At 39.5% G+C, this 57,671-nt stretch carries 48 protein-coding genes, 1 tRNA gene and 1 pseudogene (1 of these 50 running past the window's edge); 28 read left to right on the top strand and 22 right to left on the bottom strand.

From position 1 onward, the window contains the following. On the top strand, window positions 1-546 hold the 3' portion of the coding sequence (locus BT797_RS22485) for a TetR family transcriptional regulator C-terminal domain-containing protein (RefSeq protein ID WP_045109520.1). The gene continues 75 nt to the left of window position 1, outside the view; the window shows 546 of its 621 coding nt (coding positions 76-621); the start codon falls outside the window, past its left edge; it ends in the stop codon at window positions 544-546. Window positions 547-583: 37 nt separating this feature from the next. Here the strand turns inward: BT797_RS22485 and BT797_RS22480 are convergent, their stop codons facing one another. From BT797_RS22480 to BT797_RS22465, 4 genes are all read right to left on the bottom strand, one after another. Continuing rightward, window positions 584-1,435: a dimethylarginine dimethylaminohydrolase family protein gene (locus BT797_RS22480; RefSeq protein ID WP_045109521.1), complete on the bottom strand. Its 852-nt coding sequence runs from the start codon at window positions 1,433-1,435 to the stop codon at window positions 584-586. 58 nt (window positions 1,436-1,493) lie between these two features. Next, window positions 1,494-2,438 carry a citrulline utilization hydrolase CtlX gene (gene ctlX / locus BT797_RS22475; RefSeq protein WP_045109522.1) on the bottom strand — a complete coding sequence of 315 codons (945 nt, stop codon included), beginning with the start codon at window positions 2,436-2,438 and terminating at the stop codon, window positions 1,494-1,496. Between the two features lie 395 nt (window positions 2,439-2,833). Further along, on the bottom strand, window positions 2,834-3,970 hold the full coding sequence (dapE, locus tag BT797_RS22470) for a succinyl-diaminopimelate desuccinylase (RefSeq protein WP_045109523.1): 1,137 nt from the start codon (window positions 3,968-3,970) through the stop codon (window positions 2,834-2,836). A 75-nt stretch (window positions 3,971-4,045) separates the two neighbouring features. Continuing rightward, window positions 4,046-4,396 (bottom strand): ArsC family reductase, encoded by a 351-nt coding sequence (locus BT797_RS22465; RefSeq protein ID WP_075473668.1) that lies wholly within the window; start codon window positions 4,394-4,396, stop codon window positions 4,046-4,048. Between the two features lie 384 nt (window positions 4,397-4,780). On the opposite strand from BT797_RS22465, the gene BT797_RS24475 reads away from it, so the two are divergent. From BT797_RS24475 to BT797_RS22440, 6 genes are all read left to right on the top strand, one after another. Continuing rightward, window positions 4,781-5,500, top strand: coding sequence for a sigma-54-dependent transcriptional regulator (locus tag BT797_RS24475; protein ID WP_244534302.1), 720 nt, complete (start codon window positions 4,781-4,783; stop codon window positions 5,498-5,500). Continuing rightward, window positions 5,439-6,131, top strand: coding sequence for a sigma 54-interacting transcriptional regulator (locus BT797_RS24470; protein ID WP_244534301.1), 693 nt, complete (start codon window positions 5,439-5,441; stop codon window positions 6,129-6,131). Before BT797_RS24475 ends, BT797_RS24470 begins: the two co-directional genes overlap by 62 nt. A 420-nt stretch (window positions 6,132-6,551) precedes the next feature. Beyond that, a complete protein-coding gene (locus tag BT797_RS22455) occupies window positions 6,552-7,574 on the top strand; it encodes a TAXI family TRAP transporter solute-binding subunit (protein ID WP_075473607.1) in 1,023 nt (340 codons plus the stop codon). A 64-nt stretch (window positions 7,575-7,638) separates the two neighbouring features. Continuing rightward, a complete protein-coding gene (locus tag BT797_RS22450; RefSeq protein ID WP_075473606.1) occupies window positions 7,639-9,765 on the top strand; it encodes a TRAP transporter permease in 2,127 nt (708 codons plus the stop codon). Window positions 9,766-9,782: 17 nt separating this feature from the next. Next, the gene (lhgO, locus tag BT797_RS22445) at window positions 9,783-11,078 is read left to right on the top strand and encodes an L-2-hydroxyglutarate oxidase (protein WP_370429927.1); all 1,296 of its coding nucleotides are present in this window, start codon (window positions 9,783-9,785) and stop codon (window positions 11,076-11,078) included. Window positions 11,079-11,211: 133 nt separating this feature from the next. Then, window positions 11,212-12,249, top strand: coding sequence for a phospholipase A (locus BT797_RS22440; RefSeq protein ID WP_075473667.1), 1,038 nt, complete (start codon window positions 11,212-11,214; stop codon window positions 12,247-12,249). 34 nt (window positions 12,250-12,283) lie between these two features. Here the strand turns inward: BT797_RS22440 and BT797_RS22435 are convergent, their stop codons facing one another. After that, entirely contained in the window at window positions 12,284-14,314 is a 2,031-nt protein-coding gene (locus BT797_RS22435) for a sensor histidine kinase (RefSeq protein WP_045109546.1), read from the bottom strand. A 224-nt stretch (window positions 14,315-14,538) separates the two neighbouring features. On the opposite strand from BT797_RS22435, the gene BT797_RS22430 reads away from it, so the two are divergent. Next, window positions 14,539-15,396 (top strand): TIGR01459 family HAD-type hydrolase, encoded by an 858-nt coding sequence (locus tag BT797_RS22430; protein ID WP_045109547.1) that lies wholly within the window; start codon window positions 14,539-14,541, stop codon window positions 15,394-15,396. 111 nt (window positions 15,397-15,507) lie between these two features. On the opposite strand, the gene BT797_RS24465 is transcribed toward BT797_RS22430, so the two are convergent. The 6 genes from BT797_RS24465 to BT797_RS22405 all read right to left on the bottom strand — a co-directional run bounded on the left by BT797_RS24465 (window position 15,508) and on the right by BT797_RS22405 (window position 22,745). Beyond that, window positions 15,508-16,119 (bottom strand): lipase family protein, encoded by a 612-nt coding sequence (locus BT797_RS24465; RefSeq protein WP_256597747.1) that lies wholly within the window; start codon window positions 16,117-16,119, stop codon window positions 15,508-15,510. 6 nt (window positions 16,120-16,125) lie between these two features. Beyond that, window positions 16,126-16,776: a hypothetical protein gene (locus BT797_RS24460; protein WP_244534299.1), complete on the bottom strand. Its 651-nt coding sequence runs from the start codon at window positions 16,774-16,776 to the stop codon at window positions 16,126-16,128. A gap of 521 nt (window positions 16,777-17,297) precedes the next feature. Next, the gene (locus BT797_RS22420; RefSeq protein WP_045109548.1) at window positions 17,298-18,563 is read right to left on the bottom strand and encodes a lipase family protein; all 1,266 of its coding nucleotides are present in this window, start codon (window positions 18,561-18,563) and stop codon (window positions 17,298-17,300) included. A gap of 365 nt (window positions 18,564-18,928) precedes the next feature. Beyond that, on the bottom strand, window positions 18,929-21,460 hold the full coding sequence (locus BT797_RS22415) for a bifunctional diguanylate cyclase/phosphodiesterase (protein ID WP_045109549.1): 2,532 nt from the start codon (window positions 21,458-21,460) through the stop codon (window positions 18,929-18,931). Window positions 21,461-21,694: 234 nt separating this feature from the next. Beyond that, window positions 21,695-22,111: a VOC family protein gene (locus tag BT797_RS22410; RefSeq protein WP_075473605.1), complete on the bottom strand. Its 417-nt coding sequence runs from the start codon at window positions 22,109-22,111 to the stop codon at window positions 21,695-21,697. A 67-nt stretch (window positions 22,112-22,178) separates the two neighbouring features. Further along, on the bottom strand, window positions 22,179-22,745 hold the full coding sequence (locus BT797_RS22405; RefSeq protein ID WP_075473604.1) for an NAD(P)H-dependent oxidoreductase: 567 nt from the start codon (window positions 22,743-22,745) through the stop codon (window positions 22,179-22,181). 1 nt (window position 22,746) lies between these two features. On the opposite strand from BT797_RS22405, the pseudogene BT797_RS24455 reads away from it, so the two are divergent. After that, window positions 22,747-22,911: pseudogene (locus BT797_RS24455) on the top strand (transcriptional regulator); the annotation flags it as partial. 83 nt (window positions 22,912-22,994) lie between these two features. Here the strand turns inward: BT797_RS24455 and rsuA are convergent. Together rsuA and BT797_RS22390 are read right to left on the bottom strand one after the other, a co-directional pair. Then, window positions 22,995-23,684 carry a 16S rRNA pseudouridine(516) synthase RsuA gene (rsuA, locus tag BT797_RS22395; RefSeq protein WP_045109552.1) on the bottom strand — a complete coding sequence of 230 codons (690 nt, stop codon included), beginning with the start codon at window positions 23,682-23,684 and terminating at the stop codon, window positions 22,995-22,997. Between the two features lie 127 nt (window positions 23,685-23,811). After that, window positions 23,812-24,411, bottom strand: coding sequence for an FMN-dependent NADH-azoreductase (locus BT797_RS22390; RefSeq protein ID WP_075473603.1), 600 nt, complete (start codon window positions 24,409-24,411; stop codon window positions 23,812-23,814). Window positions 24,412-24,561: 150 nt separating this feature from the next. Between BT797_RS22390 and BT797_RS22385 the strand changes: the two genes are divergently transcribed. Then, complete coding sequence (locus BT797_RS22385; RefSeq protein WP_170860834.1) at window positions 24,562-25,449, top strand: LysR family transcriptional regulator; 888 nt, start codon at window positions 24,562-24,564, stop codon at window positions 25,447-25,449. Window position 25,450: 1 nt separating this feature from the next. Here the strand turns inward: BT797_RS22385 and lysE are convergent, their stop codons facing one another. Then, entirely contained in the window at window positions 25,451-26,062 is a 612-nt protein-coding gene (lysE, locus tag BT797_RS22380; protein ID WP_045109555.1) for an L-lysine exporter, read from the bottom strand. Window positions 26,063-26,204: 142 nt separating this feature from the next. On the opposite strand from lysE, the gene BT797_RS22375 reads away from it, so the two are divergent. Beyond that, window positions 26,205-27,089 (top strand): LysR family transcriptional regulator ArgP, encoded by an 885-nt coding sequence (locus BT797_RS22375; RefSeq protein ID WP_045109556.1) that lies wholly within the window; start codon window positions 26,205-26,207, stop codon window positions 27,087-27,089. Window positions 27,090-27,138: 49 nt separating this feature from the next. Here the strand turns inward: BT797_RS22375 and BT797_RS22370 are convergent, their stop codons facing one another. Further along, on the bottom strand, window positions 27,139-28,590 hold the full coding sequence (locus BT797_RS22370) for a dihydrolipoyl dehydrogenase (protein ID WP_075473602.1): 1,452 nt from the start codon (window positions 28,588-28,590) through the stop codon (window positions 27,139-27,141). Between the two features lie 570 nt (window positions 28,591-29,160). Here BT797_RS22370 and BT797_RS22365 point away from each other — a divergent pair. Next, the gene (locus BT797_RS22365) at window positions 29,161-31,140 is read left to right on the top strand and encodes a methyl-accepting chemotaxis protein (RefSeq protein ID WP_075473601.1); all 1,980 of its coding nucleotides are present in this window, start codon (window positions 29,161-29,163) and stop codon (window positions 31,138-31,140) included. 11 nt (window positions 31,141-31,151) lie between these two features. Further along, on the top strand, window positions 31,152-31,715 hold the full coding sequence (locus tag BT797_RS22360) for a hypothetical protein (protein WP_075473600.1): 564 nt from the start codon (window positions 31,152-31,154) through the stop codon (window positions 31,713-31,715). Window positions 31,716-31,825: 110 nt separating this feature from the next. On the opposite strand, the gene BT797_RS22355 is transcribed toward BT797_RS22360, so the two are convergent. Continuing rightward, on the bottom strand, window positions 31,826-32,560 hold the full coding sequence (locus BT797_RS22355) for a glutathione peroxidase (protein WP_075473599.1): 735 nt from the start codon (window positions 32,558-32,560) through the stop codon (window positions 31,826-31,828). 404 nt (window positions 32,561-32,964) lie between these two features. Here BT797_RS22355 and BT797_RS22350 point away from each other — a divergent pair, with 404 nt between their 5' ends. After that, window positions 32,965-34,146 (top strand): GGDEF domain-containing protein, encoded by a 1,182-nt coding sequence (locus tag BT797_RS22350; RefSeq protein ID WP_244534298.1) that lies wholly within the window; start codon window positions 32,965-32,967, stop codon window positions 34,144-34,146. 146 nt (window positions 34,147-34,292) lie between these two features. On the opposite strand, the gene crr is transcribed toward BT797_RS22350, so the two are convergent. The 4 genes from crr to cysK all read right to left on the bottom strand — a co-directional run bounded on the left by crr (window position 34,293) and on the right by cysK (window position 38,272). After that, window positions 34,293-34,805: a PTS glucose transporter subunit IIA gene (gene crr, locus BT797_RS22345; protein ID WP_019442915.1), complete on the bottom strand. Its 513-nt coding sequence runs from the start codon at window positions 34,803-34,805 to the stop codon at window positions 34,293-34,295. A gap of 120 nt (window positions 34,806-34,925) precedes the next feature. Continuing rightward, on the bottom strand, window positions 34,926-36,653 hold the full coding sequence (gene ptsI, locus BT797_RS22340; RefSeq protein WP_075473598.1) for a phosphoenolpyruvate-protein phosphotransferase PtsI: 1,728 nt from the start codon (window positions 36,651-36,653) through the stop codon (window positions 34,926-34,928). 48 nt (window positions 36,654-36,701) lie between these two features. After that, complete coding sequence (locus tag BT797_RS22335; protein WP_075473597.1) at window positions 36,702-36,959, bottom strand: HPr family phosphocarrier protein; 258 nt, start codon at window positions 36,957-36,959, stop codon at window positions 36,702-36,704. Between the two features lie 344 nt (window positions 36,960-37,303). Continuing rightward, window positions 37,304-38,272, bottom strand: coding sequence for a cysteine synthase A (gene cysK, locus BT797_RS22330; protein WP_045109565.1), 969 nt, complete (start codon window positions 38,270-38,272; stop codon window positions 37,304-37,306). Window positions 38,273-38,708: 436 nt separating this feature from the next. On the opposite strand from cysK, the gene BT797_RS22325 reads away from it, so the two are divergent. Next, window positions 38,709-39,830, top strand: a complete 1,122-nt coding sequence (locus BT797_RS22325; protein ID WP_075473596.1) for a beta-ketoacyl-ACP synthase III — start codon at window positions 38,709-38,711, stop codon at window positions 39,828-39,830. A 118-nt stretch (window positions 39,831-39,948) separates the two neighbouring features. Here BT797_RS22325 and cysZ read toward each other — a convergent pair whose 3' ends face one another. Further along, window positions 39,949-40,683: a sulfate transporter CysZ gene (gene cysZ / locus BT797_RS22320; protein ID WP_045109567.1), complete on the bottom strand. Its 735-nt coding sequence runs from the start codon at window positions 40,681-40,683 to the stop codon at window positions 39,949-39,951. 183 nt (window positions 40,684-40,866) lie between these two features. Here cysZ and smc point away from each other — a divergent pair, with 183 nt between their 5' ends. From smc to BT797_RS22285, 7 genes are all read left to right on the top strand, one after another. Continuing rightward, window positions 40,867-44,349 (top strand): chromosome segregation protein SMC, encoded by a 3,483-nt coding sequence (gene smc / locus BT797_RS22315; protein ID WP_075473595.1) that lies wholly within the window; start codon window positions 40,867-40,869, stop codon window positions 44,347-44,349. Window positions 44,350-44,368: 19 nt separating this feature from the next. Then, complete coding sequence (gene zipA, locus BT797_RS22310) at window positions 44,369-45,364, top strand: cell division protein ZipA (RefSeq protein ID WP_075473594.1); 996 nt, start codon at window positions 44,369-44,371, stop codon at window positions 45,362-45,364. Between the two features lie 109 nt (window positions 45,365-45,473). Continuing rightward, window positions 45,474-47,501 carry an NAD-dependent DNA ligase LigA gene (gene ligA, locus BT797_RS22305; RefSeq protein WP_075473593.1) on the top strand — a complete coding sequence of 676 codons (2,028 nt, stop codon included), beginning with the start codon at window positions 45,474-45,476 and terminating at the stop codon, window positions 47,499-47,501. A gap of 137 nt (window positions 47,502-47,638) precedes the next feature. Then, complete coding sequence (gene gltX, locus BT797_RS22300) at window positions 47,639-49,051, top strand: glutamate--tRNA ligase (RefSeq protein WP_075473592.1); 1,413 nt, start codon at window positions 47,639-47,641, stop codon at window positions 49,049-49,051. Between the two features lie 116 nt (window positions 49,052-49,167). Beyond that, a tRNA-Ala gene (locus BT797_RS22295) sits at window positions 49,168-49,243 on the top strand. A 217-nt stretch (window positions 49,244-49,460) separates the two neighbouring features. After that, window positions 49,461-50,501 (top strand): AI-2E family transporter, encoded by a 1,041-nt coding sequence (locus BT797_RS22290; RefSeq protein WP_045109572.1) that lies wholly within the window; start codon window positions 49,461-49,463, stop codon window positions 50,499-50,501. 116 nt (window positions 50,502-50,617) lie between these two features. Continuing rightward, a complete protein-coding gene (locus tag BT797_RS22285; RefSeq protein ID WP_045109573.1) occupies window positions 50,618-51,556 on the top strand; it encodes a class I SAM-dependent methyltransferase in 939 nt (312 codons plus the stop codon). 1,660 nt (window positions 51,557-53,216) lie between these two features. Here BT797_RS22285 and BT797_RS22280 read toward each other — a convergent pair. Further along, window positions 53,217-54,185, bottom strand: a complete 969-nt coding sequence (locus BT797_RS22280) for a phage integrase (RefSeq protein ID WP_075473591.1) — start codon at window positions 54,183-54,185, stop codon at window positions 53,217-53,219. 325 nt (window positions 54,186-54,510) lie between these two features. Between BT797_RS22280 and BT797_RS22275 the strand changes: the two genes are divergently transcribed. The 6 genes from BT797_RS22275 to BT797_RS22250 all read left to right on the top strand — a co-directional run. Beyond that, window positions 54,511-54,924: a hypothetical protein gene (locus BT797_RS22275; protein ID WP_075473590.1), complete on the top strand. Its 414-nt coding sequence runs from the start codon at window positions 54,511-54,513 to the stop codon at window positions 54,922-54,924. After that, window positions 54,909-55,088, top strand: a complete 180-nt coding sequence (locus BT797_RS22270) for a hypothetical protein (protein WP_075473589.1) — start codon at window positions 54,909-54,911, stop codon at window positions 55,086-55,088. Before BT797_RS22275 ends, BT797_RS22270 begins: the two co-directional genes overlap by 16 nt. Before the next feature lie 2 nt (window positions 55,089-55,090). Beyond that, the gene (locus tag BT797_RS22265; RefSeq protein WP_075473588.1) at window positions 55,091-56,005 is read left to right on the top strand and encodes a DUF6414 family protein; all 915 of its coding nucleotides are present in this window, start codon (window positions 55,091-55,093) and stop codon (window positions 56,003-56,005) included. 451 nt (window positions 56,006-56,456) lie between these two features. Then, window positions 56,457-56,915 carry a bactofilin family protein gene (locus BT797_RS22260; protein WP_075473587.1) on the top strand — a complete coding sequence of 153 codons (459 nt, stop codon included), beginning with the start codon at window positions 56,457-56,459 and terminating at the stop codon, window positions 56,913-56,915. Further along, on the top strand, window positions 56,908-57,243 hold the full coding sequence (locus BT797_RS22255) for a hypothetical protein (protein ID WP_075473586.1): 336 nt from the start codon (window positions 56,908-56,910) through the stop codon (window positions 57,241-57,243). The genes BT797_RS22260 and BT797_RS22255 overlap by 8 nt, the downstream gene beginning before the upstream one ends. Window positions 57,244-57,359: 116 nt before the next feature. Next, window positions 57,360-57,671, top strand: a 312-nt coding sequence (locus tag BT797_RS22250) for a hypothetical protein (protein WP_217653267.1), incomplete at its 3' end; no start/stop codon positions are given.

The following is a 57,671-nucleotide window of genomic DNA, read 5'->3' as shown; positions in this document are numbered from 1 at the left end:
GAAGGTTTACAAAAAACGACAGTACGTAATGTGGCTGAATATGCGAACGTGACCAACGGTCTTATCCGTTTTTACTTTTCCGGTAAAGACGAACTGATCCGCGCGGCCTATTCCGCATTACTCGAGATTATGTACGTCAATTCTCGTGTCGAAATAAACGACCTAGAAGTGTGTGCAAAAACCCGGTTACAGCATTTTATTCAAGCGACTCTATCAGAGCCTATCGTGTCACCACGTACCGTATTGTTATGGGCCAACTTCTTGCCGATGACGTACATCGACCCTGAAATGGCTGCCATTCGTACTAATGAATATGCTAAAACAACTAAAATTTTAGAACCATTAATTCGTGCTGCATTAGCCACCGAAGACATTTCAGTTGATCATCATGAATGTGAAGTACTTGCCATAAAAATCAATGCATTAATTGATGGATTATGGTTAGAAGGCAGCATGGCCTCGTACAAATTCAAAGATAATGAACTGGTCAATATCGGTATCGACAGTGCGTCTGCGATCTTGTCTATTTCGTTAGAAAAAGTTTAACGCTGATCTTATAGAATACACACTGCCGTATTAATTTTTAGTGACGTTCTAATGGGAACGTCATGCAGTGTGGACCACCGCCAGTTTTTAAAATCTCGGTAGAGTGCAGTTCAAATACAGTGAAACCACGTTCGCGTAATTGCGCGTTTACAGCTGTATTTGCACTTAACGAGATAATGCGTTTGTTACCCAATGCTTGTAGATTACAGAAGTGCTTAAACACCCCTTCTTCTTCAATTTTAATCAGGTCGTAGCCCGTTTCATTAAGGTAATCTTTGAACTCTTGTGGTAAACCGTCGTAATAAGTCACGGCCGTCTTTTCACCGACAATATTAAAGATCATGTCGAGATGTAGGTATTCTGGTTTCGAGTTAACCGCAATAATCGTATAACCTAATGGTTCAAGCTGTTCACGAATGCTTTGGATACCTTTTTCATCAGAACGCTGTAACGTACCAATGGCTAAGGTTTTTTCATCCAGCTGCCAGAAGTCACCGCCTTCTAATACGCCTTCATGACAAGTGGCAATGATTGGTACACCAAGCTCGGCGAGTTTTTCTGCATACAGCAGGCTTTCTGCGTGGCGAATTTCTTCTTTGAAACGGCCAAGTACATAACCTTCTTTGATATTGAAACCAAAGTCACGGGCAAATACTTGACTCGACAAGTTTTCAGTTGGCGTAAGTACTTCGACATTAATGCCATTTTGCTCGTAGATATCAATCAACTGTTGGTGTTCGCTTAAGCATTTTTGTTGATCAATCTGTTCGCCTTTCTCTAACCAATCTTCAGCAATTTTGTTGATTGGTGAAAGATTAAGGTAAGTGGGAGAGCAAAGTAATACTTGCTTCAATTCACCTGTCGCTGATTTTACATAACTGGTTTCCATAACCTTTTCCTTTTCCATAAGCCATATCTTCTATATTTTGTTACTGCTAAATGTGTTTTTACGTTCGTGGGCTTAAGTGGATCCCTGCGATCATGCAGCGAATCGAGCCACCTGCTAACTCAATAGTTGGCACGCTAAAACTGAGTATTTTTGAATGTTGTTCTATGCGTGCAATTTGCTCGGTTGTTAAAGCATCTCTCGCACGTTGTGACATAACCAAGTGGCTGCTGCCATTGCCTGTGAGTTCGATAGCGTTACCAGCAAAGTTATCAATTTGGTCGAAGCTCAGTTCAATCACTTCAATGCCTGATTCTTCTAAACGCTGCCTAACTGCTGCGCGACGTGCTTCATTTGGGATCATGTCTAAACAAATAAGTGCGTATTTAGACGCTACACACATCATCACATTGGTATGATAAATCGCTGTGCCTGTAGCATCAGCCGTTTCAAACGCCATTGGTTCGTATTGGAATGTGGTACAGAAGCGTTCAAGGATCACTTCGCTAGAACGGTTTGATTTAGCGGTGTAGGCGATGCGGTTAACGTTATCCAGTACCATCGCGCCAGTGCCTTCAAGAAACAGGTTATCCCACTCTAAGCCAGAGAAGTCGATAACATCTTGCACACGATAATTGGCTTTTAACATTTCAATAATGTCACTGCGGCGTTCACGTCGGCGGTTTTGTGAAAACATTGGATACAGCGCAACATGGCCACCACTGTGGGTCGAAAACCAGTTATTCGGGAATACTGAATCTGGGGTTTCTTTTTCCCCAAAATCATCAAATACATGGACGTTGATGCCGTTTTCGTTTAATCCTGCGACGACGATATCAAATTCATTTTTTGCTTGTAGTGATATACCAGTACGATCTAACTCAAGCGAGTCTTGTTCATCGAGGCCGGTTTTTTGAAATGCATTATCAACTGCGGTTTCTGGATTCGAGAAAAATTTCCACGGTCGAACCATTACAACTGAATTTGGCGCTTGGATTAAAGCCATACAACTTCCTTTTATTAAAACAATATCATTAACAAATTATTTATTCTGCAAAACTATGCAACTGCATAAACAATATGCCAGAGATTGATTAAAGTCAATTAACGGAAAGTATGAGAACACCATTTTAAGACACTAAAAAATGCCTCTATGGGTATCTAAAATATGTTAATCCATTGTAAATAATGAGTTTTACGGTTTGTTGATGAATTATAAGATTTGTTATGGAATGTGATGGGGTTATCGGTTTTTTATATGGTTACTAGCGGATGATATGAGGGTATTTAGGTGATAATTGGGTAGAATACAGGTTATTACGTCATGAGAAATTCATATTGGCGGAATAAATGATGGCTTGTCAGGGTGGTAACAAGCCATCATTCTGCTAGCGTTAAGCGTTATTGTGCTAGTAGCTTAACCAGCGTTTGCTCGTATATTTCTGCTAATTGCTCAATATCTGTAATCTTCACACATTCATTCACTTTGTGAATAGTTGCGTTTACAGGACCTAATTCGACCACTTGAGCACCCGTTGGAGCGATGAAACGACCATCAGATGTACCACCTGAGGTAGATAGCTCTGATGCATAACCACATACATCCTCGATTGAATCAGTAATCGCATTTAGCAAGTTTCCAGGTTCTGTTAAGAAAGGCCGGCCACTGTGGATCCAGCTGATTTCGTAATTTAAATCGTGTTTTTCGAAAATGCCTTCAATGCGGTATTTGATTAGATCGGCAGTCAACTCGGTAGAATAACGCAGGTTAAACTGACAAGTTGCTTCACCCGGTACTATGTTACTTGCGCCTGCACCACTACGGATGTCGGTGATTTGTAACGTTGTGGCAGGGAAGTAGTCATTACCTCTGTCCCAAACCACTTGACTTAGCTCAGACAATGCTGGTGCGAGTTTGTGAATTGGATTCTCTGCAAGGTGTGGGTAAGCCACGTGACCTTGAATACCTTTCACGACGATGTCACCGGTTAAAGAACCGCGACGACCATTTTTAACAATATCACCAACTTTGCTGGTGCTTGATGGTTCGCCCACAATACACCAGTCAATTTTTTCGTTACGCGCTTCTAAAGTATCAATCACACGCGTTGTGCCATTGATGAACGGGCCTTCTTCATCACTGGTGATCAATAATGCAATTGAACCTTGGTGATCAGGGTGTTCGTTCACGAAGTTTTCGACAGCGACTAAGAATGATGCGATAGAACCTTTCATGTCTGCTGCGCCACGACCGTGTAAATAGCCATCAATAATAGTGGGTACGAACGGGTCGGTATCCCAATCTTCGATTTTACCTACTGGTACAACGTCGGTATGACCGGCGAAGCAAAATACCGGGGCAGTGGTACCGCGACGAGCCCAAAGGTTAGTCGTGTCTTCAAATACCATGGTTTCGATAGTGAATCCGAGATTTTCAAGGCGTTCGATGATCATTTGCTGACAACCGGCATCTTCGGGCGTCACTGATTTACGACTAAGTAGATCTTTGGCAAGTTGTAATACTAAACTGTCTGACATGAGTAATTCCTTTTTACAGCATATTTTGAGCACTGGGTTACTTTAGTCGCCAGTGCTGCAAGTACTTTTTATATATTATTTAGCGAATAGTGCAGCGTAAGTATCGGCTTTAAAGCCTAATGTAAGTTGACCATCTACCTCGAGAATTGGACGTTTGATCATCGCTGGCTGTTCAATTAACAATTCGATCGCAGTGGCTTCTGTTAGCCCTGCTTTTTGTTCATCGGTTAATTTGCGGTAAGTGGTGCCACGTTTATTCAGCACTTGTTCCCAACCCAGTGTCTCGCACCAGTTGATCAGTTGTGCTTTATCTAAACCGTTAACGCGGTGATCGTGAAATGTGAATTCCAGTTCGTTTGCTTCTAACCATTTCTTGGCTTTTTTAATGGTGTCGCAGTTTTTAATTCCGTACATCACAGTCGTCATTTCAATTCCTATTTTCGTGGTTTTTTCTTTAAACATTATATCGCCCAGTATATACCTAAGTTACTTCAAGATGCTATATCACAGACGAGCAGGAATATTAGAATAAGGCGAAATATATAGATAATGGTTATTCCATTTTCAAATATTGCCACGCTGTACTATTATTTCTGCTCGCCTCCCGTAGGGGAAATCGAATGAAGGTAGGTCCAAACGAAACCAAATGATAAAACATGATTCGAATTAATGACTGAATAAAGGTTAACTGACAGTTCTAGGGCTTGTGGCTCTTTTATGTCCGCAATTTGCGAGCTAGCTCCTTTTCAATCGACACTGTTTTTCTTACCCTGTCTGTATTATTTATTTATACAAGGACGTAGATTAGTGATGTCACAACAATCAGTTATTCAAGTCGCTTTAATTGAAGATGATGAGATTGTTCGTTTGGCTATTAGTCAACGACTACAGCTAGCTGGCCATGATGTTATCGAATGTGCAGATGGTGAGTCGGCATTAAGCCTCATTCCAACAACCTTCCCTGGTATCGTTATTTCTGATGTGCGTTTACCTGATATTTCTGGCTTAGCGCTGTTACCGAAATTATTGGCTAACAACCCTGAAATGCCGATTATTTTGATGACGGGTCATGGCGATATCAATATGGCTGTGAATGCATTGCGTGATGGTGCCTTTGATTTCTTGGAAAAGCCTTTCGATCCCGATAAATTAATTGAAACTGTCGGTTGTGCAATTGAAAAACGCCAATTACAACTTGGTGCGAATAAGCGTGAGGAATACTTACAGCAGGCACAAGGTTTAGATCAGATCCTGATTGGATCTAGTCCGGGGATGGTTGAGTTACGCCAACAACTGGTTAAGGTTGCCAAGATAGATACCAACGTCATTATCTACGGTGATACCGGTTGTGGTAAAGAGCTGGTCGCCGATTGCTTACATAAAGTGAGCACACGCTCGAAAGGAGACTTTGTTGCTTTAAATTGTGCAGCTATTCCTGAAGCATTATTTGAAAGTGAGCTATTCGGTCATGAAGCGGGTGCCTTTACAGGGGCAATCAAAAAGCGAGTGGGTAAGCATAGAATATGCTGATAAAGGTACGCTATTCTTAGATGAAGTAGAAAGTATGCCTATTAACATGCAAATCAAGATGCTACGTATTTTACAAGAACAGCTAATAGAGCGTGTCGGTGGAAATAAATCGATTGCGATTGATATACGTGTGATTGCAGCGGCAAAAGAAAGCTTGAAAGATAATCAAGCATTTCGCCAAGATCTTTTCTATCGCTTGAAGGTTGCCCAGTTATATTTACCCCCATTGCGTGAACGTGGTGAGGATATCTTGTTACTATTTGAGCACTACATTAATTTGGCCAACATCAATGCAAAACCATTATCTGGTATGGATGAAAAAACCTTATTGGCGTATGGGTGGCCTGGAAATGTACGTGAACTGATTAACGTAGCGACCCGTTTCGCGTTAGATGAGTCGTCAACCGTGGCTGATATTTTAGTGACTAAACCGCTTTCAACGATTGATACGAGAACTAGCGAGTTGTCACTCGCAATGCAAACTCAAAATTTTGAGAGGAAGGTTATTGCTGAAGCATTGAGGTTACATAAAGGCAGCATCATCGAGGTAATGGATATACTTGATTTACCACGTCGTACTTTAAATCAGAAAATGCAAAAGTATGACCTGCATCGAGCGGATTATATTTAATCAAAGTGGCAATATCTTGCTTATTGCCATTTATTTATCCTACCTATCTCATTTCATATGACTTATTACGGCTTTTCCATTACCTCTTTAGTATGTGTTTTTACCTGTTTATATTATATTTTAAACTCGTATTATAAATGGGATATGTTTTTATATTGTTAACGTGATATTTATCTCCTTACAGTGGCTATGCGCTGTTTCTTGCTTATTCAAAATCGCTATATAGGCATGATCTTGCTTATTTACCGTCTAATTTAATGTTTTAATTATAGTTAACAAAGGCTTAACTTTATGGCACTGTTGTTGCTATATGTCATGTATAACGGAAATGATGAGATTACGTTGTGCTGAAAATTATATGCAATGCAATTTATGGTAATAACACTATTTATGATAACAATATAGCAACAAGGAATGACCATGTTTAAAGGAATGTTAAAAAAATCATTATTAGTAAGTAGCGTACTACTTAGTTTGGCTACAACCTCTGCAATAGCAGAAGAGAAGCGCAGTTATATTTTAGCAACTGCATCGACGGGTGGCACTTATTATCCAGTGGGTGTTGCACTCGCTACGTTGAGCAAGATTAAACTTGAGCCTAAATACGGCTTCTCATTAGCAGCTATTAGCTCTGCGGGTTCGGGTGAAAACATAAAATGGCTGAGTGATGATGAAGCGCAATTTGCCATTCTACAAGGTTTGTATGGTGCATGGGCTTGGCAGGGGGAAGGGCAATTCAAACAAACAGGTTCACAAAAAGACTTACGCTCAGTCAGCATGCTATGGCAAAACGTGGAACATTTTGTTGTGCGTAGCGCGTTAGTTGAAACGGGTACAATGAGTGATCTTCGAAATTTAAAAGGTAAAAAATTCTCAATTGGTAAGAAAAATTCGGGTACTGAGCACTCGGGCCGTCAGATCATGAGTGGCGTTAAGGTAGATGTAAATAGCTTTAACCTTGCGTATTTAGGCTATAGCTCAAGCACCGATGCCATGCAAAATGGTGCGATTGATGGCATGAATATTCCAGCGGGTATGCCAGTAGGTGCGATTACGCGTGCATTTGCTGCGATGGGTGATGATATCTCATTATTGCAATTTACTGACGAACAAATTAAACAAGCAAACAGCGAGTATCCGCTGTGGACTAAATTTACGATCCCTGCAAATACTTACCCAAGTCAAAGCAAAGCCGTGACGACGATTGCTCAGCCTAATTTCTTAGCAGTACGTGATGATGTATCTGAAGAAGATGTGTATCTATTAACCAAAAATATCTATGAAAACCTACCTTTCTTAAATAGTATCCACAAAGCAACGAAAGCGATGGCTGTCGAAAAAGCGATTAAAGGCTTGCCAGTACCGTTACATCCTGGTGCTGTGCGTTATTACCAAGAAATCGGTTTAACAATTCCTGCTGAATTGCTACCAACGGCACTGTAACAAACAACATTAAATATTGATAAGGACTGCTGTCGTGATGGCAGCAGTCAACAAGGAGTTTGTTATGGACAAGCAGGTCGAAGAAAAATTAGAACAATTTGAGTCAGTTACCCGCACTGATTTTCCCTGGGTAACCGCGTTTATATCAGGTTGTGGTGTTGTGTTGTCGATATTACACATCTGGTTTAATACGTTTGCAACGATCCCTGAATTATGGGCTTCAGCGACTCACTTTGCTGGGTTTTCCGTTATTTGTGCACTTTGGTATCCAGCACATAAAAGTCTAAAAAGCAGTAAGTTGGCACTCGGTGTTGATATCATTATTGCGCTTGCGGCACTTGCTTGTTTAGCATATATCCCCTTTGCTGAGGATGCGTTGTATGCACGTGGCGTGCGCTTTGTTACCAGTGATTGGGTATTTTCAATCATGGCTATTATCATTGTATTGGAATTGATCCGCCGTACTATTGGTTGGTTTATTCCAATGCTAATTATGATTTCATTGACCTATGTGGTGTGGTGGGGTCAGTTAGTACCAGGTATGTTTCATTTTCCTGGTTTAAGTGTCGAAACATTATTGTATCGTAGCTTTTATAGCTCAGAGGGTATGTTTGGAGCAATCTCGCGTATCAGCTGGAGCTTTGTATTCATGTTCATTTTGTTTGGTGCTTTTTTAGTGCGTTCGGGTGTGGGTGATTATATTATTAACCTTTCTCGTGCGGCGGCAAACAAGGTGATTGGTGGACCAGGTTTTATTGCCGTATTGGCCTCTGGACTAATGGGATCTGTATCTGGATCAAGTGTGGCGAATACGGTCTCGACAGGTGTTATTACCATACCACTTATGCGTAAAGCTGGTTTCCCTGCTCGATTTGCTGCTGGTGTTGAAGCCGCTGCATCAACGGGTGGGCAAATCATGCCGCCAGTGATGGGTGCGGGGGCGTTTATTATGGCCTCTTATACGCAAGTACCTTATGTAAATATTATCGCGGTATCGGTTGTACCTGCGTTAATCTATTTTCTTTCTGTTGCATTTTTTGTCCGAATCGAAGCGAAGCGCAGCAACATCCAACAAGTCACCGCCTCTGATGATTCATTCTCAAAAGTGTTTTTAGCGGGTTGGTATAACTTAATTCCACTCGGTGTATTGGTTTTTTTATTAGTCTCTGGGTTTACGCCAATTTATTCTGCGGGTTTATCCATTATTTCAGTGGTTGTTGCATCTTGGTTTTCACCACACAAAATGGGGGTTAAAGCGGTATTCGAAGCCTTAGAACAAGGTGCCCGTAATATGGCGACGACAGCGGTATTGCTGGTCGGAATAGGCCTTGTTGTTAATGTGATTAGTACGACTGGTGTTGGGAATACCTTTTCGCTAATGATTAACGAATGGGCGGGAGGTAGTTTGATGCTGATGCTAGCCTTGATCGCACTGGCGTCACTCATCCTCGGTATGGGTCTACCAGTGACAGCGGCTTATATTGTCTTAGGGACACTATCGGCACCAGCCCTCTATACGTTATTAGCAGAAAGCCAATTAATTCAAATGTTAATGGATGGGCAACTACCAGCACAAGCGCAAGGTATATTCATGCTAGCAGCACCTGAGCAAATGGGGGTATTAACGCAGCCAATGTCACAGGTTCAAGCCGAAACCTTATTAAGCTTAGTACCGGTTGATTTTATGGGGACTTTGTTAGAGCAAGGATTAGGGCCAGAAAAAGTGGCGTTAGCCTTGTTATCTGCTCACTTAATTATCTTCTGGTTATCGCAAGACAGTAACGTCACGCCGCCTGTTTGTTTAACTGCATTTGCAGCGGCGACAATTGCAGGTACACCGCCAATGCGTACAGGTTTAACAGCATGGAAGATCGCGAAGGGACTTTATCTAGTGCCGATTTTGATGGCTTATACCTCACTCGTGAGTTGGGATGTGATGACGGTTATCACAGTAGGTTTTTTTGCCATCATAGGTACTTATGCCTTTATAGCTGGTATCGAAGGTTATTTAGAAAGTGAACTGAATATTTTTTTACGTGGTTTGTCATTATTACTGGGCTTAGCAATGACATGGCCTTATTTACCGTTAGTCGTGAGAATTGTTGCAATGCTGACTTTTGTTGGTTTGTTTATTTACACTAATTGCCGTTATAAACCTGTGGTGACGACACCTGCAGTAGCAGCTTATTAAGGTCAAGGATAATGAAAATGAAGAGTTCTGATAAAAGTAGCTCTGAAACTAATAGCGCTGATTATTGCGTTTATGATTATATTATTATCGGCGGCGGTATTGTCGGCGTATCAACTGCGTGGCAATTGCAGCAGCGAGAGCCTGACAAACGAATATTATTGATCGAAAAAGAAGGTAAATTATCACAACATCAAACGGGACATAATAGCGGTGTGATCCATGCTGGGGTTTATTATGAACCGGGGAGTATGAAAGCTAATTTTTGTAAGGCGGGTGTAGCTGCGACTAAAGCGTTTTGTGATAAGCATGATATTCCGGTTGAAAACTGCGGAAAACTATTGGTTGCCACCAATGTATTAGAGTTACAACGCATGGAAGCGCTTTATAAACGCTGCCGTGATAATGGCATTGACGTTGAATTATTAGATGCCGCGGGACTCGCTGAAAAAGAGCCTAATATTACTGGGTTAGGCGCTATCTTTGTTTCTTCAACCAGTATCGTTAATTACCGCTTAGTGACGGAGAAAATGGCGGAAGAGTTCTGTGTGCTCGGTGGGTATATTGCGATGGATACGGAGGTGACTCACTTAATTGAAAAAAGTGATCACATTGACGTACAGTGTCACCAAAAAATTGCATTGGGGAGCTCACTCAAGAACCGTGATTATGTCGCCAAATTTTTAATTACCTGTTCTGGCTTAATAGCAGATAGGGTGACTAAGATGCTGAATATTGATACCGAATTTCAAATCATTCCATATCGGGGCGAATACTATCGTTTGCAGTCTCAGCATAACAATATTGTGAATCATTTGATTTACCCTATTCCTGATCCTGAGTTGCCATTTTTGGGGGTTCATTTGACTCGCATGATTGATGGTTCGGTGACGGTAGGTCCGAATGCGGTACAAGGATGGAAGCGAGAAGGTTATGGTAAAGTAAATATAGATTTACGTGATATTTGTGACATGATTATGTTTCCTGGATTTTGGCGAGTGAGTGCAAAAAATTTAAAAACAGGGTTAATTGAAACCAAAAATTCGTGGTGGAAGCCGGGTTACTTAAAACTCGTCAATAAGTACTGCCCGATATTGAAGGTGAAGGATCTAGAAGACTATCCTGCGGGTATTCGTGCACAAGCGGTATTGAAAGATGGCAGCCTAGTGCATGACTTCTTATTCGCAGAAAGTCCACGTAGCTTACACGTTTGTAATGCACCATCGCCTGCAGCAACTTCTGCGATCCCAATTGGTGATTATATTTGTAATAAAGTACGTGATAAGACCCTAACGCTGGTATCAGACGCAAACTAAACGAGGCAGATAAAGCACCGTCGCCTTTATGTAGAGGTTTAATCGCTGCTTGAGTGATTCTAATAAGGGCGATATCTTATGTGTATTATTAAGTATATTATATGCTTTAACTGGATATTCGCACTCATCAGAAATGGAATCAATTTTGCAACGATTAAACTATAAAAACCTCTGTTTAATATCTCTCATTTTTTCTTTTAGTTATCAAGCTCAAGCTGTAACAGAAAGTGAGTGTATTGAAAAGCAAGTCGCCAATAGTGCTGCAGAAGTTACATTAGGAGAGATAAGGGCGATATGCAAAGCGCAAAGCAGCCTTGAAGAAGACGGTTCGGTTATTATCCGCGGTAAAAAAGTGAAAGCAGGGGTACTGACAAAACGAATTATTGAAGAGCGCCAAACTGACTCATCTGAATTTGTACTCACACCACACCGAATGAACTATATTCTACCTGTTTATAGTACGAATCAAATTAACCCAGAAGCCTATCGTAATCTAAATGCCCTTGACGATGGTTATAAAAAAGTCGAAGCTAAATTTCAACTAAGCCTGAAACTGCCGTTAAGTTACAGTTCTTTATTCGTTGACGGTGATCGCATCTATGCTGGTTTTACCCTCGAGGCTTGGTGGCAAGTTTATGCCAATGAAATTTCTAGTCCCTTCAGGGAAACGAATTATAGACCTGAAATATTTTATGCTGCGCCATTAGATTGGCATCCTAATGATGCAAATACGGCAGTCATGGTCGGATTTGAGCATCAATCTAATGGCCGTGCTGGAATATCGTCTCGTTCATGGAATCGTATTTATACCGAGTTTATTTATGAGCAGGGTAATTTAGTGTGGAGTATTAGGCCTTGGTACCGTTTACCTGAAGATGCTAAAACAGATCCATCTAGCCCTAATGGAGATGATAACCCAGATATTACCGACTATATGGGGCATGTTGAGTACGGTATCGGTTATGCCTTTGGAAAATATGAATTGAGTGCTGAAATGCGCCAGAATTTTTCAACCAGTAAAGGCTCTGTAAAGCTAAACTTAACAACACCTTTATATGGCAAACTGAAAGGTTATTTCACTGTATTTAATGGGTATGGTGAAAGCCTGATTGATTATAATCACAGTCAGACTCGTTTCGGTATCGGGGTCGCGCTTAATAATATGTTTTAAGGGGAATCCCTGCAATCTCAGGGTTTGTTACCTATTAATTATGATTACAGGTCTGAAGCGTGAGTGTAAAGGTCATTCCTGCTTGATGCTGGTTGTTATGTGCTGTGATTTCACCTTGCATATCGCGCATGATATTGGCGGTTATCGCGAGGCCGAGTCCAAGCCCTTCACCAATTTTTTTACTGGTATAAAAAGGTTCGAATAAATGTGCTAACGCGTCATCATCCACCCCAAAGCCATTATCAGTGACCTTGATGTAAATAATGCCTTTAATCAAGTTTGCGTTAATGGATAATTGTGGCTGTGAAGTATGTTGCATAGCTGCCGCTGCATTACTGATTAAGTTTGCGAATACTTGATGTAATCGATGCGGTTCAGCTAAGACTTGTGGCAATGAATCAGGTACATCAACCTTAATATCAATATTGGATAGCTTAGGCTCTTGCAGCGTGAATACCTCTGTTAATATGTCGGTTATTGACGTTGCAATTAAGCGTTCAGGACGATTGAATACAAATACTTTAAGCTGTGCCGTCATCGATAACATACGTGAAACGAGCTTATCAATTAAAGCCATGTTGGAACGCAGTACCTTGGTATTTCCTTGTTCCAAAAATAACATATTACTTGATAATAAGGTTCTGATACCGGTGAGTGGTTGATTTAACTCGTGGTTGATTGCACTGGACATACGACCGAGAGCGGCCATCTTACTGCTTAGTAATAATTCTTCTTGAGCTGTGTAAAGTTTTGCTGTGGTCTCTTGTACTCGTGTTTCCAGTTGCGCATTGGCTTGTGAAAGTGCGTGTTCAGCGCGTTTACGTTTGCTGATATCAACAAATGTCATTAGCGAACCGCGTTGTTGTGACCAAGCAAGCGGAGTGATAGATAGTAGTGCAGGAAAGCGATGACCCAGATGATTATGAGCGAACACTTCAATACCGGTCAGGGTTGGGATCTCTGATAGATCATTTAATTGTTCTATAATATGCTTATTATCATCTTGTTGGCTGAGTAGTTGGCTCGCATATAAGTACTTATCATCATTGTTTAAGCCAAAATAATGCATTGCGGTTGGGTTAATATAACTGATACTGCGATCGTCATTCAGTAAGACTAACCCGACATTTGTCCCTGCAATCATTTGTTTTAATGCAGCATGTGAATAGAGTTTTTGCCTACGTTCGTGTCGGTATAATAGAATTGACAGTAATAGTGACATTAAAATAGCAGTAATGAATCCGGCTATATCAACCGTTTTATATAGATTACTTAAGGGGGTTAGGTAATAAATATGCCACTTTAGATCGTCCAGTTCGACCTGCTGCACTTGGTAGTCGCGATGATGAATCTTCCAGTGATAGATATCGGCGTCATTGCTGAGTTGGCTAGTTTTAATGCCGTTCGTTCCTAGCATATTCATTTTTGTTGCCGAAATTTGCGGATGACTAGACAAAAAGAATTGGTCTTTAGTATTACTAATGAGAATAAATTCATTGGCAGTAAGCCAAGGTTCACTTAAGGCGGTTAAGTCGACTTCAATGACAGCAATACCAATAAGTTTGCCGCTGAGGTTTATCGGTAAACTTAAATAATAATTAGCTGTATCATTGGCAATATAGCTGGATGTTAATACGCCTTTGTCATGATCTAACTCTCCGTTTTTATTATGTAGATTAGCGGTAATGTTTGCTGCTTTATGTTGGTCCCAATTGGCATTGTGGCGACTTGATATTAATAGCGAACCATCCGGTTGAAGTAAATACCAGCCCTTGGTGTTTGCCGCTTTATCAAACTGCGTTAATGTGTGTTTCAGGGGGGTCGTTGATGCTTGGGGGTTAGTGAGTACAGCTGTCACACTCTTTTGTTCTGTTATAAGGTAGGGTAGATATTTGTAGCTAGCGAGTACACGGCGAATATCCACCACGTAGGTGAGCAATTGATTTTCTGCTTGTTCGCGGGCTGAGTTTAAAAGCCAATCTCGGCATATTTCGCGCACCGCAAATGTTGTTGCTATTACGCAGCCCAGAATGATACTGGCTATAATTTTAAACTTATTTGACACTCGACCTTCACCACAACAGAAAATGCAGTTAAGTTAACAATTTATCGTCCATAAAACTGGATCTGTAATCACATTTAACCTTATTAACACGATCCTTCTGTATATTAATGTTCTTCAATTAAGTGGGGATTTGTAGGTTTAAGTATATAGTAGGACTATCTTGTTCAGGCTATTACCAATTTAAGGTTAATAGTAGACGCTGTTGGAGTAACGACGAAGTGAAAATGATTTCCGGTCTTAAAGACATTATTAACGAGTTTGATACCTTTATCTTGGATCAATGGGGTGTATTGCATAATGGCGGTGATGCGTTTCCAAATGCGATTGAGGCATTAGCGTTTTTAAAACAGCATGACAAAAAAGTCGTGATCTTATCGAACAGTGGTAATACTCACCATTTCTCTTATCAGCGTTTAACCGATTCGGGTATCAGTCGCGAACTGTATATTGATGTACTGACATCGGGCGATCACATGCGTCATAATTTTAAGATGGGGAAATTTGGCCACTTAGGCACTAAAGCGTTGGTGTTTGGTTGGGGAGAAGGTATTAATGGTACAGTGCTAGAAGACTGCGGCCTAACCAGTGTGGGTATAGAAGACGCGTCATTTATCATGTGTTACGGTGTTGCTTATAGCAATGTGGTAGCCTATCAAACTGATCTTGAGATTGCTTATGCACGCGGACTGGAAATGGTGGTGAGTAATCCAGATTTGGTGGCGATGAGCCCAGACGGTGAATTAAAACTGTGCCCAGGTTCAATTGCTAATGTTTATGCAGCAATGGGTGGAAAGGTACATTGGCACGGTAAACCACAAGCTGAAGTCTATGATATGTGTCATACCTTATTAGGTGGTTGGGATAACGCGATTGCGGTAGGCGATAGTTTAGAGCATGACATCCGTGGGGCGAATACAGCTGGTATATCTAGTTTGTTTTTAACCACGGGTATTCATGCTGAAGATCTTACTGAACAAATGGTAAGCAAAGACGATGTGATTACAGCGACTGTGATTGCTGATTTAAGCCGTGAATTTGATGTTATGCCAAGCCACTATATTGATTGGTTTCAAGTTAATTAATTGATGGTTATGGGATAGCTTTACTTAGTTTTCGAGCTTAGTCCTTAAAAAGGGCATATCAGATATGCCCTTTGTCTTATGCATTGTATATTGAATGCTGTTTAGTCTGCTCTATTTTGTACTTCCCCAATAATTAACGAATTTATTTAAACCTGCTCCAGGAGTACTATCAGCAGTGATGTAGACATATTTAGGCTTGTTGGCAGTGGTATCTGGATTTTTCGCTAATGGCATTAGAATATCTTTAATGAATGGTGTTAAAAAATGACTCTTAACTGGATTTATACCTGGTGTGCCAGGGAAGTAGATCATGTTTTCATTGTGGCGACCTGATAATGTAGCAACCGGATCTTTTTCTCGGATCATGTTTATAACATTGTTATAACGCATCTTATTGGCAAATGCGTGATGAAGGTGTTCAATAATACGTGTGGCAGGTGAAGAAAATACGCGTGTTAATATCCCCGTTCTTACTCCTGAATCTGTAGCAGTATAAGCACCTAAAGAATGTCCTGTTAGTACTACATTATAGGTTTTTTCTGCGGATGATTTTTGGTAACCACGCGTTAACGATTGTTCATTTGCAGGGTATTTAGCTAAGATCTGCTGCGTAAAATTATAAGCCTCACGTTGCCAGTTGTCATCAGTCTCCAACAAATTTGTATACGCTAATTCAATATCTTGCATCACATCATTACCATTACTTGTGCCTTTAAATGAAATAATGATTTATTCTTCTAGGTTTTCGCTTGCAATTGCGGGTACTTTTATCGCGACACCATGTACACCACTGTCACCAACATAACTTGCCATAACGTCTAGACTTTTGGTGTTTTTTGGCAACATTAATGTTTCAAACATCGGATCGTTATTAAAGGCAAAAGGTTTACCGTCTTGTTCAAGGCTATAAACATAACTTGCTGCAAATGCATAACGTAGAATTTTATTATAGGCCAGTGATAACTCTGCTTTATCAACGGATAAAGCTTCTTCTTTGCTTAATACTGGATATTCGTGATCAACTGCAGTGTTAGAAGCGAAGTAAGTAATGTTATTAATAAATTCATCTGAATATTTATTAACGAGTGTATCACTGCACATTTTTTCCAAAATCTGATGCACGTCCGAGGCGTTTACTGGCACCGAATCAATAGCCTCGACTACAAAGTAGTTTTCAGTACTAGCACGATAGGAATTGTCTTTCCAGTAGCCATCAAGTTTTAAATATTCATTATTTGCATTAACCGCCCAAGATTTTTCAATTAAATCAGATCGGACGTTAAAGCTATCTTTCACCCCGTAGCATTGTAGATTAGTACTATCGACAGCAAAGCTGTTAAAACTAAAAACAGATATTAATAAGGCAAGAATTTTTTTCATTCTAGTTCTCCAATCATGGTTACTCAATAAAATATGTTGAGTCCATAAATCATGTTTATTTTTTGTTATGGGCTTTTAAATCTAAATGATTATCATTTCTATTTCGGGGTGCGGAGAGTATAGCATGGAGTCAATGGTTTTAGTGATGTGCGTCACTAAAATGGATTTTAATTACATTTTCATTTTAAAAAAACCAGTGTTTAGGTTTACTTGATTGTTTTGTTTTGTTTTGTTTTGTTTTGTTTTGTTTTGTTTTGTTTTGCTTGTGTGATTTATTTATTTATTTATTTATTTGTTTTGTTAATGTGTCAGCTTTGTTCGGTGTTTTGTTGTCGGTGTTAATTGGTTGTGTGGTTCGTTACTGTGGTTGGTGTGGCATTGTTAGTGTTACCAGAGCCTCATTTTTATGTGATTAGAAAAATATATGAATGCAAATGTAAATGTAAATGTAAATGTAAACAGAAGCAGAAGGGATCACCTTTGCTTCTGTTTGGGTTGTACTCTTTATATGCAAATTAGAATTAGTTTATATGATCCCAAATATTTACTAACTCTGTTAAGCCTGCGCCAACGGTGGCGTCAGGAGTGATGTAAACATGGCTTGCTTTGTTAGTGGTTGCTTGACCGTTTGCTAGTGGCATTAAGATATCGTTAATGAAGGGGGTTAAGTAATGGCTGTCGGCTGGGTTTAAACCTGCTGCTTTCGGGAAATAAATCATGTTTTCGTTATGACGACCTGACATAGTCGCGACAGGATCTTTTTCTCGTACCATATTAATTACGTTGTTGTAACGCATTTTATTGGCAAACGCATGAATGTATTTTTCAATAATGCGTGTTGCTGGTGATGAGAATACCCGTGTTAAAACGCCCGTTCTTACGCCTGCATCAATCGCAGTATACGCGCCAAGTGAGTGACCAGTTAGTACCACGTTATAGGTCTTTGTTGCTGACGATGCTTTATAACCACGGGTTAACGAAGCTGTGTTAGCGGGGTATTGCGCTAGGATCTGCTGAATAAACTCATATGCTTCAGCCTGCCAGTCTTCATCTGTTTCAGAGATGTTAGCAAGCATTAGCTCGACGTCTTGCATCACATCACCGCCACTGCTAGTACCTTTAAAAGAAATAATGATCTCTTCTTCTAGGTTTTTACTTGGTACTGCAGGTACTTTAATCGCCACACCGCGAACACCGCTATCACCCGCATAAGTTGCAATAATATTCAATTCGACGCTATTGGCATCGACCATTAATTGCTTGAATGTTGCGTTGTCAGTAAATGAGAAAGGAGTAGCCCCTTGCTCTGTGCTGTAAACATAACTTGATGCAAACGCATAACGCAGTATGTTGTTATATGCGACGGGTAATTCGGTGTTATTGATTGCTAGCGCATCAGCTTCCGTCATTACTGGGTATTCATAACCGTAAGAATTGTTTGAAGCAAAATAAGTGATATTGCTAATAAATTCGTCTGAATACTTATTGACCAGCGTATTACTACACATGTTGGCTAATACGCTATGCACTTGCTCAGAAGTGACTGGCACTGAATCAATGGCTTTCACAATAAAGTAGTTTTCGGTATCGGCATTATAACCATTGTCTTTCCAATAACCGTCAAGTTTCAAGTATTGGTTGTTAGGGTTGACTGCCCATGATTTTTTTATTAAATCTGAGCGTGATGCGAAACTGTCCTTCACACCATAGCATTGTAAATAAGTGCTATCGAGGGCGAAACTGTTAAAACTAAGTGCAGATATGAGTAGCGTAAAAATAGTGCGCATTTGGTTCTCCAAGCATTATATATCGTAATCAAATAACTGTTATTGATAATTACAAATGTTAATTAATTGTTATTAGACTTGAAGGTTATCGCATTTGTTTAATATTTTTTTTAGTCTGGATCACGTTATCGCTTAATATTACGTCGTTTCATGACGCTTAGTCCTATATTTGATCGCTTTGTGATCTCGGTGTGTGGTTGAGCTCACAGGTGTGACTTATGTTGGTGTTGGTTTTATATGTTGCTAACGTAATAATTACGGTGAATTACTCTGCTGGTGTGTTTTGGGATGAATAAGGCTAATTACAAGGAGGTAACATAAAGGGATTTTTGTTGCTTATGGTGTTTTCTTTCTGTTAGTCACGGCTACGAATCGGTAGAAGTATTCTCTGTATCCCACTCAGCTAATGGTTTCGGGCGAGAATAATAAAAACCTTGTGCATAACGACAGCCCAGTTGTTTTAAATGTTGAGCTTGTTCGGCTGTTTCGACACCTTCGGCAACAATTTCAGCATTGAACTTACTTGTCATCGTTGTAATAGCGGCCACGATAGCCGCGTGGCTTTCACTATTGAGCATTTGGCTGACAAAGGAACGATCAATTTTTAATGCATCAAACTGCAATTGAGTGAGGTAGGCAAGGGAGGAATAACCGGTACCAAAATCATCAATCGCAATCTGTATGCCTAAACTGCGTAATTGGCCAAGTAGTTGATTGGTGAGTAATGGTTGACTGACTAACCGCGATTCGGTTATTTCGAGTGTTAAATTGGCCGCGGGCAATTGAGTGACCGCCAGAATCTCTTTTACTGTTGATACATAATCAGGGTGCAGCAATTCACGCACCGACATATTTACATGTAACGCGAAGCTTGCTGGCCAATGACCACTATCTATTTGTAATTTAGTATCTGAACATGCCTGAAATAAGATCTGTTTTCCTATATCGACAATCATTCCAGTGTCTTCTGCCACAGGGATAAAGTCTAGCGGTGATACGATGCCACGAATTGGACTGTGCCATCGAACCAAGGCTTCTGCACCTGCTATTGTGTCGTTGCTTAAATCAATTACTGGCTGATAGTACACGGCAAATTCATTGTTCGTGATTGCACGTTGTAAATCTGTGGTTAATCGGGTTTGCTCTTGCGAGGCTGTCATCATGTAATCTTGATAGTGACAACGCTGTATTTGTTCTTGTTTTACCGCGTAGGTTAATGCAAGACTAGAGTTACGTAGCCATTCATCCATGTCTATGTCGTGGAACTTACCACTCATTATTCCTGCGTTAGCGCCCACTAATACTTCTGTATCATTAATCGTGAAGGGGCGATTAAAGTCGGTTAATAGGTTTTCGGCAAACGCATGGCTGTGTTCTAGATCTTGGAAATTCGGGGTGAATACGGCAAAAGTATCTTTATCAATACGGCTAATAGTTACGCTGTCTGCCACGTTCTGTTGTAAACGTGAGGCTATAGTAATAAGTAACAGATCACTCTTGTTTTGACCTAAGCTGTTATTGGTGTGACGAAATGAACGTAGTCCTAGCAAGACAAGGATACCTTGTTGTTGCGAAATCGGATTATTCAACTTTTCAACAAAACCATCACGACTTAATAAGCCAGTAAGACTGTCAAACAGTAGTTGTTTGCGTAATGTAGTAAATGAGCGTTCTAAACGGGATGACATAGATTTGAAGGCTGAAATAAGTTGGGTTGTCTCATGAAGCTTGATGTCTTCTTTAATCGTCACATCCCAGTTATTATGATCAAGTTGCTGTGATATTTCGGCAATATCCATAATGGGTTGGGTGATAATACGCAGTAAATATAAACCCATTAATAGGCCAAAAAATGCCAGTGTCAGCGCGGCAATTAAACCTAAGCGTTGTTGACTCGGTAGCCTGTCTAGTAATACATTTTCTGGTAAAGTAACGATAATAAACCATTGTAAATTATTGTTGCTGTAAGCGGTAATACGACTAAAGTAACGAATACCATTTTGGTCAAATTCAAACGTCGCTGGCACATGTTTATTCTGCAATTGTCTATTGGCAATATATAGACCACTAGCAGCAATAAGGTCATTGTTACTTTCTTTTGCTTGAATGCGGTTATTATCATTATCTGTTAACGATGCTTTTAGTGAGCTAGCAATAAGTTTATTTTGATTATCGGTGATGTAAGTAATGCCTTTGAAATGGCGATTTTCAGGTTCGATGAAATGAGACAAATGGCGAAGATTGATGTCAGTAGCAACGATACCAACTAATGTGTCGTCATTTATTACCGGTGAAATACTGGAAATGGTAAAGGTATTTTTTTCATCTACATTACTGTATATCTTTGCCCATCCTGCGGTTTTTTCTCTTGCGAAGGGGGCGTACCATGGTCGAATTGTTGGGTCGTAATTACTGATGCTATAATCGATAATATCATCACTGCTTTCCCCATGATAAAATTCTAGTTCATAGTTAGTACGTTTATCTTGTAAGATCAAGGAAACATCTTGGTCTTCGTTTTTACGGAATCCGACATAATCTTTATTTTCACTACCAAATGAGATAGTACTGATTTGTTTTTGCTGATAGTAGATATCGCTGATTGCAGAGTGCAGATAATCTTCTATTTTGGTTAGGTCTGATGCTTGGTAAAGTTGATTGCGTTGAATATTGTCTGCGATAGCGAGTGTTGTATTGAAAGGTTGTTCTAAAAAACGATCGAGATTAGTTTTAATATTTTCTGAGTATGAATTTAGCAGTTTAGCACTAATCTTTGACTGCATTCTTTCGTAACTGTTATTTTGAACAAGGGTTATGATAGTGACAGTAAGTAAAAGTAATAATGTGAACGGTAGCATGACCGCACTACGGAGAGTGTGAAGTTTTGGTTTCATCATTACTGTATCGTGAGATCATTATGCCGCTTAATATTAGGCTCATAGTTACTTATTTTTTGATCTTATGCAAAGTTTCAGATTTATAGTTAGACGCCCATCACAAAACCGACAATTAGCATCACGAGACGGTAATGGGTTTAACTCACCGCTATGCCACCTATTTGATGGCTATTTATGCTTTTGTTTTAACTTAAGTGCGCTTATTGCGTGTTAAGTGAGCGCACTTAGTAGAGGTTAATAGCGATTTCTTAAATTGGGTATGTCGGTATTATATTGAACAAACTCTACTTCGTATCCATTGGGGTCGAGGAAGTAAATGTTTTGGCGGTATTCATCATCCATTCCATCTTTTGCAGTACTAAAACCAGCCTCGACTAGACGTTTTATAACACCTGCTATATCGTCGGTAACATAGGCGAAATGAGCAAGACCTACTTGATGTCCAGCTAAGTCGCGATTTTTACCGACACCGTTATCACCAAAAGCGAGATATTGGTAATCATCACCAAAATGGATCCAATTTCTTGGTTTTCCTGACCATTCTCCTTTATCACCCCCACGCACAGACCAATGCGGAAATGCGGCACGATAAAAAGTGAGTGTTTCTTCGATGTCGTGTACGATTAAATTCACATGCTCAAGATGTATCATAATAATATCCTTTTATTGTTGTTATAAATATTGTTGTTATAAATATTGTTGTTATAAATATTTGTGCTTACATTGCGTAACTGTATTTTTCTTGCTGGGAATAAGGTTGCTGTTGTTGTAACTGACGAACTTGTCCTAATGCATGGCTGTATTGAAGTAATGTATGCAGGCTGTAACCAATACGATGTCTAATACTGTGGTCACGTTCGCTGATTGGCATATTATCCGTACCTGCATTTAATATATCGCCGACGTTACGAATGATTAAGTGATCTGGTATCGCAATTAACTTATTGTTTTTGCAGCCATTCATTCTTAATTCAGCGATGGGGTATGCACCACTAATGCCGCTGACAACAGAAACCAGTAGTGCTGGTTTATGTGCTGTATCGTCATGCGTACACATCATTAAAAAGTTCTTCAAAATGGGCGTGACCATCCCATCCCACTCAGGCGTGATAAGGACGAATGCATCTGCTTCGATTAACGCTTCACTAATTAGTGGCCAATCGCAGCCCGGAGCAGATTTACTTTCGTCATCACCATCCCAAAAGGGTAGTTGGTATTTACACAGTTCGATATGTTGAACTGTTTTAAATTGGTTTGCTGTGCTGGTGATGTAAGCCGCTACTATCTATTGTCCGATTTGTGCCGCAGCATCTAAATGCCTTAATTTTTGTCGTTCAGAACTGAATTTATTTCAAACATTATTAGCGCCGTATGCGACGATTGAACGTGAAGAACATATTGTTGAAGGGGCAAGACGTTGTGCGTATAAAGTCACGTGTAACACGGCTTAAAAAGCATTAAAAGAAAGGTCATAACAACCAGCGCCATAGATGCTGATTGTTATGACTTACATGAGTCTAGGTGGACGTACAGATTAGATGCTTGATGCTTCTTCGTCAGTTAAGAAACGCCATTCACCTAATTCTAGTGCTGGGTCTAATACGATGTCACCGATCTGTTCGCGATGTAAACCAACAACGCTATTGCCTTGACTAGCAAACATACGTTTAACTTGGTGATATTTGCCTTCTTGGATAGTAAGTAGTACTTCTTTTTCGCTTAAGATCTCTAATTTTGCAGGTAGACAAGGTTTGTCTTCGCTACGCAGATGGATACCTGCTTCGAAATCAGCTACTGCTGTTGGTGCGATTGGATCTGCAAGCTGTACACGATAGCGTTTGTTGCACTCACGCTTTGGTGATGTAACGCGGTGTGACCATTGGCCGTCATCTGTGATCAGTACTAAACCTGTGGTATCAACATCAAGGCGACCAGCGATATGTAGTTCGTCACGTTTGTCTGCTTCGATCAGGCTGATCACTGATTGGTGTTCTTCATCTACTGTTGAGCAAATTACATCTAATGGTTTATGCATCATGATATAACGTGGTGGGCGTTGGCTTAATGATTTACCACCAAACCAAACATCCATGTCTGCTGTTACTTTATGGTCTGCTTTACGTACAACTTCGCCATCAATTTTTACGTTGCTGCGTGCAATCTCACGCTTGGCAAGGGTACGGGTCAGGTTAGTACTTTGGCAAATAAACTTATCTAAACGCATTTATGTTCAACTTTTGTCATGGTGTTATAGGAATATATCCAAACGAGTCGGTAACCCGTTTGGATAGGTGGGCTGATTATCTGCCTTTTTCGCTATAAGCGCAAAGTATAGTGAACAATTAATACCGTTAAGCACTCAGTAATTCGCTAATTCGTGCATCTGCGTTGCTTAATACGTCATCTGCCGAGTTCATCGCTAGGCCTTCTGCAAAGATAAATTCAACTTCTTGTACACCGACAAATTTAAGTACTTGTTCTAACCACGGTGCTTGAGTATCTACTGGTGTGTTGGCATATATCCCACCACGTGTAGCAATCACATAGGTTTTTGGCATTTCCAGTAACGGTTTTGGTCCCTCTGCTGTGTAGGAAAATGTTTTTCCTGCACGAGCGATGTGGTCAATCCAAGCTTTCAGGGTTGACGGTACACCAAAGTTATACATAGGAACTGCGATAATTAAGATATCACTGTTACTTACTTCATCAATTAATTGGTCTGATACTGCTGCAGCTGCTTGTTGTTCTATTGTTCGCTCTGCTTCGGGTGTGTGAAACGCACTAAAAATAGCATCGGTTAAGTGGGGCACTTGCGATACATTGAGATCTCTATACGTGACTTGTTGCTCTTGAGTATTATTTACATCTAATTTTTCGATTAGTTTTGTTGCAATTTCTGATGATGTTGAGTTGTTGCCTTGTAGGCTGCTGTCTATGTGTAATATTTTCATTTTTCGATTCCTCGTTTATGTTGTAGAGTAAGCTTACGGGAATTTAAAAATTAATTAACCAGGCAAATACAATCTATATCATCGAAATTTTAGATGAATTAAAACAGCTATTTTATATACGTGTTAAGGATCATGATGAAAGAGCCTACGGTGAGTTTAGAACAATGGTATATCTTTAAAGTTGTAGTCGAGCAGGGTAGCTTTCAGGGGGCAGCTGATTACTTAATTAAAAGCCAAAGTTCGATTAGCTATGCGATTCAGAAGCTGCAAGATAATCTGGGTGTGCGTTTGTTTGCACAACAAGGTCGCCGTGCGGTTGTCACCGAAATGGGTAAGAAGATGTTGGCTCAAGCGGATGAGTTATTAATGCAAGCGACAAGTATCGAGCAACTGGCTGAAGAATATAGCGCAGGTTGGGAGCCGTTGTTAAAAGTGATGACAACACAACTATTTCCGCCGCAATTGTTAACTGATACTTTATCCTTATTTTCTCAGCAATGCGTGGTGACCAGTATTGATTTTCAGCAAGGTACGTTATCAGGGGTGACGGACGCCGCAACTTATGGCACAGCAGACCTGATTATTACTAGTCAAATTCCCACCGGATTTACGGGAGAGAAATTGTGTCCAGCACAATTATCGCGTTTTGTTCATCAACAGCATCCGTTAGCCTTGTTAAATCGACCATTAACGCTTGCAGAATTAAAATCCCATGCCCAAATTGTGATGAGTGATTCGAGTACGTATCGTAGTGTTGATGCTGGGTGGCTAGGCTCGCAGCAGCGTTGGACTGTGAATAATTTTCATGAGTCGCTTAGCTTGGTTAAACAGGGGGTTGGGCATGCGACTTTACCTATTAGTCGCATCCAAAATGAATTAGCGGATGGTGAGCTGGTGGAACTCATCATTGAAGATCATGTGCGCCTTGATTTGTCGTTATACTTGGTATACGCAAATAAAAAAACCTTAGGCCCTGCTGGCTTGCTGTTTGCAAAACTATTAAAACGACAAGCCAAACAATACGTCATCGATGGTTAAATCATGCTAGATTTCGGTACAAGCTACTGGCGATCACCCACATAATACAGCCGACAGTGATGTCGATAACACGCTGTATTTTTGGTTGGTTGAGCCAGTTAGAAAACTTAGCTGCGCTAAAGGCGAGGCCATAAAACCATAAGATTGAGGCTAAGATCGTACCGGTTGCAAAAGCCAATCTATTATCACCACTAAATTGATTACCGACACTTCCTAACACAACCACAGTATCTAAATACACATGCGGGTTAAGTAAAGTGACAGCTAGCGTTGCCATTACCACCATTTTACGGGATTTATGTTTGTGATCTAACTCAGTTTTCCCGTATTTATACTGCCATGCATTGCGAAATGACATTGCGCCATAAGTCGATAAAAATGCAATGCCGCCCCAAGTGATTATTTGTAGTAAGTCGGGATTTAATGCCAATAAACTGCCCGCACCAAACACACCTGCACTGATTAGCAAGCCATCACACAGAATGCAGATAGTGGCGGTTAAAAAGTGATGGTTACGTTTGATCCCCTGATTTAAAATATACGCATTTTGCGCGCCGATAGGGATGATCATACTACCGCCAAGCAGTAGCCCTTGAATTGTTGCTGTTAGCATAATGAACCTCTAGAAAATAGGCTGTAGAGATTACAAAAAGTAAGGTGATAAGTATAATTAATAATTGTTATACTTGATAAGTCTTACTTATATTTGTGTTTGAATGATTAATATTGAAATTATAAAGCGGGAGAAATACGCAGTGGATTATAAATTATTATATGCTTTACAAGTGGTGATAGAGCAGCAAAGTTTTGAACGAGCGGCCAATGTTTTGTGTATTTCACAGCCCGCAGTATCACAGCGTATCAAGTCGTTAGAAGAGTATGTTGCCCAGCCCGTGTTGATCCGTAGCCAACCTATTGTCGCGACAGGTATTGGCCAGCGCTTATTAAAACATTACAAACAAGTGCAGCACCTAGAAGCTGAATTATTACCGAGTATCAGTGCGGCATCGACTGATAAGGCTGTGGTGATGGCCATTGCAGTGAATGCTGACAGTTTAGCGACCTGGTTTATTCCTGCATTGGCACCGTTGTTAAAGCAATATCCGATTGAACTGAATTTACACATTATGGATGAGGTTAGAACCCTCGAAAAAGTGAAAGCGGGAGAGGCGTTTGGTGCATTGAGTTTACAAAAGAAGCCATTGCCGGGTTGTGAATCAACGTTATTGGGTGAGCTGAACTATGCCTTAGTGGCAACGCCAGCGTTTGTGCAACAGTATTTACCAGAAGGTATAACTCAGAAAGCCCTGCTTAAAGCACCAGCGGTGTCATTTGATCATAAAGACGACATGCACATTAAGTTTATTCAACAGCATTTTAGTTTGGCTGGTGGCAGTTACCCTTGTCATATTGTACGCTCGTCAGAAGCTTTTGTCGCAATGGCTAATGCAGGTGTGGCGTATTGTTTGATCCCAGAGTTACAAATCAAAGATGAACTCGCATCGGGTCAATTAGTTAAGTTGACCGATATACAACTCACCATTCCTTTGTATTGGCATCGCTGGATATTGTTAAAAGGTTTGTATAAGCAAGTATCAGAACAGATCATGATTGCAGGAAAGCGTGAAATACCCTGTTGATTGGCTATGTAGAACCACATAGCCAATCAAATACTGTCGGCGTCTATAACTAGCAGCCAGGGCCACAGTCCATACAATGTTTAATCATATCTGGGCCTAAATGTAGTTTAGCATTGAGGTCTCGTAGTGCTGTTCTTACACCCTCTTCAATAACGGGGTGATAGAATGGCATGTCTAGCATTTCTGATACGGTCATCTTTTGTTGATGTGCCCACGCTAATAAATGCGCTAAATGTTCGGCGTCGGGGCCAATCATTTCAGCCCCTAAGAAAAGACCTGTGCCGTGTTCTGCATATACATGTAACAAACCTTTATTACGTAGCATTACACGTGATCGGCCTTGGTTTTCAAATGATACGGTCCCCGTTTCAAAACAACCACAGTTACCCAGTCGTTCGATGATTTGTTTATATGTTTCACCTACCATAGCAATCTGCGGGTCTGTAAATACAGCTGATATAACGGATCGACGTAAGCCCGCTCTGATTTGTGGGAAACGTCCCGCGTTATCACCGGCAATACGTGCTTGGTCGGCTGCTTCGTGTAATAGTGGTATTTGGTTACTGGCATCACCCGAAATAAAGATACTTTCTACGGATGTTTGCATGGTGTAATAATCTGCCGTTGGTACCCCGCGTTCATCCAGTTCAAGGGTGGTATTTTGTAGGCCAATTTTATCCACATTTGGACGACGTCCAGTGGCTGCTAGAACGTATTCAACATTAACCGTTTGTAGTGCTTGCTGATGATCTAAATACTTAATTTCAACATGGTCACCTTGACGTTTCATGCTTTCAACTTTTACATCGGCATCGAGGTAGAATTCCTCATTAAATGATTTATTCGCATATGCCATGACTGCTGGATCTGTTAATGGACCCACTTGGCCACCAAGACCAAATATGATTACTTCAACACCAAGGCGCTTTAACGACTGACCTAGTTCCAGACCTATCACTCCAGGCCCAAACACCGCGATTGATTTTGGTAAATCATCCCATTCAAAGACATCATCGTTGATAACAAGGCGGTCGCCTAATTCGTTCCATATAGCTGGATAAGCAGGACGTGAACCCGTTGCAATCACAATACGTTTAGCGTTTATTTGCGTATGGTCATCAACAAGTAATGTAGTATTATTTAAGAATTTTGCATAACCAGACACTTTATCTTGAGCTGGGATTTCATCAACACCTTCGACGACAAAGCCAACAAAACGGTCTCGCTCACTTTTAACTCGCGCCATAACTTCTATACCGTTAATGACGGTTTCGCCTTGTGGGTGAATACCAAAGCCTGGTGCTTTTTGAATGTGATGTACACTTTCAGCTGCAGCAATCAGTAGTTTCGATGGCATACAACCAACACGCGCACAAGTTGTTCCATAAGGCCCACCTTCGATAATCACGGCATTATCTGAATGTGCCTTTGCTGCACGGTATGCGCCTAGTCCTGCTGTGCCACCGCCAATTACTGCTACATCTACATTTATCATATTCATAATTTAGCCTTAAAAAATGTTATGGCGAAAACGGAGTTTGTTTGTCGCACTTATTTTATATTCAAATTTGGGGGGACGAAGTGTCTGCCTCGTCTTGATGTAGCTATTATGCAAAAAAACAACGCATAGTTACAATCGATTGATTGTTTCAGTTTGATAGTTTAAGACTATTAGTGTTGGAATGATTGAAAAAACCGTAATGGATGTTGTTTCCTGCTGTGTGATGTTGAGCATTGCCAAAATACTACCGTCGTTTTAGCTATAGCTAAGGTATGAAATAACGTATTTATAATAGGTGTTTTTTTATTGATAAAACAATCAGTTATTTTAATTTTAATGGTTATTGACGGAACTCTTGCTTATCCATATATAAAAATCGCATTTAAATTGCGTATTATTCAATCGCTTGCCCAAATTTTATTGCGCCAGAATAAGTAAATGTGATCTTAATCACTATGTTACGTAAACATTAATTCAATTATATATGTAGGTATCATTTATTGCCGTGGTTATAGTCTTTACTCTATTGCTATATATTTTGGTACTTTATTTACGTGTTCAGGGATTATTATGAAATTTTCAGATGTATCGTTTAAGCATAAAATACTTATGTTGTTGGCTTTGCCTATGTTGGGTTTTTTGTGGTTGAGTTTTTCTTCTATCTCCCAAAGTATTGAAACTCGTAAAGAGATGTCTACGTTAACAGAATTAACGCACCTATCTGTGGAGTACAGCGAATTAGTGCATGAATTACAAAAAGAACGGGGTATGACAGCAGGCTTTATTGGTTCTAACGGCAGCAAGTTTAGCGTTAAATTACGTAAACAACGTGCAGATACGGACGCGAAGCAAGCTAAAATGATGCGTTTTTGGCAACAAAATGAATTTTCAGATAACCAAATCCAGCAACTCCACATGAGAATTACACAAGATTTATCTATGCTTACTAGTATTCGTAACAAAGTTGATGCACAAAATATTGAGTTAGCATCGGCGTTACGTTATTATACACAATTGAATGCCAAGTTGTTAAGTGTCTCTGGTTTAATCGTAGATATAAGTAGTGATGCTAGTATCACCGCAGAAACAATTGCTTACTATAATTTTTTACAAGGTAAAGAGCGTGCTGGAATAGAACGTGCGGTGTTAAGCAATGTGTTTTCTAAAGATCATTTTGCGACAGATAATTTTGTTAAATTTATTTCATTAGTGGTTGAGCAAGAAACCTATTTTTTAAATTTTAAAACATTTGCAACAAGCAGTAATAACAATTTTTTTGTTCAGCAGTTAAATACCCCAGCAGTGAAAGAAGTCATGAAGCTAAGACATATCGCCGAGACTAATTCGACGGAGTTTAATGTTGATGCCGAATATTGGTTTAGCCAAGCCAGTGCGCGTATTGGCCAATTGAAACTGATCGAAGACGATCTTGAACGCTCGTTATTAACACTCGCTGATAATCATCGTAATAGTGCTGTTACAGTTTTGATGATGAACGTCGTGTTTAGTGTGCTGATTATAGTTATTGTTGTTGTGATTAGCTTTATTACTATTCGAGATTTAATGTCGAGAGTAAATGAGTTAATGGATGTGATGACCGAAGTGCGTGACAATAATGATTTAACTGTTCAAACTAAACTGGCGGGTGAGAGTGAGTTAGGACAAATAGCTTCAGCACTGAATCTTACGTTATCTCAATTTGCGGGTGCGATGGATAACATTTCAACATCAAGTATTACGCTTGCATCTGCGGCAGAAGAAACAGCGCAAACGTGTGACTACAGTTCAAAGTCGCTAGCTGAGCAGCAAGATGGGATTAGCTTGATTGCTACCGCGATTGAAGAGTTGTCTGCAACGGTAAAAGAAGTGGCGCAGAATACGCAGTTGACAGCGGATTCTGCGAAAGAAGTGGATACGCAAGCGGTAAGCGGTTTTGAGATCGTACAACAATCATCATTGTCTATTGAAGGTTTAGCCTGTGAGATTGATAGCTTAGCACAGCGTATTACTAACCTGCATACGAGCAGTAATAACATTACTAATATGGTCGATGTGATCAAATCGGTTGCAGACCAAACTAATTTATTAGCGTTAAATGCGGCGATTGAAGCGGCGCGAGCAGGGGAACAAGGACGTGGTTTTGCTGTCGTAGCTGATGAAGTGAGAACATTAGCCAAGCGTACCCAAGAGTCAACCGCAGAGATTGAAAGTTTTATTAGTGCGTTACAAGCGGATGCTGATGCTGCGTTTAATGTGATTGAAGTAAGCCAAACAAAAGCGTCTGAAGCAGTTAGTAATTCGCAAGACGTGGCTAAAACATTACAGGATATAACAGCATCTGTTAACCAGATATTCTCAATGACTGAGCAGATTGCAACAGCGATTGAAGAACAATCAGTGGTTACTCAAGATGTGGCTAAAAATATTGTTGATGTAAAACAAAAATCGATGGAATCAGCAACTGGTTCTGCGCAAATAGCAATGACAGCAAAAGAGCAAGCTCAGTTAGCCACGTCATTACAGGATATTGCTAAAGTATTTAAAATATAAAAGGGGAAAATATGAAAGTCATAAACAAAATAAAAGTAATTGGATTAGCATTAATAGCTCTGGTTATTAGTGGCTGTGCATCTGTACAATTGAACTCTCAACAGCAAGCGCTTATTGATGACAGTACAACACTTTATACGCAAGTGGGTATGTGGACTGAAAAAGGCAATGTGATCTCGACAAACTATAAAAGAGGTGAGCATATTCCGGTTAACTCACAAGTTGTCGTCACGGATGTTAACGCATCGACAATTACGTTCAGCTATGCGGGTAGCTCGATTACACTAAAAAATATTGAGAAGTTTACTAAGGTCGATGTGGTTACATTGATGACTCGTACATTTAGTGCTGAACCTGTTAATTTAACGGAGTTTAATGCATTAGAAAAAACGGCTATTCAGAAAGGTGATGTAGTTCTTGGTATGAGTAAACATGCCGTTATCACGAGTCGTGGTTTCCCGCCTGCACATAAAACTGAGAGTTTAAAATTAGATAGCTGGAGATACTGGCAAAACCGATTCGGTACGATTGTTTATAAATTTGAGCAAGGTAAAGTATCGAAAATCATAGATTAATTGATGAATAGGCAGCTAAGCTGAAACAATAAAAGGAAGCATAGTGCTTCCTTTTTTATTGCTAACTGGTAACTACATGTGAGATTCGTTGCCCGATAATGTAGTTGTAATTAAGCGAAGTGCTTATCTAATTCTTCGCTACCTCCTATGTGCTTACCACCAATGTAGATTTGTGGGACTGTGCTGCGACCTGTTACTGCACGTAGGCTTACTGTTGTTGCATCTTTACCTAGTACGACTTCTTCGTAGTTTAGACCTTGGTCAATTAAAGTTTGTTTTGCTTTTGCGCAGAAGGGACAACCTGGTTTAGTAAATACGGTAATCGATTCTTGTACTTTATATTCCGGCGCAACATAATCTAGCATAGTGTCTGCATCAGAAACTTTAAATGGGTCGCCTGGTTCGTCAGCTTCGATAAACATTTTTTCTACCACGCCGTTTTTAACCAGCATGCTGTAACGCCATGAGCGTTTGCCAAAACCGATGTCAGATTTGTTAACTAACATGCCCATGCCTTCAGTGAATTCACCGTTACCATCTGGAATGAAAGTGATGTTTTCTGCTTCTTGATTATCTTTCCATGCGTTCATTACAAAGGTATCGTTTACTGATACACATAGAATTTCATCCACGCCATGTGCTGAAAATACGTTAGCTAATTCGTTGTAGCGTGGTAAATGGCTTGATGAACAAGTTGGTGTGAATGCGCCTGGCAGACTGAATACAATCACCGTTTTGTTGGAAAATAGTTCTTCTGTTGTAGGGTTAACCCATGCATCACCTTGACGGATTGGGAATGTCACTTGTGGAACCGCTTGGCCTTCTTTTGATACTAATGTAGTCATAATATATTCCTTAACGTAGCTATTAATTAAGCTAACATGCTTGTCTGATATAAAGTAAAATGTGGTTAAGACGTTGTGTCTGTGTCGTCTTGATGTAGCTATTATGCAAAAAAAACTAAAATAGGTACAGTTGATTAAACTTTGCATTTTGATAGGTGTTGCTTATCGTAATGTGCTGTTATTTCATTCCGCAATCTCAAATGAAATCTTAATACTTAGGGTGGTCGTTACTCAGCTAATTGAGATATTAACTATGTCAGTAATAAGCGTCATAGCAGATGGTACAATTAGTCATCGCATGATTATGGACTATTAGGGAATGCACGATCGACTTGATTAATATGCAGTTGTACGGTAAGTTCTTTGTGTTGAATAAGTCATTACATATCACTTTTTAGAGTTTAATGAATCTCATGCCTTTTGCCTTATTAGATCTGTTTTCTGTCGCAATATTCACTACTATTGGATTGTTATTTCTCGCTATTATTATGGTTTGTGTTTGGATTAGTAACCGACGTTATGAGGGGGTGAGTAACTGGCTTGTCGCGACCTTAATTGTATTAGCGTTTGCGTTTATTATCACTGAAAAATTTTGGTTCTTGAAACTGGATGGCTATACCAATAATGAATGGTTAAACCTCATGCTTCCAAATCTATTATTGTGTGTTGGTGTATGTCAAATTCCTCATGGTTTCCATCGTTTTCTTCAGATAAAACAATCTCTATTTTGGCTCTATGCTAGTCAGTTCCTGATTATTGTGCCCTTGTATGCTTATGGATTATTAGTTGAAACACCGATGTTATTCAGCACGACGGTACTCTCTTTATCCATAACAATAAGCCTAATTTTTAACTGTTATTATTTATTTAAGTATCAAGGTAAGCAGTATGGTAGCACTCGGTATATTTGTATTCTTGCGTGCCTATTGGCGTTCTCTCTAAACGTTACCCGCATACTGTTGTTGTATCATGATTCCAGTTTAATGAAAAGTATTGAACTCTCAACGGCGTTAGCCTGCATCAATCTTTTAATGAGTCAGTGCTTTCTTACATTCTGTTATTTAATGTTCTGCACTCAGCGTAATGCATTTTCATTACGGCATATGTCTTTTGTTGATCCGTTAGCTAATATTTATAATCGTCGTGGCTACCAGCATGCGATTGCAGCCTTACCGTCGCATAAAAAAGCTGCGGTTATGATTCTTGATATCGACCACTTTAAACGTGTGAATGATGAGTATGGTCATGCGACTGGCGATTTAGTCATTAAAGATATTGCGATGATTATTGCCAAAGCCTGTAGCCCAACGTATGTTTATGCACGAACTGGTGGGGAAGAATTCAGTATTTATTCACCACTGATATCAGCTAAAAGTATGGAAAATCTTGCCGAAGACATCCGTCTGGCGATTATGAATCATACTATAAAAAAACAAGCGTTAGAAATAAAGGTAACCGCTAGCATTGGTGTGAGCATTGGGCAAAGCATCAATGTATTTGCGTTGGAAGAAGAAGCTGATAAAGCACTTTATCAAGCTAAAAAGGATGGTAGAAACTGCACTGTGATGCAACTGTTTGTTGCCTAAATTAATAGACAACAGAATGGGAATACTTTTTATCTGTGGATGGGCGTTAGTGATAAGAAAATACAGGCGAAAAAAAAGAGCTATCCATAGCTCTTTTTTGAATACTTAATGTATAGTTAAAAACGAGTCTTTAGCTAATTTAAGTACTAGTCCTTAATCACTTTAAGAACAATAGTTTCACCTAGTGCAACTGAACCAGAGAATTTTTCCATGCTCTTAATTTCATCCATATTTGAGATGATACAAGGTGTGATTACTGATTTAGCTTTTTCAGTTAGTAGTGCTAGATCGAACTCAATGATAGTTTCACCAGCATTGATATGTTGACCTTCTTCAGCAATACGTGTGAAGCCTTCACCGCGTAATTCAACTGTATCTAAACCGAAGTGAACTAGCACTTCTAGACCTTCGTCTGAACGAATTGCGAATGCGTGGTTAGTTTCGTAAATTTTTACGATCTCACCTGTTACTGGAGCAACTAGCTTGTTACCTGTTGGGTTGATAGCGATACCGTCACCAACAATTTTTTCAGCAAAGATAACATCTGGCACATCTTCGATAGCAACGATTTCACCGGCAAGTGGAGAAACAATGTGTAACGTATTGCTGTCATTACTGTCGTCTGAAACCAGTTTTTTTAATTTATCGAATAATCCCATTTTTAACTCCTAGAATTTGGTAGACATAGTTATTGGTTATTCACGTATTTATAACCAATAACTTTACGTTGTCATCATAACATTATCTTACAAGATTAGATGCTACGATAACTGAAAAAATTAGCAAGCAGCGCGCTGTTTAGTGAACTGAGCCACTAGCTCAGCTATTTCACCTGCAGTTGCACAGCTTAATGCTTGAACCGCTAATTCTTTAACATCAGAAAAATTAGCATTTCGAATCGTTTTTTTCACTTTAGGAATTGAGATACCGCTCATAGAGAACTCATCTAAACCCATGCCTAGTAGTAGTAGTGTTGCAGTGTCGTCACCCGCAAGTTCACCACACATACCAGTCCACTTGCCTGCTGCATGTGAAGCATCGATAACCTGTTTAATCAGTGTTAGCACGGCTGGAGTTAGTGGGTTATATAGATCTGAGATCATCTCGTTACCACGGTCTACCGCAAGTGTGTACTGCGTTAGATCGTTAGTACCAATACTAAAGAAGTCGACTTCTTTAATAAGGTGATGTGCAATTGCGGCCGCTGCTGGTGTTTCAACCATAACACCTGTTTCAATTGTTTTATCAAAAGCGTGACCTTCAGCTGTTAATTCAGCTTTCAATGTCTCAAGAATGTCCTTAAGGCGACGTACTTCTTCTACAGAAATAATCATTGGGTACATAATGCGAACTTTACCAAATGCAGAGGCACGTAAAATAGCGCGTAGCTGTGCGTTCATGATTTCTGGACGGTCGAAACAGATTCGGATCGCGCGCCAACCCAAGAATGGGTTCATTTCTTTTGGTAAATTTAGGTATGGTAGGTCTTTATCGCCACCAATATCCATAGTACGAATGATCACACCTTGACCATTCATGCTTTCTGCAACCGCTTTATATGCTTCGAACTGTTCATCTTCAGTTGGTAAGCTATCACGATCCATGAATAGGAATTCGGTACGGTAAAGACCAACGCCTTCACCGCCGTTACGGATAACACCAGCACAGTCTTTTACTGTACCAACATTACCACACACTTCTACGTGATGGCCGTCGAGTGTAATAGCAGGTAAGTCTTTCATTTTAAGCAGTTCAGCTTTATCAGCAAGGAACTGTGCTTGAATTGCTTTGTATTCTTTGATTACGTCTTCTGATGGGTTAACAATAACATTATTGTTAATTGCATCAAGAATCACGAAGTCGCCTGATTTGATTATTTCAGTTACGTTGCCTGTACCAACAACCGCTGGCAGTTCTAGTGAACGCGCCATGATTGATGTATGTGCGGTACGGCCACCTAAATCAGTCACGAAACCTAAAATTTTATCTAGGTTAATCTGTGCTGTTTCTGAAGGTGTTAAATCGCTTGCGATTAGAATCACTTGTTCTTTGATAGCGCTTAGTGACACGATTTCCATGCCAAGCGCATTTTTTACGATTCGATTACCGATATCACGGAAATCCGCAGCGCGCTCTCTTAAATAAGGGTCGTCTAATGCTGCCATCATTTCAGCGTTTTCTTCAATGATGCTGTGAATTGCAAAATCTGCCGATACTTTATTTTTTTTAATAAAGGTTACGATATCTTCTTCAAGCTCTTCATCTTCAAGTAACATCATATGTCCCTCGAAGATTTCAGCTTTCTCGTTGCCAAATGTTTGGCGTGCCATTTCCGTTATAGCTTCAAGCTGTGTCGCAGATTTATCCCTAGCAGCTAAAAAGATAGCTATTTGTTCATCGATCTGTGCAGTTTCAATCGTTTGTTGGTTAAGAACAATTTCTTCATTAATGAATAATTGTGCTTTACCAAAAGCAATACCTGGTGAGGCGAGAATGCCTGATATCATAACCTTTCCTTACTTCAATATAAAAAATACGTTAATAACGGATGGGGTTTATTCTAAAACATCCATAAGAGCAGCTAGCGCTTCAACAGCCGCTTGCTCGTCAGTACCTTCAGCAGAAATAGTCATAGTTACACCTTTAGAAAGGCCTAACGTTTGTAGTTTAAATAAGCTTGTAGCACTTGCAGATTTACCGCCAGCTTCAACAGAAACTTTTGATTCGAATTCTTTTGCTTTTTTTACGAAAAGAGCAGCAGGACGAGTGTGAAGACCGTTTGGTGCGATAATTACAACTGATTTTTGATACATAACTTTTCCTTAAAATAACGATTCTAAAAGAGATTTTTACTATAACCATAAGTGTAATTGTAATCTAATTTCACAGAGTAAAATAACTTTTTTTCATACAAAAAATGGGTATAGATCATGTTTCTGTAAGTTTTACGACAAAACAATGCGATGTCAGTATATTACCCCTAATTTACACCCGTGTTGTAGTTTAATTACAACAAAAGAGGCAAAGTGTGACCGCTATCAATAGGAATAAAAAAAGTGGCTTGTACAAAAAAAAGCCGCTAGTGCGGCTTTTGTTAATCTTGTTAATTAAATGTAAATGTAAGATTGCTGTTGTAACTTTTACAATACGAGTGTGACTATTGTTGGAGCTCTTGCTCAGTAAATACGCCATCAAATAATGCAGTAGTTAAGTAACGTTCGCCCGATGATGGCAGGATAACGACAATGTTCTTATCTGCAAATTCAGGTAACGCAGCTAAACGGGCTGCAGCAACAACCGCAGCACCTGAAGAAATACCGGCTAAGATACCTTCTTCTTTCATTAGGCGTTGTGCCATTTCAATAGAGTCTTCATTTGATACTAGTTCTACACGGTCGACCATTTCTAGATCAAGGTTACCTGGGATGAAACCTGCGCCAATACCTTGGATTTTATGTGGACCTGGCGTTAATGCTTCACCCGCTTTTGCTTGAGTGATAACTGGTGAATTAGTTGGTTCAACAGCAACAGATAAAAGTTCTTTACCTTTATTTAATTTAATGTAGCGGCTTGTACCTGTAATCGTACCGCCAGTACCTACACCTGATACTAAAATATCAACTTGACCATCGGTTGCTTCCCAGATTTCTGGACCTGTTGTTTGCTCGTGGATTGCTGGGTTAGCTGGATTTTCAAATTGTTGTAATAAAATAGTTGTTTCTGGATTTGCATCACGGATTTCAGTCGCTTTATCAATCGCGCCTTTCATACCCTTCGCGCCATCTGTTAGAACGAGATTTGCGCCTAATGCTTTAAGTAATTTACGACGTTCTAGGCTCATTGTATTTGGCATTGTTAATGTGAGCTTATAACCACGAGCCGCAGCAACAAATGCTAATGCAATACCAGTATTACCACTTGTTGGCTCTACGATATCAATCCCTTCTTTTAAGAGACCGTCTTTTTCTGCTTGCCAGATCATGTTGGCACCGATACGGCATTTAATACTCGCACTTGGATTACGGCTTTCTATTTTTGCAAAGACGTTACCTGTCGTTACACGGTTTAAACGAACTAAAGGTGTGTTACCGATAGACAGTGTATTGTCTTGTAAAATTTGGCTCATGAGATTTCCCTATATAAATGAATACTCGTAACTTATAGCTTAAGCATACTGATAAGTTTGAAAATTGAAAATGCTGTTTTGTTATATCGTTAGGTTCTAAAATGATAAGCACTTATAACCATTTGTATGCACAGTACTGACATTATAGTTTGGCCACAAATTAATTTTAGCTATACAAATTATTAATTGGCTGACGTATTGCGCTGAGTCCACTCTATATATAGACCAAATGCGATAGATTAGTTCCTTGTTAATTCTATAGTTTAGCGTTTACCCCGCATTTTTAATGACTGTTATTTGATAACAGGAGGGGATTTTTTCATTTTTGTCGGATCGGGAACTAGATCTAGCTAACTGTTTGCTTTATTTTAGTGGTCACTGTATCCCAACTTCGTTGATAGTGGCTAAAGCTAATTAGCCACTAAAGGACAATGTAATGAGTAATGTAGTAATTAGTGGTAGCGGTTTATTTACCCCTCCTGATGCAATTAGTAATGATGAATTAGTAACGAGCTTTAATTGTTACGTTGATAATTTTAATACTGATAATGCAGCTGCGATTGACGCTGGAGAAATAACTGCGAAAGCGCATTCAAGCAGTGAATTCATTGAGAAAGCATCGGGCATTAAAAGTCGTTTTGTGATGAGTAAAACGGGTATTTTAGATCCTGCAATCATGCGACCGGTATTTCAACCGATTGCTGACGATGAACCCAGTATTACGGTTCAAATGGCGTTAGTTGCCGCAAAGCAAGCATTAGCAAGTGCAAATAAAGAAGCAAAAGATATTGATTTAATCATCTTTGCTGCGTCTGGTTTCCAACGCGCATACCCTGCAATGGCGGTTGAATTGCAATATTATCTTGGTGCGAATGGTTTTGCTTATGATATGAGTGTTGCTTGTTCGTCAGCAACTTTTGCTATTGCCAATGCGATGGACGCCGTTAAATCTGGGCGAAGTAAAACAGCATTAGTCGTTAACCCTGAAATTTGCTCTGCGCATTTAAATTTTAAAGACCGTGACAGCCACTTCATTTTTGGAGATGTGTGTACTGCTGTCGTTATTGAAAATAAAGCGACGGCAACGAGTGAAGACTGCTACGAGATTATTGATAGTAAGTTGTTTACCCAGTACTCAAATAATATCCGTAATAACCTTGGGTATTTAAGCCGCAGTGAAGGCGCTGATATACATGCTGATTCAAGTTTCTTTATGCAAAATGGTCGCAAGGTATTTAAAGAAGTATTACCTACGGTTTATAACTTGATCACAGAACAGTTAAACGGCGTAGAGTTACAAGCGAGTAATTTTAAACGCCTATGGTTACATCAAGCGAATATCAACATGAATAATTATTTAGCGAAGAAGTTATTGGGTCGTGATCCATCATCTACTGAAGCGCCTATTATTCTTGATGAATACGCAAATACGGCGTCAGCAGGTTCTATAATTGCTTTCCATTTACACCAAGACGGTATGGAAAGTGGTGATCTTGCGTTAATCTGCTCGTTTGGTGCTGGTTACTCTGTCGGTTCCCTCGTATTAAAACGTTGCTAGCACTTAAATATTGTTAATGTGGAACTAAACGATATAGCCATCGTTATTGAAAATATTAAAAGACCCAGCTAATTAATTAGTTGGGTCTTTTTTTATTTCACTCGGTTATTTATAGTGATTATTTCTCGTTATTATCAACCCACATTGCCGTCGCGCCACATACGGCAACAGGCATGATCATAAAATTAACCACAGGAATAGACTGACACAGTGCAACCATAGAACCAAAACTTAACGATTGCATACGGTTTGATGATAGTTCACTGCGCATCTCGTCAAAGCCGACTTTGTTATTATCAAAGGTATAATCGGCATATTGAATAGCTAGCATCCATGCGGTAAAGATAAACCACAATACTGGGGCGACTGTCTGACCTACCACCGGAATGAAAAATAACAGCAGTAAACCAATAGCACGGGGAATGTAGTATTTTATCTTTTTAAGCTCACGTGTCAGTACACGCGGGATATCTAATATAATATCTTTGATGCTACTTTCTGGCATCGGCTTATTACTCAATAGCAGTTCGGTTTGTTCTGCTAATAGGCCATTAAACGGTGCGGCAATAATATTGGCAATAGTACCAAAAAAGAACCCGAACAATAGCAGTATAAGGATGAAGGCTAGGGGTTTGATGATATAAACTAACCAACTTAACCAGTCTAAGCTTGCTTCAAGCTGGTGTAGCCATACGTCGATTTGTTGAAATAAGAAATAAAAGCTAACCGAAAACAGCATGAGGTTAACTAACAATGGTATCAATACAAAAGGTCTTAGCTTAGGTTGACGGATCAAGTCAAAACCTTGCAAGAAATATTGAAACCCCGATAACGATGGTTTTACTGAAAGCATATTATATGACGCCTTGTGAATGGTTTATGTCGCATATCTTATCATGCGGTTACTGTGGTTCGGCTATATTGGGATAAAAAGTGCAGTAAAAAGCAACAGCTTTTCTATTCTGCTTAGACGAATCTTTAATATTGCAGATACATCTGCTAAAGTTTTCTGGTTATTCTATATGCGTTGTTTGATATGTACCTTAAAAAGATCAAAATATCTGGCTTCAAGTCATTTGTTGATACTACAGAATTGCTTTTTCCGCACGATATGACCGCTGTTGTTGGTCCTAATGGTTGTGGTAAATCAAATATTATTGATGCTGTACGCTGGGTGCTGGGTGAAAGCTCGGCCAAGCACTTACGTGGTGATGCAATGTCTGACGTTATTTTTAACGGTTCAGTGGCGCGCTCTCCTGTCTCAAGAGCCAGTGTTGAACTGCTATTTGATAATGCCCAACAACGTATAGACCATGCTTTATTACAGTATAATGAAGTGTCTATTCGTCGTGAATTATATCGAGATGGTACAAATCAATATTACCTCAACGGTAAAAAATGCCGTCGTAAAGATGTAACAGAACTGTTTTTAGGTACAGGGTTAGGTCCTCGCAGTTATGCGATTATTGAACAAGGTATGATTTCGCGTTTAATTGAGTCCAAACCTCATGAATTACGTCACTTTATTGAAGAAGCTGCTGGCATTTCTAAATATAAAGAAAAACGTCGCGAAACCGAATTACGTATTAATCAAACCAAAGATAACTTAAATCGACTTGCTGACATTCGGATTGAATTAGGTGTGCAAATTGATAAGTTGAAAGTACAGTCAGTTGTCGCGCAACAATTTAGATCACTAAAACAACAACAGCGAGAAGCGAAAAGCCGTCTTGGTTTAGTGCAGATATATGATGTAGAGCGTTCAATTAATCAACTTGCACAGCAAAAATTGGTGTTAATGAGTGAGCAGGAAAAGTTCACTGCAACAGCCACTAAACTTCAGACTCAAATGACGGATTTTGACGTACAGTTAAATGAATTAACGGTACTGATTGAAAACCAGCAACAAACGTTTTATTTACAAGGTACAGAGTTAACCAAGATAGAACAGAAAATACTGCATCACAAAGCACGTAAGCAAGAGTCTGCTGGTAAGCAACAAGAATACCAACAGCAAAGTGACAAGTTACAAATCTTACTGAAAGAAGAGCAAGCACAATTACAAGTCCATCAGCAGCAATCATTATTGACTGAAACAGACTATAACCGTATGGCGGCCGAATTATTAGTGATTGAACAATCGCTAGCATCTGCAACTATCAGTAGTGATCAAGCTATCGCGCAGCATGCGGTATACCTTGATAAGGTTCAGCGCTTTACGAGTAAACTTGATGTACTGACCAATGCCTTACAAAGTGCAGAATCAGTACTTAATAAAAGTAAAGTACAACGAAGTGATTTAAAAGCAGAACAGCAGCTGCTATTGCTAAACAGTAAACAAGTACTTATTAAGGATAAAATCACAGAACAGCAACAACTACAGTCTCAAGAAACGCGCTTAGGGCATGAACTCGCTGGCTTGAATAACGGTTTTCAAGGGATTAATAAACAAGTTTCAGAACTTGAGACTTATATTCAAAAAAACGTGACTGAACAAACTGAAATTAAAGCATCACTGAGTGTTATTACTGAGTTATTACGTAAAGCGGAACATGCTAATCATGCGCATACCTGGTTAGAATGTAATTTCGAGTCTATACCGTTAAAATTATTACAACAGTTAGATGTAGAACCCGGTTGGGAAGCTGCAGTTGAGAAAGTACTCGCAAACTGGCTTGATGCTTACTGCATTAGTGACGAGCAACTTGCACAATTTAATTTGGCTGAGTTACCTGCTTTGCAATGGTTCAAACCGAGTAATTGTGTTGCACGCGCTGGTTCGTTAGCAAGTAAGGTCAAAAATAACCTATTCAATCGTCAGCTGAATCAAGTGACTTGTGCTGCAACGATTAATGATGCGCAAGCGGGTGCTGATTGCCATGGAGAATACAGTTATATCACTGCCCATGGTGATTGGTTTACCGATGAAGGCGTGTGGTTATCACAACATGCGAAAGCTAATGTGACTTCTGCGCAAGGTCGTATTGAAATGCAGCAGCAGGCATCGCAGCAACAGGCGCGTTTATTTGCAGTTGAAACTATGATAGCAACGCAGCAGCATCAGTTAACAGCGTTGTCGGTGACACAGGTTGATTACCAAGATCAAATTGATAAGGTTCAAGCTAACCTGACTTTAAAACAAAGTGAAGTATCACAATTAACGATTGAATTGGGCTTATTACAGCAACAGCAAGCGCAATGGCAGCTTAATCACGATCAGTTAAATACACGCTTATCAACACTTGATAATTTATTGGCGATTGAAGCCGAAGAAGTACAGCGTTTGAATGAACAGATAATCTCGATTAAGGTGACGATTGAACAGCTTGCTAGTGATGATGGTTTGATTCAAAAATCAGAAACGGCAAAAGCAGATAAAGCACGATTTTTACAAGAACAGAAGGTACTTGAGAAACAAGTACAGCAATTACTTTTGGTTAAAACCAAGTTTACGGTCGAAATTGAGAAACAGCAGCAATTAATTGCTAAAACTGACTCTCAATACCAAACAATTCTACAAGATATTGCTGCATTAGGTGACAACTCACTATATGCTGAAAACTTGCAACAGTTAGAAACTGCGCGTGCTATTGCTGCAGAAAAACAAATTGCGATTGAAAATGATAATAGGCAAAAGAAAACAACACGCGCTAAACTATTTAATGACAAGCGTGATGTTGAAGAAAAACGTGCTAGGATAATGGCAAGTGGCTTAAAAGTTAAAGATAAAGTGCAACAGCTTGATTTAAAACAAGCGAACAATAAAGCCAAAGAACAGCTACTATATCAACAAATTGCGGATGATAATGTTGATATAGACACATTGAAACGTGAGTGTGTTAATATATTAACACTGAAAGAATATCAGCAGCAGCTAAAACAGTTTGAAGTACAGTTACAGAACATTGGTGCTGTCAACCTTGCTGCAGTCGAAGAATATGAACAACAATCGCAGCGTAAACAGTATTTAGATGAACAAACCGATGACTTAGAAAAAGCCATTGCTACGTTAGAAGCCGCGATTGTTAAAATAGATAAGCAGACTAAGGCGCGCTTTGCGACCACGTTTGAAAAAATTAATGATGATTTTAAAATGTTATTTCCTAAAGTGTTTGGCGGCGGTGCAGCTTGGTTAGAGCTAACATCGAGCAATTTATTAGACACGGGAGTAACCATTATGGCGCGACCGCCAGGGAAAAAGAATGCACGAATTTCTTTACTTTCCGGTGGTGAAAAAGCATTAACGGCACTGTCGTTAGTCTTTGCAATATTTAGATTAAATCCTGCGCCATTTTGTATGCTAGATGAAGTTGATGCACCACTCGATGAATTAAATGTCGGGCGTTTTTGTAAACTGGTTCAGGAGATGTCAGAAACAGTACAATTTATTTATATTAGTCATAATAAGTTAGCCATGGAAATGGCTCAGCAATTAATCGGAGTGACCATGCATGAACCAGGGGTCTCTCGAATAGTCGCTGTCGATATTTCGACTGCGATTGAACTTACAGACCATTAACATTAAGAGATAGGCTGTTATGCAAGATTTGCGACTTGTTCTCATCATTTTAGGGTTTATTGCAATTGTTGCTTTAGTTGCCCATGGCCTTTGGTCAAATAAAAAGAATCAAGTAAAACCATTAAAAGATAAACCATTAAGCAAAGTTGACGCTAACGTTAAAGATAAACAAGGGTTTGACCTTGATGGTATCGGCGAAAAACGTGTTGTTAGTCAGCCTGTAGAACAGAACATCAGTGTGACTAAAGCACCCGTTGAACCAACCCCGATGACCGTTGAGAAAATTGAACCTCAGTTTGGTGCAGCGGAAGTTACGCAGGATACGACAGTGCTAACCGGAGCGTTTACTGCGTCGGATGTTGAAACACCTTCGCCAACGATTGATACCGCGATGAATGATGTCAGTTATGATGTTGTTGAAACGTCAGCGGTTGAAGTTAAATCTGCCCCTGTGCTAGAAGAGCAAGTGGCAGCAGAAAGTCAGACGCAAAACGATCTTGATAATAGTGGTGTCGATACAGCCGATAATACAGATACTCACGCAGCAACTGCACAAGATAAACCTGTCGATGACACTGCGGATGAAGCGGTATTTGTGATTAATATCATGGCACGTGAAGGCAAGAGTATTGCAGGTGCTGAGTTACTACAAGAATTATCAGCGTTTGGCTTTAAATTTGGTGCGATGGATATTTTCCACCGTCATGTTGATGCAGCAGGTAAAGGACCCGTTATCTTTAGTTTAGCTAACATGGTTAAACCGGGTGTGTTTGATATTGATATGATGGAGCAATTTGAATCACCAGGTGTATCACTATTTATGATGTTCCCGTGTGCTGGTCAGGCATCTCACAATTACAGTCTAATGCTAGGTGCAGCAGAGCGCATTGCAGAAGCTGTCGATGGTTTATTAATGGATGGGTCGCGTAACCCATTAACAGAAGAAGCCATTGAGCAAGAACAAGCGTTCATTCGCCAGTTAGAACAGAAAGTATTAGCAAAAAAATCTAACTAATCTATTACTCACTAATAGCGTTAGTAAAATAAATGATGTTATCCAGATAAATGCCTCACTTCGGTGGGGCTTTTTTTGATCTTTGGAATTTTTATCTTTGGAAGTAAAGATGACAGAACAAGTAAAACAAATTCAAACCTTAACACTTCAACTCGAAGAGTATAATCATCAATATTACGTATTAGATAATCCCACCGTACCAGATGCGGAATATGATCGTTTATTACGTGAGCTAAAACAGCTCGAAGTCGAATTTCCTGAACTTGCATTAGCTACATCACCAACCCAAAAAGTGGGAGGTGAAGCCTTAACCGGATTTAGCCAGATTCAGCATGAAATGCCAATGTTGTCATTGGATAATGTGTTTTCTGAAGAAGAGTTGTTGGCGTTTGAAAAGCGTTTACAAGATCGTTTATTAACGAAAGCAGAGATTAAGTTTAGCTGTGAACCAAAGCTCGATGGTCTTGCAGTGAGCATTCTGTATGAAAATGGTGATTTTGTTCGGGCTGCCACTCGTGGTGATGGCCAAATTGGTGAAGACATTTCTGAAAATGTAAAAACCATTAAATCAATACCATTACGTTTACGTGGTGATGATTTCCCTGAGCGTTTAGAAGTACGTGGCGAAGTATTTATGCCAAAAGCAGGCTTTGAGCAATTAAATATTAATGCCAAAAAGAAAGGTGAAAAGACCTTTGTCAATCCGCGCAATGCCGCCGCTGGTAGCTTACGTCAGCTTGACCCTAAAATTGCCGCAAGTCGTCCGTTAGCCTTTAATGCCTATTCATTAGGTGTCGTGGAAGGTGAGGTTGAAGGTAAAGGCTTATCAAATTCGCATGCCGAAAATTTACAAAAATTGAAGCAATGGGGTTTACCTGTTTGTGCAGATGTAACGGTTGCTATGGGTTATCAAGGCTGCTTAGACTTCTATGAACAGATTGGTAAGCGCCGTGATTCACTGTCGTATGACATTGATGGTGTCGTGTATAAAGTCGATGATTTAGCCCTACAGAAAACATTGGGTTTTGTTGCGCGAGCACCACGTTGGGCCACGTCACATAAGTTTCCTGCGCAAGAAGAGATAACGACATTATTGGATGTTGAATTCCAAGTTGGCCGTACTGGCGCAATCACACCGGTCGCACGTCTAGAACCTGTGTTTGTTGGTGGTGTGACAGTAAGTAATGCCACACTACATAACTCTGATGAAATTGCCCGTTTAGGCATTAAAATTAAAGATCAGGTGATCATTCGCCGTGCGGGTGATGTTATTCCGCAGGTTGCGCGTGTGATGCTAGAGCGCCGCCCTGATGATGCCCAAGATATCGTATTCCCGGCAAAGTGCCCAGTGTGTGATTCAGAAGTAGAGCGTATCGAAGGTGAAGCAACAGTGCGTTGTACCGCTGGTCTGTATTGTGGTGCACAACGTAAAGAAGCGATTAAACATTTTGCATCGCGTAAAGCGCTAAACGTTGATGGTTTGGGTGACAAGCTTGTTGAGCAATTGGTTGATGCTGATTTAATTAAAACCCCAGCCGACCTATTTACCGTGACTTTTGGGAAGTTAACCCTGTTAGATCGCATGGGGCCAAAGAAAGCCACTAACTTATTAGAAGCATTAAAAGTAGCAAAACACACCACGTTAGCCAAGTTCTTATATTCACTGGGTATTCGTGAAGTAGGGGAAGCGACAGCGGCTAACTTAGCCAATGATTTGTTAACTTTAGACGCAATCAAAAAAGCCTCTGTAGAACGCTTAATTCTGATTTCGGATGTCGGTGATATTGTTGCTAAACACATTTACTACTTCTTCCGTGAAGCGCATAACCTTGAAGTGATTGACCAGCTAATTGAAGCGGGCATGAGCTGGGATGATGTTGCGGTTAAAGAAGAAAGTCAGCAACCCTTGTTAGGCACTATTTATGTGATCACCGGAACGTTAGTGAATATCTCTCGTGCCGAGGCTAAAACACGGTTACAAGATTTAGGCGCAAAAGTGGCTGGTAGTGTGTCGAAGAAAACGACGGCGTTAGTGGCAGGTCCTGCAGCAGGTTCTAAGCTCACTAAAGCGCAAGAGTTAGACATAGATATTCTGACTGAAGATGATTTACTGGCACTCTTAGCTACACATAGTTAATTAATAGTGGTACATCGTTCGTTAATGATAGTTCGCTGTTGTTAGTTTTATCTTTAGTGGTAAAATGCGCAGCATCATGTGCTTAACCTGCTAGTAGGTTAAGCGAATCAAATAATGTAAAAGGTATTGTGAGACTTATGACTGTTAAGACTCGTTTTGCACCTAGCCCAACTGGCTACTTGCACGTAGGCGGCGCACGTACAGCGCTTTATTCTTGGTTACATGCAAAAAGCCAAGGTGGTGAATTTGTATTGCGTATCGAAGATACTGATATAGAGCGTTCTACTCAAGAAGCGGTTGACGCGATCTTAGAAGGCATGAAATGGGCTGGTCTGGATTGGGATGAAGGTCCTTATTTCCAAACGCAACGTTTCGATCGTTACAATGAGTTAGTTGATCAACTAGTTTCTGAAGACAAAGCATACAAATGTTATTGTTCACGTGAACGTCTTGATGAATTACGTGAAAAGCAAATGGCTGCCAAAGAAAACCCACGTTACGATGGTAAATGTAGCCATGGTGACATTGAAGACACCGGTGCTGATTACGTTGTACGTTTCCGCAATCCGAAAGAAGGTTCTGTTATCGTTGATGACAAGATCCGTGGCAAAGTTGAATTTGCTAACACTGAGCTAGATGATCTGATCATCCGCCGTACTGATGGTTCACCAACTTACAACTTCTGTGTTGTTGTTGATGACTGGGATATGGGCATTACTAATGTTGTTCGTGGTGAAGATCACCTAAACAATACGCCACGTCAAATTAACATCTTAAAAGCACTTGGCGCACCAGTACCTGAGTACGCACACGTTGCAATGATTTTAGGTGATGACGGCGCTAAACTGTCTAAGCGTCATGGCGCTGTTGGCGTTATGCAATATCGTGATGATGGTTACCTGCCTGAAGCACTACTAAACTACTTAGTTCGTCTGGGCTGGTCACATGGCGATCAAGAAATCTTCAGTACTGAAGAAATGATCAAATTGTTTAGCCTAGATGCAGTAAACAAAGCGCCATCAGCGTTTAATACTGAGAAGCTACAATGGGTAAATCAGCATTACATTAAGACACTAGCACCTGAATATGTTGCATCTCACCTTGAGTGGCACATGGCAGATCAAGGCATTGATACAACTAATGGCCCTGAGCTAGCTGAGATTGTTAAAGTACTTTCTGAACGTGCTAAAACGTTAAAAGAACTTGCTGCATCTAGCCGTTACTTCTTTGAAGACTATGCTGAATTTGATGCAACTGCGGCGAAGAAACATTTACGTCCAGTAGCGAAAGAAGCATTAGTTAAAGTGCAAGAGAAGTTAGCTGCGATTACAGATTGGAGCGATGCTGAAGTTCTACACGCTGCTATTAACGAAACAGCGACTGAACTTGAAGTTGGCATGGGTAAAGTAGGTATGCCACTACGTGTTGCTATCACTGGTGCCGGTCAATCTCCGTCATTAGATGTAACGCTAAAGCTTATCGGTAAAGAACGCAGCCTTGCTGGTATCGACAAAGCGTTAGCATTTATTGCTGCACGTGAAAACGCCTAAGGGTGTGTAAATAATATACTTTCTGTCGTTTGATGTTGATTTTTAAATTATAGATATTGACAGTTAAACGGCAGATGCATATTATTCTCTGCAGTAGCGAACGCTGCTGTAGAAATGGGGCCATAGCTCAGTTGGGAGAGCGCGACACTGGCAGTGTCGAGGTCATCGGTTCGATCCCGTTTGGCTCCACCATTTCTGCTTCAAACATTATTTTCAAAATAACATCTTCAAAATATCTTATTTCAAATCATAGTTATATTCACTGCATTTAATTCCTTGTTTAGCATGCGATTGCAAATATTCACAATCTAATATTATTAGTGTTTTAACCTTGTTAAGGTTATATTCATCAATCACGTCGTAGAATACTGGCGACTATTAGCGCCCAGTAGCACCTTAATGAGTAACTATGAAACTAATTTTAAACGAAAATAGCCAGATGCGTAATGTGGGGATGATAGCCGCTGTGATCATTATCCTCGGTGGTATCAAAATAGCCACGCCGATTATCATTCCATTTTTGCTTGCTGTGTTTATTGCTATTATTTGTAATCCGTTGGTCAATGTGATCACTCGTTGCCGTATCCCTCGTGCAATAGCCATTTTTATTGTGTTGATTATAGCTATTATGATTGGGTTGACGATCACCAGTGTTATCGGTTCTAGTGTGCAACAACTAACCAGTAATATTGGTGATTACCAAAGTCAAATTCGTGGTCATTACGGCGAGTTAGTGATGTTCTTAAATAAATACAACATTAAAATATCATCAGATACCTTACTGGAATACTTTAATCCAGGTACTGCCGTAACCATGGTTTCCAGTATGGTTAGTAGCTTATCAGGCGTGATGGCTAATATTTTTCTCATTTTATTAACTGTGGTCTTCATGTTGTTTGAAGGTGATGTATTACCGAAGAAATTGCATTTAATGTTTAAAGATCCTGATTTTAAATTAGCACAGTTAGACAAGTTCTTAGATTCGGTGAACAAATACGTAGCGATCAAAACTTTAGTGAGTATTGCGACGGGTATCTCTGTTGGTTTAATGCTGTTTATAATGGATGTTGATTTCTATCTGCTGTGGGGATTGATTGCATTCCTACTTAACTACGTACCTAATATCGGTTCTTTAATTGCCGCGGTACCAGCGGTGATTTTAACAACGTTACAGTTGGGTTTACCACAAGCTGGTGCGGTCGCTGCTGGTTATGTCATGATTAATTTGATCATGGGTAACGTGATAGAGCCGCGTTTCATGGGTAAAGGACTCGGTTTATCAACCTTGATTGTGTTTTTATCATTGATTTTCTGGGGCTGGTTACTTGGCCTTGTCGGTATGTTACTCGCTGTACCACTGACTATGATTGTCAAAATTGGTTTAGAAACCATTAACGAGCAAAACTGGATGTCGATACTAATCAGTAGTGATGTTGATGTGAAAAAATAACCGAGCGGCTTGATCGCATTTTAGTGCTAATCAAGTATAATGCGGTAAATTGAATAAAGGGATGTACAGTGTGCATCCCTTTTTGTTTTGTAAGATTAATTAAGGTGAATAAGATTGTGACTGTTGCTATGTCCGAGGCTGATGTGAAATTGCCGCTTGAATTTATTGATTTTTCTGCTGTTGCAGAGGATGCTTGTCGCTTGTTCCATGGTCGTGGCCATACATATGCTGGTTTTGAGCACATGAACATCGATTGGTTGTCGCCAGTTGCACTTATTACGCTATATAAAGAAGAAGAAAACGACTACTTATTATTACTAGCAGAGTCGCTTCAAGCACAGCTTGGTGAGCAATGTAAAACTGTACTCGTGCAATTCCGTTGTCGTGAACGTGCCCCGACTGCGTTGTTCCTTGGTGAAGAATGTCACCGTACCGAGATCACTGAAAATGGCATGACGTTCAACCTCGAATTTGGTCGTGCACAAAACACGGGGTTATTCTTGGATATGGCGAATGGTCGCCAGTGGGTTAAAGAGCAGTCTGAGAATGCCAATGTATTAAACCTGTTTTCTTATACTTGTGCTTTTTCTGTTGCCGCTTTAGCTGGTGGGGCCGACAAGGTGATGAACGTAGATCTTAGCCGTACTTCATTAACCATGGGCCGTGATAATCATCGCAGCAATGGTCATGATCTTAAGCGCGTTAAATTTGAAGGTGTTGATATCTTTAAATCGTATGGGCGTTTACGTAAGCATGGTCCTTATGACTTGTTGATCTCGGATCCACCGTCATTCCAAAAAGGCAGTGTTGATATTAAACGTGATTACAGCAAGATCATTAAGCGTATCCCACAGTTGATGAAACCGGGTGGTAAAGTGATGTTATGTTTAAATGCCCCTGAGCTTGGAGAACAGTTCTTATTTGATAATGTGGTAGAGCATTGTCCTGATTGTGTGTTCCAAGAGCAGCTTGCACCGCCAGTCGTATTTAAAGAAGCAGAAGAGGGTAAAGGTCTTAAAGTATTAATCTTTACTTACTTACCTAAAGCGGGTTAATCGCTGTTATATTGTTTTTGCTGATTTCAGAGTCAAAATATAGGTATATTACTTTTTGGTATACCTTATTTCAAATTGTTCTATTTTGTTTGTTTTTGTTCAGTTTTAGTTACCTTGTTGTATCTTGAGGTCGTGGTTCCTTTGTTGTTTCGTTAGATTGCTTTCATATGAAGAGCTGTTAATCAAAATGTTGATAAATAATTACAAAATGGGTTTATTGACGATGATCAAACTTTTCACCCAGATCAACAAATATTGCGGACTGAAAATGCTGTGTTAGGATTAATACATGAGCTGAGCAAAGGGTTGTTCGGAGAAGTGTGATAAGCAGGTTATCGATTATCGACATATTTTAACGATGTACTGTTAAGTACTGTTAAGTACTATTAAGGTGGTTATGATGGACTATAATGAAAACGATTTATCGTATTATCAACTTCAAGACGAATTACAACAAGAATTAGAAGCGGAATTACGCAAACAACTTGAAGATGAGTCAGGTGTAAACTAATCAGTTCGGGCTGAATGGTTGACGATATACTGATGATAAAGAAGCCTCATTTGAGGCTTTTTTTGTGCCTGTTTAATACATAATGCCGTATTTTAATAATATAAATCTTTATCTATTTATATTACCTACATAACATCGACGATTAACTTATTTTTCGATTGATTACGTTATACACAAATATGTCCGCATTGTGTATGTATCCCCTTAGCATTACTCCATATGTGTATAACTTTAAGTATAAAAACACTACTGTGGACTAAATTAGTCATATAATTGGGTTATCTTATCTATAATAGGCATTTTATAAGGTTATCCACAATTTCTGTGGATAACCATGTGTGTTAACTGGGGCTTTGGTTGTAAGTTGTTGTATTTAAATGGCTTTATCTTTAATTTTTAATATTTATTAAAAAATCAAGGAAAAATTAGAAATTAAATACAACTAAATACTGACCGTTTTAGTTGTTTTTGTTATATCTAAAAGGCCCCTAAATGAGCCTTAAACACGTTTTTTTGGATCTTAGACTAAGACGTTAATTACTTAGTTTGATCGCTGTAAGGAGTATTGTGTAAACGATATCGTAACGAGTGTACGATTCTTATTTCCATCTTAGGAAAAAGGGTGGGAATAGTATTGCAAAATTAACCTTGCCAGTAGAGATTCGGGAATTTGACCAACGCTGATATACCAAACACCAGTAAAGTATAAATTATGAATCGATGTTTAATTGCGAGGACTTGATCTCGGGTGAACGGCTTTCCTATCGTGATAGGGTATTGTTGATGCACGCGATAAAATATACCGATATAGGTGACTAATAATAAGACTAAATGGGTGACAATGCTCACTGATGACATAGGGTTTCTTCTGCTGTTAAATATATTTTAAAATAGCAATAAAGTGAATTTAGGCATCACAGTTAGGAAGATTGGCTATAAATTGCGAGTTAGTTTGTTTTTATGGATATTAAATTGTGATGTAAGTCGCTTATTAATTGGGTGATTATTTATCTCACACTAGCTGGTATCAACAAAAAAGGCTCCCTAAGGAGGCTTTTACACACCCGCTGTAATAGGCTTTCCCAGTTATTACGAGGGGTTAGCTTGGTAGTGTTGAGCAGTAAATAGCAGTAAAACATACTAATTGGGTCATAATGTGGACACTGGATTAAACTCCATTGCTTCGTTTAGATAGTCAGGTGCGAGGTGGGCGTAAGTCATCGTTTGCGTTATTGTTGAATGTCCCAGGATCTTCTGTAGCGTTAAAATATTGCCGCCATTCATCATAAAGTGGCTAGCAAATGTATGGCGTAAAACATGCGCAGCCTGACCCTTTGGCAAGTCAAATTCTTGTTCCTTCAGTACACTGTAAAATTTAGCGTAAGACCCCTTGAATAACCGACGACTTTTCCCTTGATGGATTTCACTCATTAATTCACTGGTAATTGGTACCGTCCTGTTCTTACCATTTTTGGTATCACTAAACGTTACTCGACCATGCACTATATCACTGCCTCTTAGGTCTGCAGCTTCGGTCCAACGAGCCCCCGTTGATAAACATAACTTAGCAATATGTAATTCATCACCACTTAGGCTGTTGAGTAACTGCTTTATTTCAGGCTTACTCAAAAAACCCATTTCAGATACACGTTCCTTTAACTTGCTTAGCCCTTTAAGTGGGTGCTGATTATGAAACTCTTCAGCTTTGATCAAGGCGGTAAACACACTGCTTAATCGAGTTTGGTTACGATTGATTGTAGTCGCCTTTTTACCTTCTGCCATTTTGAGTGCACGATATTGAGTGAAACATTGGCGGGTGACTTGGTCTGCCCTTGGGTGGCCTAAGTCGGAATCGAGAGCGACTAGGTGCTTAAGCTCTTTTTTACCAGTCTTAAGCTGTTGGCCATGGTAATGATACCAAAGGTTTATTAACTCAAGCAGGGGGCGTTTATCGGCAGACTTTTCAATCCAGTTTTTTTGATTCTGAATCGACAGCAGCCAGCGTTCGTACTTCTGCGCTTCACCTTTGGTTGTAAACTTCTTTCTGTAGCGTTTACCGTTTCGACCTTGCGGGCGACAATCGACTTCATAGCCGTTGGTAATAGATTTAATAGACATTAAGCCGCCCCTAAAGTTGCTGGTGTTATATACAGTATTGCTACTACATGATAGGGCTTAAATTAGATGTATTCAATGTTTGTTTTTAGCTGCGAGATACAGGCTAAATTTTCCTAATATATAGTAGCTAGTAAGAGTGGATATTATTATCTAATGTTGTAATGATAGCTTGAGATAGCGAATTTACAGTGTTGTCGTAATTATTTAGAATGAGTAAGAAGATTGCTTTTTTATACCTAATATTACTTACAATTGAGTATGTAATGTGTAAAATGATGAAAAGTTTAATTTAACGAGACTATTCCATTGGTTAAGGGCTATAACCATGAATAATGAACTGCGAACAAAATGGTTAATGTATACCGTTTTTATAGGTTTACTCCCAATTGGATTAAGGCTTTTATTGACTAGCTGGGGCGTAGGTATTTCCTACTTTAGCACAAGTGACTTTATCGCTTTTGGTTTTGTTTTACATATTTCGATACTAAACGAGATAGAACATGTAATTGGACAGAGAGTTTGGAAAACAGTACAAAATGGTTTGTCCATAATTGCAATTTTTGTATATGGTGCATTCTCATGTGGATTGATGCTGCATGAAAGTGGAGTGAGTGAGGTGAACTTGGAAGCGGTGAAAAATACAGCTATGACTGCAGCGGCAGTATCACTTCTTATAAGCCTAAGTGTTTTCTATAGACCTAATCAAGTTTTAGGAGAAGAGTTATGCACATCGAACTAATTATGTATATCTGTAGTTTTATCTTTGCCATTCTAGGTGTTGCCGTGGCGAGCTGGTCATTTATTGACACTTACCGAATTCGTTCTGCTGAAGAGTTTTATCAAGCGCGGAAAAATAAAATTGAAGCATCGAACCGTCGACATCAAGAAAAAACTAGGCTATAAAAATGATTAAGAATTTTATATATTTGGATGAACAAAAATTATATTCCTTTTCGTCGCAGTTGTTTGAAGGGGTTACTGAGTACATTTTAAATGAAAATCACATTGAACATAAAGATAAAGATATTCAAAAAGGTAAACTTGCATCTGGTCGAGTAATTGCTAATGTAATTAGAGAAGCCTCAAGTTCAACTACAAAAAAATTCCTTCACGACCATTCTTTTAATTTATTCGAACGAGAGTTAATTCAAAGTAATCAAATATTGGATGTTACGGCTGACACACAATCATTCGATGATGTATGCAATTCAAAAAAATCATTTATCCGGATACGTGCAAAAGGGATGTTTATTGATTTACATGAGATAAAATCATTATTTAATAACTTTAGCAAAATTAGTGACGCATTAGCTACTTTACCTGCTGCTGAACAGTTACAAGCGCTTGAGAAGCTTAAAGCTGTAGATCCCAAGTCTTCTGAACTAAAAAAGAAGCAATCAGAACTAGATAAAAATCTGAATCAAATTAGTGCCAAAATAGCTTCAGGAATGCCTAAACGTATGGCTAATAGTTTTGAGACTGTTATCGATAACTTTGGTGATGAAATCGTACGTTTTCAGCAAGAAGTGTCAGGTGTTGTTTATTCTTCATGTTTATCTCAAGAACACTTACGTGAATCTTTAAAAAATATTTATCGTAAGTATTCTAGAAAAACAGCGAAAGAGTTTATTGTAATCGGCTTTATTAGTCACGCGGATGGCACACAGAAATCTGGTGTAGAGGACGTTCCAGCTGAGTCTAATATGCTACGCCATATGATAGAGATGGCTGAAAATCTTTACGAAATTGAGCAGTCTTTTGGCGGTAAAGCTGATAATGAAATCATCATTGAGCCGATAGCTATTTATACACAGCTGTAATTATGTAGGGTAAGTCCTCTTAATTTAACTCGGTGATAATGAAAACTTAACCGATTTTATTAAATACTATGGAGGAGATAAATACACTCTTCCTCTTTCCATTTCGGGACTGATTTATAAAATATCAGAACCAGTAGAAAAGTTCCCTTATCATGTTGTTGAATTGCACTCTCCATTTGTAAAGCCTGACAGCAAAGGAGTAGTAAAAAAGACTGTGGTACAAATAGTTGTAAAAAAACCAGAAGTCATCAAGTCGCTAGTGATTGGAGATGAGTATGTTTTCTTTGGTCAATAGTCTGTAAACATAAAAGAATCTAAGAATGAAATAGGCGTCGGGAAAAGCCCTCTAATATATCAAAACATTAAAATGTATATAAGTAATGCAGACCACTTTGTTTCGAGTTAACTACTTATAACAAGGCGTTAGGCATCAATTTTACAGGTATGAATAATGAAACATGAAAGCGGTCGAATATCCGGTGATTTAGTTGTAAATGAAAATTTAACATTGAATGGCATTGTTACTGGGAATATTACAGTGCATACAAATATTACTCTAGTTTTGAATGGTATGTGTTTAGGTGAGTTGACTCTTGAACCTGAATCAAATGCTAATATTAAAGGTACTGTTAAAGGCAGTATACATAATAATGGAGCACTCCTGAAAATAAACGGAGTTGTTCAGGGAGATGTCACGGATGGCGGTGAAACTATCGTGTCTTCTGGTGCAAGAGTAGAAGGCGAAATAAAGAAGGTATCATCTTCTAGTGGCCAAATTATAGCTGGAACTGTTGGTGGTGCAGTAATAGCGAATATGTTACTTCCTGGAATAGGTGGTGCGGTGGTTGGTGGTATTATCGGAGCTCTGCTTGCCAATGGTTCAAGCTCTAAGGATAAAAAAGATGACTGATTCTCCTAATATAGTAGGATTATATATTGGTTTATTTTTGGGCTTATTATACCTGTTATTTATGTTGGTTAAATATAGAACCCCCCCTGAGTTTATGAAAGTAGCTATTGTCATACTATCTGTGACTGGTGCCGTAATGGGAATTGACCTTGGCTTTATGGCTCTTACTGTAACTGATGAGTCACTTGGAGGCTTTGCTGACCAACGTATTGCAATCGTACTCGGTGCTTTAGCTATAACTTGGACTGCAGTTGAAACAACAGTGAATACATTCAAAGAGAGTTTATCATTTCAACACGGACATCATAAGAAACTTAATCCAAAGTAGGTTTAATCGTTTGTTATAAAAAAAATGGCAATATTGGCAGTTGAATTTTAGTGCCTGTATTCAGGGGGCAATTAGAGCCTAAGTTAATCAGTTAACCTTAATTACAGAAATTTATTATGCATGAAGATGACCGAAATAGAGTGGTTTTTCACTCAAGCCAAGATATAACTAGTGGATACTTTTTACCTAAAGTAGAATCTATTCTAAAAAGGGGGGTTATAGAAGCTCCAAATGAAATTAATGATGTATTAGAGCTATATAATATAAAACTATACATCGATAATGGTGTTTACTTAAAAAGTTGGTCAGATGATGAGGTTGAAATATACAAGAACATAGTACAGGGATATAGGACATTCATTGGCGGGTTCATATCTAAAATTGATGATAGCAATGTTCTAATCTATCATAAAAATGTAGTATTAAAC

This window comes from Moritella viscosa (assembly GCF_900120065.1).
In the GTDB taxonomy this organism is placed as follows: Bacteria; Pseudomonadota; Gammaproteobacteria; order Enterobacterales; family Moritellaceae; genus Moritella; species Moritella viscosa.
Note: the sequence above shows the minus strand (reverse complement) of the source record. Positions and strands in the feature narration are given on the sequence as shown.

What these genes read in the sequence shown, in the direction of transcription:
- gltX (WP_075473592.1), top strand. Translation starts at nt 47,639, where the DNA reads ATGACTGTTAAGACTCGTTTTGCACCTAGCCCAACTGGCTACTTGCAC.
- BT797_RS22280 (WP_075473591.1), bottom strand. Translation starts at nt 54,185, where the DNA reads ATGTCTATTAAATCTATTACCAACGGCTATGAAGTCGATTGTCGCCCG.
- BT797_RS22325 (WP_075473596.1), top strand. Translation starts at nt 38,709, where the DNA reads ATGAGTAATGTAGTAATTAGTGGTAGCGGTTTATTTACCCCTCCTGAT.
- BT797_RS22440 (WP_075473667.1), top strand. Translation starts at nt 11,212, where the DNA reads ATGGAATCAATTTTGCAACGATTAAACTATAAAAACCTCTGTTTAATA.
- cysZ (WP_045109567.1), bottom strand. Translation starts at nt 40,683, where the DNA reads ATGCTTTCAGTAAAACCATCGTTATCGGGGTTTCAATATTTCTTGCAA.
- zipA (WP_075473594.1), top strand. Translation starts at nt 44,369, where the DNA reads ATGCAAGATTTGCGACTTGTTCTCATCATTTTAGGGTTTATTGCAATT.
- BT797_RS22430 (WP_045109547.1), top strand. Translation starts at nt 14,539, where the DNA reads ATGATTTCCGGTCTTAAAGACATTATTAACGAGTTTGATACCTTTATC.
- BT797_RS22390 (WP_075473603.1), bottom strand. Translation starts at nt 24,411, where the DNA reads ATGAAAATATTACACATAGACAGCAGCCTACAAGGCAACAACTCAACA.
- BT797_RS22465 (WP_075473668.1), bottom strand. Translation starts at nt 4,396, where the DNA reads ATGACGACTGTGATGTACGGAATTAAAAACTGCGACACCATTAAAAAA.
- BT797_RS22455 (WP_075473607.1), top strand. Translation starts at nt 6,552, where the DNA reads ATGTTTAAAGGAATGTTAAAAAAATCATTATTAGTAAGTAGCGTACTA.
- cysK (WP_045109565.1), bottom strand. Translation starts at nt 38,272, where the DNA reads ATGAGCCAAATTTTACAAGACAATACACTGTCTATCGGTAACACACCT.
- BT797_RS24460 (WP_244534299.1), bottom strand. Translation starts at nt 16,776, where the DNA reads ATGAAAAAAATTCTTGCCTTATTAATATCTGTTTTTAGTTTTAACAGC.
- BT797_RS24470 (WP_244534301.1), top strand. Translation starts at nt 5,439, where the DNA reads ATGAAGCGGGTGCCTTTACAGGGGCAATCAAAAAGCGAGTGGGTAAGC.
- BT797_RS22480 (WP_045109521.1), bottom strand. Translation starts at nt 1,435, where the DNA reads ATGGAAACCAGTTATGTAAAATCAGCGACAGGTGAATTGAAGCAAGTA.
- BT797_RS22450 (WP_075473606.1), top strand. Translation starts at nt 7,639, where the DNA reads ATGGACAAGCAGGTCGAAGAAAAATTAGAACAATTTGAGTCAGTTACC.
- BT797_RS22355 (WP_075473599.1), bottom strand. Translation starts at nt 32,560, where the DNA reads ATGACTACATTAGTATCAAAAGAAGGCCAAGCGGTTCCACAAGTGACA.
- BT797_RS22360 (WP_075473600.1), top strand. Translation starts at nt 31,152, where the DNA reads ATGAAAGTCATAAACAAAATAAAAGTAATTGGATTAGCATTAATAGCT.
- BT797_RS22260 (WP_075473587.1), top strand. Translation starts at nt 56,457, where the DNA reads ATGAAACATGAAAGCGGTCGAATATCCGGTGATTTAGTTGTAAATGAA.
- smc (WP_075473595.1), top strand. Translation starts at nt 40,867, where the DNA reads ATGTACCTTAAAAAGATCAAAATATCTGGCTTCAAGTCATTTGTTGAT.
- BT797_RS22275 (WP_075473590.1), top strand. Translation starts at nt 54,511, where the DNA reads ATGAATAATGAACTGCGAACAAAATGGTTAATGTATACCGTTTTTATA.
- dapE (WP_045109523.1), bottom strand. Translation starts at nt 3,970, where the DNA reads ATGTCAGACAGTTTAGTATTACAACTTGCCAAAGATCTACTTAGTCGT.
- BT797_RS22365 (WP_075473601.1), top strand. Translation starts at nt 29,161, where the DNA reads ATGAAATTTTCAGATGTATCGTTTAAGCATAAAATACTTATGTTGTTG.
- rsuA (WP_045109552.1), bottom strand. Translation starts at nt 23,684, where the DNA reads ATGCGTTTAGATAAGTTTATTTGCCAAAGTACTAACCTGACCCGTACC.
- BT797_RS22335 (WP_075473597.1), bottom strand. Translation starts at nt 36,959, where the DNA reads ATGTATCAAAAATCAGTTGTAATTATCGCACCAAACGGTCTTCACACT.
- BT797_RS22420 (WP_045109548.1), bottom strand. Translation starts at nt 18,563, where the DNA reads ATGCGCACTATTTTTACGCTACTCATATCTGCACTTAGTTTTAACAGT.
- lhgO (WP_370429927.1), top strand. Translation starts at nt 9,783, where the DNA reads ATGAAGAGTTCTGATAAAAGTAGCTCTGAAACTAATAGCGCTGATTAT.
- BT797_RS22350 (WP_244534298.1), top strand. Translation starts at nt 32,965, where the DNA reads ATGAATCTCATGCCTTTTGCCTTATTAGATCTGTTTTCTGTCGCAATA.
- BT797_RS22255 (WP_075473586.1), top strand. Translation starts at nt 56,908, where the DNA reads ATGACTGATTCTCCTAATATAGTAGGATTATATATTGGTTTATTTTTG.
- BT797_RS22265 (WP_075473588.1), top strand. Translation starts at nt 55,091, where the DNA reads ATGATTAAGAATTTTATATATTTGGATGAACAAAAATTATATTCCTTT.
- BT797_RS22290 (WP_045109572.1), top strand. Translation starts at nt 49,461, where the DNA reads ATGAAACTAATTTTAAACGAAAATAGCCAGATGCGTAATGTGGGGATG.
- ctlX (WP_045109522.1), bottom strand. Translation starts at nt 2,438, where the DNA reads ATGGCTTTAATCCAAGCGCCAAATTCAGTTGTAATGGTTCGACCGTGG.
- BT797_RS22410 (WP_075473605.1), bottom strand. Translation starts at nt 22,111, where the DNA reads ATGATACATCTTGAGCATGTGAATTTAATCGTACACGACATCGAAGAA.
- crr (WP_019442915.1), bottom strand. Translation starts at nt 34,805, where the DNA reads ATGGGATTATTCGATAAATTAAAAAAACTGGTTTCAGACGACAGTAAT.
- BT797_RS22270 (WP_075473589.1), top strand. Translation starts at nt 54,909, where the DNA reads ATGCACATCGAACTAATTATGTATATCTGTAGTTTTATCTTTGCCATT.
- BT797_RS24475 (WP_244534302.1), top strand. Translation starts at nt 4,781, where the DNA reads ATGTCACAACAATCAGTTATTCAAGTCGCTTTAATTGAAGATGATGAG.
- ligA (WP_075473593.1), top strand. Translation starts at nt 45,474, where the DNA reads ATGACAGAACAAGTAAAACAAATTCAAACCTTAACACTTCAACTCGAA.
- lysE (WP_045109555.1), bottom strand. Translation starts at nt 26,062, where the DNA reads ATGCTAACAGCAACAATTCAAGGGCTACTGCTTGGCGGTAGTATGATC.
- BT797_RS22415 (WP_045109549.1), bottom strand. Translation starts at nt 21,460, where the DNA reads ATGATGAAACCAAAACTTCACACTCTCCGTAGTGCGGTCATGCTACCG.
- BT797_RS22370 (WP_075473602.1), bottom strand. Translation starts at nt 28,590, where the DNA reads ATGAATATGATAAATGTAGATGTAGCAGTAATTGGCGGTGGCACAGCA.
- ptsI (WP_075473598.1), bottom strand. Translation starts at nt 36,653, where the DNA reads ATGATATCAGGCATTCTCGCCTCACCAGGTATTGCTTTTGGTAAAGCA.